The organism is Candidatus Nealsonbacteria bacterium (genome assembly GCA_019923605.1).
Classification (GTDB): Bacteria; Patescibacteriota; Minisyncoccia; order Minisyncoccales; family CSSED10-335; genus JAHXGM01.
In genome coordinates this window covers 1-54830 of record JAHXGM010000001.1, presented here as the reverse complement: position 1 = coordinate 54830, position 54830 = coordinate 1, and the positions used below count along the sequence as shown (strand labels likewise).

The window sequence follows — 54830 nt, the reverse complement described above, 5'->3', positions numbered from 1 at the left end:
ATTTTTTGGGACTTAAAAACCTGACTATCATTGAAGATACTTTAGCGAAGATATATGTCATAAGAGGAGAAAAAATTAATATAGGAAAAATTCCTCTAGATAATAAAAAGACCTATGACATTCTAAAGAAAGGAGAAACCATTGGTATTTTTCAATTAGAATCGGGAGGAATGCAAAGATATTTAAAACAATTAAAACCAACTGAATTTGAAGATATTATTGCTATATTAGCTTTGTATCGGCCCGGTCCAATGGAGCTGATCCCTGACTATATCGCAAGAAAAAATAAAGAAAAAAGAGTTGAATATATCCATCCTAAATTAAAACCAATACTTGAAAAAACATATTCTATCCCCATCTATCAAGAACAAATAATGAGAATTGCTCAAGATCTTGCAGGCTTTTCATTGGCTGAAGCTGATGTATTAAGAAAGGCGATGGGTAAAAAAAACAGAGAGCTCTTGATGAAACAAAAAGACAAGTTCATTGATGGTGCTACAGAAAATGGTGTACAAAAAGAAGTCGCTAAACAAGTATGGGAATGGATAATGCCCTTTGCTAGCTATGGTTTCAATAAAAGCCACTCGGCAGGATATGCCACTATCGCTTACCAAACAGCATACCTTAAGACGCATTACCCTTGTGAATTTATGTCATCTCTTCTAACTTCAGATAGAAAAGATATTGAAAGAATTTCTTTCCTTATCGAGGAATGCAAAAGAATGAAGATTGAAGTACTCCCTCCTGACATAAATGAAAGCTATGTATTCTTCAGTGTGGTTCCAAACAAAAAACAGATTCGCTTTGGTCTTGCGGCAATTAAAAATGTTGGGATGGCGATTACGGAAGCAATAGTTAAGGAAAGAAAAAAGAATGGTCACTTTAAATCATTGAATGATTTTATTAATAGAGTTAAAACTAAAAATTTAAACAAAAAGTCTCTTGAGAACTTAACTAAGGCTGGAGTTTTTGATTCGATGATGGACAGGAATAAAATATTATCTAATATCAATATTATTCTTGAAAGAGCCAGAGAGTTAAATAAGAATAAATTGAATGGTCAATCTACCCTTTTCGCTAAAAGTAGTTTTAGTAAAGAAGAAATTAATCTAGAAAATGCGCCATTGGCTTTAAGAAGCGATAAGCTAAGATGGGAAAAGGAATTACTTGGTCTTTTTGTAACCAGCCATCCCCTAGATGATTTCCGAGCTGTGCTAGGAAAAGGATCAACATCCTTAGTTGATGCCAAGAAATCAATATCTGGACAAAAGATTAGAGTTGGTGGAATTATTTCTGGAGTTAAAAAAATAATTACAAAATCTGGTAAACCAATGCTTTTTGTCAGCCTTGAAGATTTGACTGATAAAATTGAGATTATAGTTTTCTCAACTACTATGAAAAAAAATCTTTCTGTATTTGAAGAAAATAAGATTGCCTTTATAACCGGCAAAATAGATCATAGAGATGGCGCTCCAAAAATAATTTGTGACCAAGCGGAAGAAATATTGGAAAATTAAAAAAAGATATGTCTGAAATATCCAAACAAACAAAAAAGCTCATTGAGCAATACAAAAAGTGGCACTATTCATTAGAGCCAAAAGAAGGTATCACAACCATTCATGTTGATGAAGTCGCTTCACGAGTAGCTGCTTTTTATGAAAAAATAAGAGAGTTTATTGACTGGAAAGAAGAGCATCTTCTTAAAAAAGGTGTCATTGAGCGAAATCTACGAAGAAGAATGCTACCACATATAAATCTCAGTGCGGGAGAGTTTATTAAAATATATATATCCGCTGAACCTCTTGTTTTGGAGCTAATCAGATCTGGTCATTTTCCAAATAATTCAATTGAAGAACTGAAGATAAAAGAAGTCCAAAGAGTAATAGACAAATATATTCAAATTCTTAATAACAGCCCAGCCGATAAAAATGATTCACGCTTAAACCTATATCAATGGATTTCATCAATAGCTGCTTGCGAGATTGAAGAAATACTATCACCTTCTATAAAAGAAAGGGCTCTGATGGAGCATATGTACGAGCAGATGAAGACTAAAATAAAATTAAGTAAGGATCAGCAAATATCAGAAGAGGAAAAAAATATTCAAATTTTCGTAAGTATCCAAAAAGCTTTATTTGACCTTGATTATTCAGTCATTAGTTATCACTTAATAAAATATAAATTCCCAAATTGGTCCAATTTATCTCCCGAATATATTAATATTGTTGCTTCTGGGATATACGATATTAAAAATGGAATAGACGCTAATCTTAATCACCCTTTAGCAGGAAAGATAAACAATATCTGTCAAAGATATAATACGCCCTATTTTATACTTGATGATATTATTTCCGAAGACCCATTAGGAGCCGAAGAAAAAATGATGGATCCTAAAAAATTAGAATCCTTAATTAAAGAAAAATATAATAAAAGAGTTAAGAATCTTAGAATTAAAATCAGAAGAGCTGCTTTCTATTCAATTATCTCTATTTTTATAACAGATATATTATTCCTATTTACTATAGAAATACAACTGACTAGATATTTTGGCCAATTCACAATGACCTCTACCCTAGTCAATATCTTTGTTCCAACAATGCTCATGGCCTTTTTGGCATTAACCGTAAAGGATCCGCCAAAAGGAAATATAGAGAAAGTTATCATGGAAACTATAAAAATAGCTTACGAGAGAGAAAAGAAAGAAACTTATGACATTAAGTCTTTCAGAAAAAGGGGGCCGATATTTGGACTCATAATAACTGCTGTATATTTACTTAGTACCCTTGCATCTATTGGAGTTATAGTTTGGGGACTTAATAAAATAAACTTCCCTCCCTTTTCTTATCCAATATTTATAACTTTCCTCTCCTTAATCGCTTTCGCAGGGACTAAAATAAGGCAAAAGGCAAGAGCCCTTCAGATGGTTGAAGAAAGAGATACTTTCCTTGACACTCTAGTAGATTTCTTTGCCCTTCCTATAATACATCTGGGAAGATGGCTTACAATAAGATGGAAAAGATATAATCTACTCTCTACCCTATTTAACGCCCTCCTTGATATGCCATACTCAATTTTCGTTGAATTTATTGAGCAATGGCGCTACTTCCTTAAAGAAAAGAAAGAAAAACTATAGGCATGAAAAAATATCACATTATTACCTATGGCTGTCAGACTAATCATTCTGACAGTGAGAGAATTAGCTCTGTCCTTGAAGACATGGGCTATTCTTTTGTTGAAGACAAGTATAATGCTGACCTTGTAGTTATAAATTCATGTTCAATCAGACAATCGGCTGTAAATAGAATTTATGGTCAAATTGAAAATATTAAAAACGGAAAAGTTATTGTCACCGGATGTATACTAAAAAGAGATGGTAAAAAACTATCTAAGAAAGCTGATTTAATTTTAGACACAAAAGACCTTCTGGCTTGGCCAGAAATAATTGACGGACTAAACAAGAAGGATCTTGATAATTACTTTAAAATCAAACCAAAAAATCAAGGAGGATTAACGGCCTTGATACCAATTATGACTGGCTGTAATAACTTTTGTAGCTATTGCGTTGTCCCCTATACCAGAGGAAGAGAATTATCAAGACCACTAGACGACATCATAGAAGAAGTTCGCCTTGCTAATGAAAAAGGAAATAAAGAAGTTTGGTTATTAGGACAAAATGTTAATTCATACAAAGGAAAGGACTCTAAAGGAAAAGAAGTTAATTTCTGCCAACTAATTAAGGAAGTAGAAAAAGTTCCTGGTAATTTCTGGATTCGTTTTACAAGCTCTCATCCTAAAGATTTTTCTGACGAACTTATTGAAATTATCAAAGGTTCTGAAAAAATTACCAAATACCTACATCTTCCGGTTCAATCTGGAGATGATGAAATATTGGAAAGAATGAATAGGCCTTACAAAATATCTGATTATAAGAAATTCGTTCAAAAAATAAAAAAAGAACTGCCCGACCTAACTTTATCAACTGATGTTATCGTTGGTTTCCCAAAAGAAACAGAAGAACAATTTCAAAAAACCGCAGATCTTTTCAGAGAAATCCCATATGATATGGCCTACATTTCAAAGTACTCCCCTCGCCCAGGAACACCATCGTTTAAATTAAAAGATGATATTTCTAATGTTGAAAAAGAGAGGCGCTGGACGATAATAAATGAAATTTTAATGAAGAACAACCAGCAAAGAAATAAATTTCTAATTAATAAGACCGTAGAAGCTTTAATAGAAAAAGAAAAAGATGGATTTATTATTGGAAAAACAAAAGAATATAAGAGTATAAAAGTAAAAGGCCCAAGATCTCTAGTGGGTAATTTTGTTAAAATAAAAGTTAATAAATCTTTATCATGGGGACTCGAGGGAGATCTGACAAACTAAAGTTAATTGTAATAATCGGACCGACCGCCTCAGGCAAGAGTAGCTTGGCTGTTAAGATTGCCAATCAATATAATGGCGAAATAATTTCCGCTGACTCAAGACAAGTCTATAAGGGGCTAGATATTGGAAGCGGAAAAATAACTAAAAAGGAAACAAAAGGAATCTCACACCACCTCTTAGACGTTGCCAGTCCAAAAAGGAAGTTTAGTGTTGCTCAATATCAAAAAATAGCCTATCAAAAGATAGGTCAAATAATAGAAAGAGGTAAACTACCAATTCTATGTGGCGGAAGTGGTTTCTATATCAAATCCATTACCGATGGAGTAATTATACCCAAAGTAACGCCTGACTGGAAACTCAGAGAAAAACTGAGCAAGAAAAGTACTGAAGAACTTTATCAACTCCTTAAATCTATTGATCCTCAAAGAGCTAAAAATATAGAAAAAGATAATCCCAGAAGATTAATAAGGGCCATAGAGATAGTCATAAAAACAAAAAAACCAGTACCTTCAGTAAAAGAAAATCCTGCCTATAATACACTATTCATAGGAATCAAAAAGAATCAAAAAGATTTAGACAAAGCTATTAAAAAAAGATTGGAACTTAGACTAGACCAAGGGATGATAAAGGAGGTTAAAGAATTAAGATCCTCGGGTCTTTCTTGGAAAAGACTTGAGTCGTTTGGACTTGAGTATGAATGGATTGCAAAATATCTACAGAATAAAATATCTTATGAAGAAATGAAAGAAAATCTTTTAAGAGATACTATCAAGTTTAGTAAAAAACAAATGAATTGGTGGAAAAATGATCAGCGAATTTATTGGGTGAAAAATTTCAAAGAGTCAAAAGATATTGTTAATAGTTTTATGTAAAAAAAGCTAAGAATTAATCTTATTTATCTTCTTATTTGTAATTTGACAAAACTTTCCAATAATATACAATGGAACTGTGATAAATTATTAGTTCCATTAGATAAATTAACATGGACAGCTTAATAGCGAAATTATATCAATCTCCTAAGACGATCTTAACCAACAAGGATCTGGCTTTAATTTGGCAGATAAATGATAAAGCAAATTTGTACTCTAAGATTTCATATTATGTGAAACAAAAAGCGTTGATTAGGATGACTAGAGGAGTTTTTGCAAAAGATAAAAACTTTGATGTAAAAGAACTAGCGGTCAGTATTTATACCCCCTCTTATATCAGCTTTGAAACTGTTCTTCGAGAAAATGGTGTTATCTTTCAACATTACGATACAATTTTTGTTGCTGGTCCGTACTCTCTGTCAAAAAAAATAGATAAAAGTTTTTTTACTTTTAGAAAATTAAAAGAGGATATTTTGTTTAATCCAACAGGAATTATTAATAAGAGTAATTATGGTATTGCTACCAAAGAAAGGGCATTTTTAGATATGCTTTATTTATTTCCAGGCTATTATTTTGACAACTTAAATTCAATAAATTGGGAAAGATGTATTGAAATAGTAAAAGTTTATAATAACAAACAGTTAGTAAAGCGTCTGGGTAAATATCAAAAAGAACATGCTAAATAGAGAAAAACACCAGCTAATTATGGGAAAAATTCTAAGAGATTTTTATTCTGATGTTTCTATTAGTCCTCTTTTAGGACTTAAGGGAGGAACCTGTGCCTACTTTTTTTACAACTTATCAAGATTTTCGGTTGATTTAGATTTTGATCTTCTTTCAAAGGAGAAAGAGAATGAAAAAATAGTATTTGAAAAGATTATTGATATATTGAGTAAATATGGGGATATTAAGAACCAATATATTAAAAAATTTACATTGTTTGCTCTGCTTTCTTATGGTGATAATGAACATAATATAAAGATTGAAATTAGCACCAAAGAGTTGATGGGAAATATCAAAGAGTATTATGAAATAAGAGAGCATCTAGGCATCCCAATGTTTGTCGCTAGAAAGGATTATTTGTTTTCTAGTAAGTTATTTGCACTGATTCATCGCAAAGAAACTGCTATGCGAGATATTTATGATATTCACTATTTTGCTAAAAATAATTGGGATATTAATAAAGAATTAATTGAGAGAAAAACTGGCAAATCAGTCAAAGAATACTTAGAAGAATGTTTTTTGTTCATAGAGAAAAGAAAAGGTAGTCAGATGCTCCAGGGATTGGGAGAATTAGTCGGTGGCGAAAAAGAAAAAGAGTGGATTAAAAAACATTTGAAAGCTGATACTATTTTTATGCTGAAGAACTATATTTCGGTGTTGAAATAGAAAAAAGATTACATTTGCGATATTTTAATTTTATAGAACATTAAAGGGCAGAACAGAAAGAAAAAGAAATGAGAAGACTAGGTATCAAACATATTTACACCAGGCCTTGTCGACCCCAGACTAATGGCAAAATAGACCTTCTGGAAGATTATCAAAAGAGAATTTTTAACCAGATATTTTATCAACAAAAACCACCCATCAAGGGTGGTTTTCTTGTATGTAAAATTAAATAATCTTTTTTAGTATATTGTCTACTGCTTGAGGATTTGCCCTACCCTTTGACTTAGTCATAACCTGACCAACAAGAAACTTAAAAGAAGCTTCTTTTCCATTTTTATAATCCTGAACTGCCTTTGTATTAGAAGATATAACTTCCTGAATAATAACCTCTATCTCAGACTCATCCTTAAGCTCGGTCAACCCCTTCTCAGTAACGATATTTGATGGATCTCCTCCAGTCTCAAACATTTCCCTAATAACCTTTTTTGCGATGCTACTTGATATACTGCCCTTATAAACCATGCAGATGAATTCAGCAAAATTCTCCGGATCTATAAGGAAATCCTCGCTTACAACGCTCATCCCATTCAATAACCCCTGAAGATCGGTTAAAAGATAATTAGCGGCAATACGATAAAGTTTAAACTCTTCTTTCTTTTCAGAAACGTCTTTTGAATCAACCTCTTTTATCCTGTTTAACAACTCACTTGTTACTTTTTCGTAATAATTAGCTAAATCCTTATCAAATATCAAATAATCAATCTCTCTGTCTGTGAGCTCATACTCACTCTTAAATCTCTTGCGTCTTTGACTTGGAAGCTCGGGAATAGCTGATTTAATTATTTCTAAATTGATGAAAGGTTTTTTAATATGAATTACTGGTAAGTCTGGTTCAGGGAAATACCTATAATCATGAGATCCCTCCTTTTCTCTTTGAGAAACAGTCTCTTGTTTGTTTTCATCCCAACCCCTTGTTTGCTGTATTATCTTGTCGCCTTCGTCTAAAATATCTGCTTGTCTTTTTATTTCATATTCAATCGCTCTCTCAATAAACCTAAAGGAATTAAGGTTTTTTATTTCAGCCCTAGTCCCTAATTCTGCACCTGGTAATGCTAGTGATATATTTGCATCAACTCTTAATTCCCCCTTCTCCATGTCAGCATTAGAAACGCCAAGGTATCTCATTATCAATCTTAGCTCTTCAACAAATTTCTTTGCCTCTTGCGCAGACTTAATATCTGGCTCAGTTACTAGTTCCATTAATGGAACTCCCGCTCTATTAAAATCAACCAAAGAATGATTGCTACCCAAAGGATGTATTAATTTACCAGCATCTTCTTCAAGATGTATTCTGGTAATGCCTACCCTCTTTCCGTCTATCTCAAGAAATCCTTTTAGACAAAATGGGTTTTCATTTTGACTTATCTGATAACCCTTAGGAAGATCTGGATAGAAATAATTTTTTCTGTCAAAATTAGAATAATCTGGTATTGTGCAATTTAAAGCCAGACCAGTTTTTATTATTTTATCAATGGCGGATTTATTAATAACCGGAAGAGTACCCGGGTGTCCAGTACATACCGGGCAAATATTAATGTTTGGCTCTTTGGCTTCTGAGTCATTGAAGCATGAGCAGAACATCTTCGAGCTAGTATTAAGCTCTATATGCACTTCCAAACCGATCGTTGGCTCATATTTCATTATAGATTACTTCTTTTTTCCTTTATTTAATTCCTTCATTATTTGAACACCACTCTTAGTACCAACTATGTCTGCACCGGCATTCATCATTTTCCTGATATCTTGCAATGTTCTAATATTTCCGGAAGCCTTAATCACTAACCCAGGCGCATTCTTTTTCATTAATCTGATATGATGTGCTTTCTCTTTCATTTCACGATTCTCTAACGGGTCCTTTGATGTTGCAGTTTTAACGCAAAAAGCACCAGCCTTTTTAACTAGTTTTGAAGCTTTTTCAATTTCTTCATCAGTTAAGAATCCTGAACCGATGATTACTTTGGTCGGTAGTAATTTACAAAGAGGTGTTAAGTCTTTTAAAATCTTATCATATCTTTCATACTTCATGTCGATGATATTCATTACAATATCTAATTCATCAGCTCCATCTTTTTTGGCCTGATTACAAACTTTTAGCCTTTCTGAGTGTGATGACAACCCCATTGGAGGATCTATTAATATAACGGTTTTCACATCTGTTCCTTCTAGTTCTTTACTAACAAGGCTAGTCCATTCAGGATTAACGCAAACCCCATGGAAACCATACTCCTTAGCCTCATTGCAAGCCTTTTTAATATCAGTTAACTTGGCTTCTTTTCTTATATCCGTATGATCTATTGCTTTAGCTATTTTTGACATAACGATCTTGAAATCTATTCACAAACAAATATGCCTGTTTTAAATTTCAATGATTATTTTTTAAAAATCTTTTATTAACTTTAACATTTTTCAAAAAAAAGAAAAAGAGTCTCGAGTCATCTTTTAAGTCTTAAAATATTTATTTTTTCCTTTCTAGTGTTATAAAGGAATAGTTATAATGATTTATTTCATCCGCTTCATTATCTTCTCTTGCCACCTCTTGCCATTCATTTTTATTAAATTCCGGGAAGAAAGCATCTCCCGCAAACTCTCCATCAATCAAAGTGAGATACATCTTGTCGGCAAAAGATAAAAACTGCTTATAAATCGAAACGCCTCCGATAATCATTACCTCTTTGACATCTCCTGCCAATTTTAAGGCCTCTTCTATTGAATAAGCCACCAAACATCCTTCTGGTGCGAAATCCTTGTCTAGGGTCAATATTATATTTTCTCGACTAGGCAATGGCTTTCCAATAGATTCAAATGTTTTATGACCCATAATAACTGGTTTATTGATGGTCATTTTTTTGAAATGATTTATGTCAGCCGGAAGATTCCAGGGCAAGCCGTTATCAACTCCAATTACATTATTTTTTCCTATAGCAGCGATAATTGATATTTTCATAATTCTTTATCTATAATATTTTTAATTTTATTATGTATTTCCAAGGCAGGCATTAATTCACCATTATCAATACATTCTATTAATTTAAAATCGTTGGGATATTCCCGAGCCAAATAAAGATAAGTATTAAAAGCGTTCTCTAAATGATTAAAATCTTCTTCGTGAATATCTCTCCCCTTTTTACCAAGATGAGAAACTTTCTTCTTTTTTTTATCCTCTTCATTTTTAAGTGAAAGCTTATAAGAAAGTTCAACGGAAGTTTTAAGTATTAAGGTAATATCTGGCTTAGGTATTCCAAAGATACCATACTCAAGATTATATAGCCAATCAAGATATTTTTTCCTTTCCATACTATCCCCTATTTTACCCCCCTGATGAGCAGCACTTGATGAAGTGTATCTATCTGCAATAACAATATTGCCTTCTTCAATCCACTTCTTAAGAATAAAAGATGCGTCATATCTATCACAAGCATAAAATATAGAAGCCCTGTAAGGGCCCACTTCTTCGGCTAAACCATAGTTTCCACTCAAATAATTTTCCACAAGACCGGCGGACTTGTGCCCATACTGCGGAAAATCTATTTCTTTAACCTGATACCCTTCATTCTTTAGGGCTGTTGCTAAAAGACGAGCTTGAGTTGCCTTACCTGAACCATCAGGCCCTTCAAAAACTATAAATTTTCCAGATTTTTTATTCATGTTTAATTTGACACTTTTGTCTTTCCATGATATTTTATCTCAAGAGATATATTTAATCAATAAAAAAATGAAATTACCCAAAGATCGTACTCCAGACAATCAATATCATCAAGTGCTGGAAAGAATAATGAGAGATGGTCGTGATGTTCTTCCAATACATGGAGAAAAAGCAAAAATGATACCCGGGATTCAATTACGTTATGATATAGATAATGGATTTCCGGTTATAACAGAACGTGATCTGTCAGGATCATTCTTCAAAGGAGCTCTAGCTGAACACATCGCCTTTCTCAATGGCGCAAGGACTCAAAAAGAACTTGAATCGTTTGGATGTAAGTGGTGGGAAAAATGGGTAACCAAAGAAAAGTGTGAAATATTCGGCCTAGAAGAAGGTGACCTTGGAGATGGTTCATATGGCGCTGCTTGGGCAGCTTTTCCAACAAAAGAAGGTGAACCATTCAATCAAATAAAGGAAGTTATTCGGCAAATCAAAGAGAGACCTTACCTCCGAACTCATTTCATATCACCCTGGATACCTCAATATACGATTCAACACAGCGAAAGGACTAGAAAAGTGGTTGTAGCCCCCTGTCATGGATGGATTCATATTCTAGCCTTTCCAGACAAAAAAGAATTAACCATTCATCACTTTCAAAGAAGTGCTGATTTCCCAGTAGGAGTCCCCTTTAACATGATCCAGTATGCTTCATTTGGCCTCATGGTAGCTCAACTAACCGGATATACCCTAAAGGACATTATTTATACTTTTTCTGATGCTCATATATATGAAAGCCAGTTTGATAAAGTTAAAGAGCTGCTATCAAGAGAGCCCAGAAAACTTCCAACTATTAGAATAAATTCACCTATTGATAATATCTTTGACTTTAGACCCGAACACTTCACACTAGAAGATTATGATCCACACCCTAAGATGAATATTCCAACGCCTATATAATATGAATGAAAATTTTGTAAATTTAAATAATAGTCTCCGCCCAAATGATAGAAGTGAAAAATATTCAAACCACATTAAACAAATTAAAGACGATGGGGTTTGTCCGTTCTGTGCTGAACACTTAAAAAAATACCATAAAAATCCGATTTTCAAAGAAACAAATTCATGGCTTGCAACCAATAATATGTTCCCTTATGAGGGAGCAAAATTTCACATCCTCTTCATACATAAAAAACATATTGATAATATTAAAGAAATAACTCCGACAGGATGGTCGGAGCTTCAAGAAATTATATCAGAAGTAACAGATGAATTAAAAATAAAAGGTGGAACTACTTTTATTAGATTCGGAGACACAAAATTTACCGGAGCAACAATTACTCACCTACATGCCCACTTAATATCATCTGACCCTGAACAAAAAGACAAGCCCCCTATTTTAACCAGAGTTGGTTAATCCTCAACTTTTATTATCTCTATATTAAAAGATTTCAATACATCTTCCGCATCAAGTAGGGAATAACCTTCTTTGTAATAAACTTTTTTAATCCCGGCTGAAGTAATTAGTTTAGCACAAGCAGGACAAGGAAATGTCGTAATATATATAGATGACCCTTCAAGAGAAATTCCCCTCCTCGCTGCTTCAGCGATCATTCCGGCTTCAGCGTGTATAAATTTAGAAAGTTCAAAGCTTACACCGTAATCAAAGTTGCTACGAGGGTCTCCAAAAATATTATGAACTTGATCCGAAGGTAATGGTCTATTAAATCCCGTAAAAATAATTTTGCTATCTTTCACAAGGACTGATCCAACTTGACGCCACCAATCTGAACTCTTTTCCGATTCAGCTACTGCTCTATTCATAACTTCTCTATCAAACAACTCTCTTGAAATAATATTGTCTGATATAACAACATCTTTCTTAAAAGAATTATGTTTGTCCCATCTTAAAAATACGGGTACAAATTGAACAGGAATTTCTTTTAGGTATGATTCTTTAAAGTGATGACTAACATCTTCGTCTGGCATCACTATTTCCATACTATTATCTAATTTCGTAATATTTTCTTTTGTAAGCTCATAGACTTCTAACAATCCAATTCCCTTTAAAGCATTTACCGCTTCCGACGCCTCAAGAGCCCTAATATCTCTTTCTAATCGTGGCACTTCTCGAACAAGCTCAAGACCCAACAAATATATTATGCTGGGCTGGTTTTTATTAATGAAATCAATATAACCCCTATGTATAGCTGGAATGTAAGCAATGATTACTTTCATTGTTTTATCCTTTTTTAATCTTATCAATAAATTCTTCGGTTATCTTTCTTATCTCACAGGCAAGATTCTCTGCACCTTCTATGTTGATATTCCTTATTCTGGCTGTTGAAGATATTACAGCCTGAGGAGGAAGAGTTATTATTTCTTTACAATAATCCTTATATTCTTTTTTATGTCCATCTGCAAAATCAGAAGTACTAGCTGAGGTTATAAGGACGTCTGGCCTTATGGTTCTAATAAGGTCTCCATTTCCATGATTTGATTCTCGGAGAGTGACTATATCTACATGACGAAGGTGAACAAGCATTTTGATTCTTTCGTCTTGAGGAACTATCGGTCGATTAGGTCCTTTTCTTAATCGGGTCAATTCATCAGAATCAACGCCAACCACAAGAACATCTCCATATGATTTAGCGGCCTCTAAATAAAGAGCATGACCTTCGTGAATAAGGTCATAAACTCCTTGAGTCAAAACTATTTTATACCCCTCTTTCTTTAGTCCAATTATTATCTCTTCAAGTTTTTGATATTCAGGAATAAATCGATGTTCAATATTGCTCGCCTTTGAAAAAAAATGTTGAAATTTTTTCGAAAAATCAGAAGACATAATAAAATGATAACAAATTAATCGTTAATGAAAGAGAGTAACTACTCTACTATATCAATACCCATGTTCTTTGCTGTTCCTTGTATAATACTCATAGCTGCTTCAATATCATCAGCATTAAGGTCAGGCATTTTCTTCTCAGCAACTTCTTTTAGCTGTTCTCTAGTTATTTTACCAACTTTACCTTTTCCCGGAGTCTTAGTTCCTTTCTCAATTCCAGCTGCTTTCTTTAAAAGCTCCGATGCAGGTGGTTGCTTCACTTTGAAAGTGAAAGTTCTGTCTTGGAAAACAGTTACTTCAACTGGCATTGTAAAACCTTCTTTGTCTCTTGTTTCGTCGTTGAATTTTGAACAAAAATCACCGATATTTATTCCATGTTGAGCTAATGATGGACCAACTGGAGGCGCAGGAGTTGCTTTTCCTGCAGCAATTTGTAATTTGACTACTGCGTTTATTTTTTTTGCCATAAAAGTTAAATCTTCTTAATTTGCAATGAATCTAATTCAACGGGTGTATCTCTTCCAAACATATTTACCAGAACTTTTATCTTTCCACGATCTGGGTCAATCTCAGAAACTTTTCCATCGAAATCTTTGAATGGACCATCGGTTATTTTGACCATGTCCCCTACCTTAACATCAATCTTATATTTAGCTACATCTGCTCCCATCCTCTTCTTCAAAAGGTCAACTTCTTTTTCAGAAAGCGGAAGGGGTGTAGTTCCAGCACCCACAAAACCAGTAACATTAGGAGTGTTCCTAACAACATACCAAGAATCATCGGTAACAATCATCTCAACTAAAACATATCCTGGATAGATCTTTTCCTCAACGGTCTTCCTTTTTCCATTCTTAATCTTAATCTTCTTTTCCTTAGGAACAACGATATTAAATATCTTATCCTCTATATCCATAGATTCAACTCTCTGACGCAAATTCTTGGCTACGGCTTCTTCATATCCGGAATAGGTATGTATTACATACCATCTCTTTTGTTGTGATAATTTTTGTTTTGACATAATTAAAATACAAGATTCCTTAGTATTGACACGAAAACAAAGTCAATTCCTCCGAGAATCACAGCCACCGCTACCGAAATACCGATAACAATAAAAGTATACCTAGTTGCCTCTTTTTTGGTAGGCCAGTTAACCTTTCTTGTTTCTTGACGAACCTCCTTAAAAAAAGTCCGAATCTTAATAATTAATCCTTTTTTTTCCATATGTCGATAATAGCTAAAGGGAAGCCTTTTGTCAATCAGTCTAAATATCTAAATTGCTTACCTTTTTGGCATGAGCTTGAATAAATTTTTTTCTTGGAAGAACTTCTTCTCCCATAAGAACATCAAACATCCTATCTGCCTCTTTCACATCTTCAATTTCAACCCTTATTAAGATCCTATTATCAGGATTCATAGTAGTCTCCCAAAGTTGAGAAGGATTCATTTCTCCCAAACCTTTATATCTTTGAATATTCAAACCTGCAACCTTATCTTCATCCTTATCCTTCTTCATAGAGTCCAGAACTCTTCTCTTATCATCATCTGTATAGGCATATTCCACCCTCTTACCGGCTTGAATTTTGTACAGAGGAGGCTGTGCGACATAAAGATAACCCAGGTCTATCAATGGTCTAAAGTATCTATAAAACAAAGTTAAAAGTAAAGTTTTAATATGATTTCCATCTGAATCAGCATCGCTCATAATAATAATTCTATGATATCTAAGCTTATTAATGTTAAAATCTTCTGCTACTGCAGTACCAAGCGCAATTATAAGTGACTTAATTTCTTTTGAGGCTAGTATCTTATCCAAACGAGCTCTTTCTACATTCAAAATCTTTCCCTTTAATGGAAGTATTGCTTGAAACTTTCTATCTCTTGCTCCTTTACAACTGTTATGAACGAAGACGCCAGAAGATAAAGCAAAGTTATGAGTCTTTTTAACTTCAATATCATAAACATCTATTTTCTCTTGAAGTCTCTCAACTCTTTTTACCTTGTGGTTATAATTCGCAACAGCCTCTTTTAATTTTTCTTCTTTGTTCTCAAAAAAACGTTCACAAATAGTGTCATATCGCAAAATACTCTTATCTCTTAGCTCAATTCTTTTTTGGTTGTACTTCCCTTTGTCTATCTCTCCATTGTTTTCAACAATCTCCTTCATTAATTTCAATGCCTTTTCTCTATATGTATTATCATAAGAAGCTTTTCTTCTTTTTCTAAATTCGGGTGTCCACTGCTTCTTAGTTTCTTGAGCCCTCCACTTTAATAACTCTTCGTCTTTCCATTGCTTCTTTGCTTCCATGACAAGTTTTTCCTTTTTTTCAGGATTATTTTCAAAATATTCTTTTATTTTTTTCGCTTGTTTTTTTCTATTTTCAGAGTCGCCCCAATACTCCTTTTGATTATTATATAAAGCCTTACGATTTCTTTCCCGATACTTTTCATTTGCCTCATAAAATTCCAGAAATTTACTTACCATAAAATTCTTATATTCTTCATTTTCCCACTGCTTTTTTGCTCTCTTGCTTAACATCTCTCTCATTTCCGGAGTACTCATAATCGCACTAATCTTTTCTCTGTATTCTTTTGTTTGTCTTTTTTTTCTACATTTATCTTTAACATCTTCTCGATGAAGACCATACTTTAGCATCTCTCTGTGATGACATAAATGATCTTCTTTCGTCATTCGCCTTATATTCTCTGGATTATTGTTTAGTTTGTCAAAATCAATATGATGCCTGTCAGATCCATCTTTTTTCAAATATTTCCCTTTCTCAAGATTATACTTGTCTGATAAAAGATGTATAAAAATCCATTTTCCATTTTTATTATCAAAAATCATTTCATACCCCTTAATGGTTATCCCATTTCCTATTTCAGAAAACTTTCTATTTAGTGGCATTAAAGAGTCTTGAGTGTCGATATTCCTTGCTTCTTTGTAAGAGCCGTCCCTCATCATAAATTTATGATCAGGGGTACAAGTAATCTCTTCTCCGTTATCTAAAATAACCTTTATTACCTCTACGTTTTTCTTGGTTCTTCTTGGATGAGTAATTAATTCTATGCCAACCGTACCATCGTCTTTAATGGTGTAACAGTAATTTCTTTTCCCTTGTTTTTCCTCTTTGATAAGATTTTTAAAAGACAAGCTTCTCCCATCTACTAGAGCAACTTCTGTATCTCCTGAAAAACACCCTCCGGCAGAATCTCCCTCCACAATATAGAGTTCTGATTCTTCAGGCTTCCTGGAACTACAATCAGATAGCTTCCCCGGTAACGAAAGTCCTTCTAATATTCCCTTTCTTAAAACAGTCTCTCTTGCTGCTCGAGCAGCTTTTCTTGCCTTTGAAGAAATTAAACATTTCTCAACAATACTCCTTGCATCCTGAGGATTTCTCTCAAAAAAGTCAGTCAATGCTTCAGAAACTACAACTTCAACCGCAGGTTTTACCTCAGGGTTTCCTAATTTCCCCTTAGTTTGACCTTCAAATTGAGGTTCCCTTATTTTAACAGAAACAACTGCAGTTAATCCCTCTCTAACATCCTCTCCACTAAGATTATCATCACCAGACTTCAGGATACCATTCTTTCTTGCATAATCATTTAGGGTTCTTGTAAGAGCAGAGCGAAAACCGGTAAGATGACTGCCCCCCTCTTTAGTAATTATATTATTAGTAAAACTCTCCTCGTAGGACTCAAACTCTTCCGTGTAAACAAAAGATACTTCGGTAATAACTTCATCCTTATTTCCGAAACAATAAAAGATGTTGGGATGTTGTTTTTGAATCCCCCTGGTTAAGTGTTTAATATAAGATAAAATTCCTCCTTCAAAATAAAATAAGTATTTCTTTTCATTTTTTGAATCACGCAAATCATTAAAAGTAATCCTTGTTCCCTTAGTAAGATAGGCTTGTTGTCGAAGGTTACTAATTATTTTCTTAGCGTTAAATGTTATGTCTTTAAAAATCTCAACATCCGGCTCAAATATAATCGTAGTTCCCCTTTTATTAGTCTTGCCTTCATTTACTAATTTCGTTTTAACCTTTCCCTTTACATATTCTTGAGAATATTTAAAACCATCTCTTGATACCTCTGCTCTTAAAAAATTAGAAAGAGCACAAACAACAGAAATTCCCACTCCATGTAATCCTCCCGATATTTTATAAGCATCTCCTCCGAATTTACCTCCGGCATGCAAAGTAGTCATAACTGTCTCAAGGGCAGATTTCTTAGTTTGGGCATGAACATCTACCGGAATTCCTCGCCCATCATCAGTAACACTAACTCGATTATTAGGCAATAAGGATATTTCTATATTTTTAGCATAACCTGCTATTGCCTCATCTAAAGAGTTATCAAGACATTCTTTGATTAGATGGTGCAAACCATCTGGTCCAGTAGAACCAACATACATTCCAGGTCTCTTACGAACCGGATCTAACCCTTCTAAAACAAAAATATCTTTAGAAGTATATTCTTTTTTATTTTCTTTATCCATTTCTATTTTAATTAAATCAACAAAAAAAGAGCTGTCTAAAAGACTTAAAACCCTTATCTTTCATTTATCAACATCCTTAACTTATATTCTCATTTTACCTTAATTTTAATATTCAATCAAGGTCAGAAAGGAGCCTTATAAAAAGTAAAAACCGTGAAATAATCACGGATTTATGCGGGGACGACCGGACTCGAACCGGCAACCTCCACTGTGACAGAGTGGCGATCTAACCAATTGATCTACGCCCCCGGAATATGCCGGCAGGAGGGATCGAACCTCCGACCTACAGCTTATGAGTCTGTTGCTCTAACCGCTGAGCTATGCCGGCAATAATTATTGTTGCGGGGACCGGAATTGCACCGGTGCCTTAAGGTTATGGGCCTCATATGGTACTACTCCACCACCCCGCGATACATTACCATTCTATTACAAGTTTTCTTAAAAATCAACCCCCCGGCTAAATTATGAAAGTATGTTTAACTCTTTAAAGGCTTTTTCGTATACGCTCAACACTTCTTTAGATTTTTCTTGAGAAAGATCATAGTCAGGATCATGTATAACATCGTTTCTTATCTCTCTAGTAACCTTAAGTTCATTAACACTAGGGACATCGCTTGGTGTAACCTTATTAATCTTTTCTTCAATAGTTGGCTCAATATGACCCATTCTTTCCAATACCTGCTCAAGCATGACATCAGCTTCAATAATTGCGAGCTTATATTCCGACTCTAGCCCAGTTTCCAGTCTTTTCATTATCTTCTTCCAATCCTTAGCAAACTTTTCAAATTCATAGGACTTAAATTTAGAAAACTCTGAAATATCTTGAGTATATCTAAACTTTAACCATTGGGTATTCATTAAAATATAAATTGAAAGAACAATAAAAAAAATTGATATCCCAATAAAAAGAATTTTTATTCCGATTATAATTTGATAATATGGGGACGGAATAAGGGAAGGGTCGGTTAAATATGCAATTATTTGCTCTGTTATTTGCTTTGTTATTTCATCCATATTTTTTCAAATAATTCTCCTGCATTTAAAATGCTATATTCACCAAATGGTTTCCCGATTAATTGAATTCCGACTGAAAGATCTCTTATTTTTTTACATGGCATCGACATTGCCGGAAGTCCTGCTAGATTAGCAGGAATAGTAAAGACATCTGATAAATACATAGAAAGAGGATCTTCTCTTTTTTCTCCTATCTTGAATGGTAATGTCGGAGAGCTTGGAACTACGATTAGGTCGACCTTTTCAAAAGCCTTCTCAAAATCATTTTTTATAAGTGTTCTTACTTTCTGAGCCCTTTTATAATATGCGTCATAATAACCCGAGGAAAGAGAATAGGTTCCTAGAATTATCCTTCTTTTGACCTCCCTTCCAAATCCCCTACCTCTATTTTTAAAGTATATTTCTGATAAATCAACCCCTTCCCCAGAAGAATTTCCATATCTTAGCCCATCATAGCGTGATAAGTTGGCTGATGTTTCAGATGGTGAAATTATATAATAAGCAGGTAATGCGTATTCAGTGTGGGGCAAACTAATGTCCTCAACTTTGATTCCGGCCCCTTTTATCTTTTCAATAGCTTCCCGAATACTTGATTCAACTTCACTATCCATGCCTTCAACGAAATATTCCTTTGGTATGCCGATAGTCATCTTCTTAGGATCCATACCATTATCTATTTCAACTTGTACTGAAGTAGAATCTTTTGGGTCCTTACCCGATATAGCCTCAAAAACATACCTTGCATCTTCAACTGTTTTTGTTAAAGGTCCTATCTGATCAAGTGATGAAGCCATGGCCATTAATCCATATCTAGAAACAAACCCATATGTTGGCTTTAAGCCCACTACTCCACAAAATGAAGCGGGCTGACGGATAGATCCTCCGGTATCTGAGCCTAAAGCAAAAGAACAAAATCCTGCAGCAACTGCAGCCGCTGATCCCCCCGAAGATCCTCCAGGAACTCTTGAATGATCGAGCGGATTTTTAGTAACCTGAAAGGCCGAATTTTCAGTTGAAGAGCCCATCGCAAATTCATCCATATTAGTTTTACCTAAAAAAACGACTCCTTGATCTTTTAATTTCTTAATAACAGTAGCATCATATGGCGCCTTATAATTCTCTAATATCTTAGATGCAGATGTACACTTAATTCCTTTTATCAATATATTATCCTTAATTGCTGACGGAATTCCTAAAAGAACTGGAAGATCATCTCCTCTCTCAATTCGCTCATCTACTTTTTTGGCCTGAGAAAGAGCTAACTCCTTAGTAACTGTTAAAAAAGAAGATATTTCAACATCATCTTTTTCTATCTTATCAAGAAAATAATTTGTCATCTCTAAACAAGAGAATTTTTTTCCTCTTAAGCCTTCCCCTATTTCCCTAATTGACATTAATGAGAAATTCATAATTATAAAATAGATCTTACCTTTAAAAAACCGCCGTCCCTGTCATTAAACAGATCGATAACATCTTTTCTTTCATCAGAGATTATTGGATTGTCTTCTCGAACATCATTCTTGATATTTATTGGATGACTCATCGCACTAACACCTGAAACATCTAAAGATTTTAATTTTTCAATATAGCCAAGAATGTTAACAAGGTCTTTTTCAAGCAGATCTTCTTCTTGGGAGTCCAATTCAAATCTTGCTAATTTAGCAACGTGTCTTATGCCTTCTTTATTAATCATGTTTATCTTGGGAGTTTAATTGTTTCTGTATCTACTAAAACTTCTTGAAGCTCGTCTATATTTTCTAAAACAAATCCAGCTCCTCTGGCTACAGCAGTTAAAGGATCATCTGATATCTTACATATTATCTTTGTTTCTTCAGTAATTAATTCATCTAGTCCTTTAAGCAATCCACCACCACCCATTAAATATATTCCTTTAGCCATTATATCAGACAATAGTTCTGGTGGAGTTTCTTCTACGGCCCCCTTCACTGCACTAACTATTTCTTTAACAGATTTTTCTAAAGCCTTTCGAATATCCTTATCAGTGACAATAATTTCTTCAGGAAGTCCGGTAACAAGATTTCTGCCTCTTATGGGCATCTCTCTTTTTTCTTTTAATGGATATGCTGAGCCAATACTTATCTTTACATCTTCTGCGGTACGCTCACCAATTAATAATTTATATTCTTCTTGAACAAACTTAATTATGTCTTCATTTAATCTATCTCCAGCGACTCGAAGACTCCTTGCTATAACTATGCCGCCAAGAGATATAACAGCCACTTCGGTTGTTCCCCCGCCGATATCAACAACAAAATTACCACCTGGATCCTGAACTGGAAGACGTGAGCCTATTGCTGAGGCCATTGGCTCTTCTATTAAATAAACAATTCTTGCTCCTGCATTTTTACCTGCATCTTGAACTGCCTTCTTTTCAACTTCTGTAACACCAAAAGGAATACCGATTATTAATCTTGGTCTTAAATTAAAAATAAACTTTTTCTTATAAGCTTTCTGTATGAAATATCTCAACATCTGCTCTGTAACATCAAAGTCGGAAACAACTCCAGAGACAAGTGGCCTTGTGGCAACTATATGAGATGGAGTCCTTCCCACCATTCTTTTAGCTTCTTCACCTATTGCCAGTATCTGGCCAGTCTTTTGATTTATAGCTACTACTGATGGTTCAGATAATATTATTCCTCGACCTCGTACATAAACTAACGAATTAGCCGTACCAAGATCAATTGCAATATCAACTGATAGCTTTCCAATGGTATCCTGAATAAAGTTATTTTTTTTCATAATCTTGTTTTGTTAAATTCTCACTCATCCTTTAATATCATAAAAAGTTACCAGAATAAATAATCCAATTAGCATAATAAATGAAATTGCAATTAGTCCTTGCTCTACTTTCTGATTTAGAGGACTTCCCTTTATTTTTTCAATCATTAAAAACAAAAACCTTCCGCCATCTAGAGCTGGAATTGGCAATAAATTAAATATCGCTAGCGATATAGATATCATAACAATGATCTCCAAATATCTCTGAAAACCACTTTCCAGTGCTCCCACAAAAACATCGGTCACTATTCCAACTGGTCCGGCAAATCTTACCTCGTCAGGTAAGGGTTTACCTGTAATAGCTCTAATTGCCGTATCTCCAAGAGTAGTAACTATACGGTAAGTCAATCTTCCTGTCATTAAAGCTCCTTGATAAGGCGCTTGATACCACGGATAACTCTTAAGAGCTACTCTAGCAATATGAAATCCCATTACTCCTCGCTCATCATTAGAAGAGAGCAAGATTTCATAAATATTGCCATTTCTATCTATTGTCGCCAATATTTCTTCTCCCTTATTTTCATATAAAAAACTGGAAACATCACCTATTCTATTGGCAAGAATATAGTTATCCCCTTTTGATAATGAATGTATAATGTCCCCGATTTGAATTCCGGCTTGATTAGCGGCCATATCTGGTTCTAAGTTTAAAACCATTACCTTTGCGTCTTCAACGTGATCTTCATCTCCGACCAAGGCTGGCAACTTCATAGTGGCCATAAAGGTTAATATCAAGAATGCAACTATCCAAAAAGCAGCAACTCCGGCCAAGATTATTAGTGATCGTTGAAAAATACTTTTTTGACTAAAACTTCTCTCGTCATTAATCTGTTCATCCTCCCCATACATCTTAACGAAGGCGCCAATCGGAAGCAGGTTTAACGAATAGATCGTTTCACCTATTTTTTTACCAAAAATCCTAGGAGGTATTCCAATCCCAAACTCTTCTACTTTCACACCCAAACGCTTAGCCATCAAAAAATGACCTAGTTCATGAATAACAACAAGAGCTAAAAGACTAATAATGGCTATAATTACGTGTAAAAAAAACATATTTAAAATTCTAAGATCTCTCTTTTTTTCCTATCGGTCACCTCTTCGATCTTTTTATTATATTCATCAACGACTTTTTGAAGATCATCCTTACCCTTAAATTTATCATCCTCCCTAACTGTTCCTTCTTTGAAACTATCTTGAATATCTTTCCAAGCCTCTTCTCTTGCCTTCCTTAGGGAAACCCTAGCTTCTTCGCCCTTTTCATTTAGTATCTTGGTCAGACTTTTTCGATATTCTTCGGTAAGTGATGGCAGAGAAACTCTAATTGATCCATTGTCGGTTACCGGGCTAACTCCCAGATCGGATTGTAATACTGCTTTCTCAATACTTGGTATAGTAGATCTGTCCCAAGGTTGAATTAAAAGCATCCTGGGAGATGGAACACTAATTGACGCTACCTGCTTAAGAGGCATTTTAACTCCGTAGGAATCAACTGTAATATTTTCAACTAATGAAGGGGTAGCCCTCCCTGTTCTTATAGTTGAAATGTCTTTTTCAAAAAAAACAACTACTTTATCAAATTTAGTTCTAGTTTCTTTTATTATATTATTTACCACCTCCATTTTTTAAAAATTATTTTATAATTCCATTATTAAATTTTCTAAAACCATTTTATTATTTACATTAGTCTTGGAAAGTAAATAAATTGATTCTTCTATTTCTAGTAAAATATTTCTAAGCCTATCAACACTATAAACTACCTTTTTGTTTCCTTTTATTTTTTCTAAGAATAATGCTCTAAAATAACTTAACCATATATTTAATATTCCTACTAGCTCGGGGTCTTCAGATATTTTTTTAACGTAATCGAATCTCAAATGAAACCGTGATTCTGGTGATATAATGTTAATCAATTCATTAACTTTTTTTCTCCTTACTTCTATTTTACCGGGATCAAACAATAAGTCTAAAGCAACACCTGGCTTCCCAAAAGAAAATGAAACTATTCCTTCTATTAAATCTTCCTGACAATTGGCGGACTTAAGGTGTGACCTTATCTCATTCTTATCAACTGGAAAAAATTTAACTATCTGAACCCTTGACCTAATAGTTGGTAGAAGAATTTCGGGATGATCAGAAACTAATATAATAACCGAACTATCTCCGGGCTCTTCTAATAATTTTAAAAGAGAATTTTGTGCCTGCTGATTCATTAAGTGAGCATCATCTATTATCGCAACTTTGACTGAAGATGAATACGGCTTAAATGATAGTTGGCGAGAAAGTTCTCTGATCTGGTCTATTATAATCTCTTTCTTCAATGATGAAACGATAATAAGATCGGGATGGACTCCCTTCTCGGATAATAAGCATGCATTACAATTCATACAAGGACCATTCACGTTCTCACAAATCAAGCTCTTGGCTAAATTAATAGCTATCGATCTTTTCCCTATTTTTTCATAGCCAGAAAATAATAAAGCGTGAGGTATTCGATTGTTAGCTATCATTTTAGTAAATAAATCCCTTTGCTTTTTGTGTCCGATAATCATAAGCTTATTTCTTACTCATTATACTTCTTTTATAAAGATCAAGATTATCTAAAATTGAACCGGTTCCTTTGGCCACACAAACTAATGGATTTTCGGCAATAAAGCAAGGGACTCCGGTGCTTTGAGAAATTAAAACATCTATATTCCTTAAAAGCGCACCGCCACCTGAAATAATCATACCTTTATCCATTACATCAGCAGAAAGCTCCGGAGGAGTTTCTCTTAAAACTTGTCTCACCGTAGTTACTATTTCACTTAAAGGTCCAAAGATCGCTTCAGCAACTTCATTGGAACTAATGGTAATATTTCTTGGCAATCCCAAAACCAAATCCCTCCCTCTAATATCCATAGTCATTTCATTCTTCTCTGGAATAGCAGTCCCAATTTTTATTTTTATATCTTCCGCTGTTTGTAATCCAATTGCTAGCTTATATTTTCGCTTAACATAATCAATAATCGCATTGTCAATCTTATCGCCCGCAGTTCTTAATGATTCAAATGTTACAACTCCTCCCAGAGATATAACTGCTACTTCAGAAGTACCACCACCAATATCAATTATCATATGACCAGAACATGAATTAATTGGTATCCCTGCTCCGATTGCTGCCAAAATTGGTTCTTTGGCTAAATAAACAGCCTTAGCCCCAGCTAAGATTCCTGCTTCAATGACGGCTCTTTTTTCAGTAGAAGTTATCCCAGCTGGAACACCAACAACCAATTCTGGTTTTAAAAATTTAAAATATCTAGTATTTTTTTGTATGAAATAACGTATCATAACTTCAGTAATCCTGTATTCAGCTATTACTCCATCTCTTAGTGGTCGATAGACTTTAATAGCATCGGGAGTTCTGCCTATCATTTCTTTGGCTTCTTTGCCCACAGCTAAAACTCTGTTTTCCGTAACAGAAACTGCCACCACTGATGGCTCTTCCATTACTACTCCCTTTCCGGGAATAAAAACTAATGAGTTACAAGTTCCTAAATCAATTCCTATTTTTTTTGTCCACACTTTTTTTCAATGACTTTCTTAAAAAGATAAGAAAGCCCTATGATTATTTTTTATCACTAACTTCGACCAGGGCAGGACTAATTCTTTTAACGTTAGCTCCTATTTTCTGAAGTCTTTCCTCAATTTTCTCATAACCCCTATCTACTTGGGAAGCATTTCTTATTACCGTACTTCCCTTAGCTAAAAGACCAGCGATTATTAAGGCAGCGCCACTTCTTAAATCTAATGGCCCAAGTTCTGTTCCATATAATTCAGTGGGTCCATTAATAACTGCCCTATGAGGATCGCAGATAATTATCTCTGCTCCCATTTTATTTAATTCTTCTAAATATTTTAACCGACCATCATATAAGGGGTCGTGAATCAATGTTAGGCCTTGAGCTTGAGTAGAAAGAACTCCAAAAACTGATTGAAGGTCAGTTGGTATTCCCGGATAAGGAAGAGCTTGTATCTTGTCTATTCTTAAATTCTTAGGAGTTTTTACCAAAACTGATTCGTTTTTTAATATCTCAATATTAGCGCCAAAATCTCTCAATTTCTTAAAAAAGAGATCCATGTATTCAACCGGGACATTGCCTACTTCTACTTCTCCACCGACCGCAGATGCCATAAGGATATAGGTTCCAGCCTCAACTGAATCATAAGATATAAAGTGATCTACTCCAGATAACTTCTTCTTTCCTGAAATTTCAATAGTACTAGTCCCACCACCTTCAATATTTACTCCCATCTTCTTTAAAAACATGACCAGTTCTTGAACATGGGGTTCAGAAGCAGCGATTTTAATAACATGCTTCTTTGGAAATAGTGCACAAGCCATAAGTATATTTTCAGTACCGGTAACAGAAAATTCGTCTAATACTATGTCACCACCATCAACGTCATCATTATCAATCTTTAGAGAATAGAGATTTGTTTTTTCAGAATATTTGGTGGGTTCAGTATAAGGATGGTCAAAAGAAGATCCAACTTGAATAACCTCTACTTTTGCTCCCAGATCTTCAAAAGCATCTAAATGAGTCTTCACTGACCTAGTTCCAATGACACATCCGCCTGGATGATTTAATTCAATATATCCACATCTAGCCAATAATGGCCCCAAGACTAAAATGGAAGATCTCATCCTAGAAACTAGCTTCCTATCTATCTTACTAGGATCTATATCTTTTGCTTCTATTTTAACTTTCCTTTCATCTAGCCAAGTTACTTTTGCTCCCAAACTTTGGACAAGATTGATCATATTTAAGACATCCTCTATTAAAGGGATGTTGCTCAAAATGCATGGTTCTTTAGTTAAAAGTGTGGCTGCAATGATTGGTGTTGCTGCGTTCTTTGACCCCTTTACATCTATTTGTCCATGCAACTGATTTCCACCTTCTATTATAAATTTGTCAGACATAAATTGTTATTATTTTAAATTAATACTAGCTTATAACTAATAAGTTGGCAAGCACGAAAAAATGATATAAAATACACCATATGACTAAAAAACAACGATTCATTCTCTTTCTTGCTCTCCTATTAACTTTTCTAATTATCGGACCAATTGCTATTTTCTATTCTCAAGGATATCGCTTTGATTTCCAAGAAAGAAAAATCGTGCAAACAGGAGGTTTTTATTTCAGAATATCTCCTAAAAGTTCAGAAATTAACATTTCTCCAGCTAATAATAAAATAATTCAAAAAACAACTGATTTTTTCTTTGGAACAGCATTTATTAAAAATTTACTACCCAATCGCTATAATATTGAGGTTAAAAAAAATGGTTATCATTCATGGAGAAAATCACTTGAAATAAGGGAAGGCTTTGTAACTGATATAAAAAATATAACCTTAGTTCCAGAAAATCCAGAATTTATTACTCTCAAAAGTGATGTTAATAATTTCTTTCCCTTACCAGAGAAGAACTCACTGATATTGAAGATTGGAAACAATCTCAATATCTATGATATAAGAACAGGCCAGGAAAGAACCATATTCTCTGCTAATGAAGATATTGAAATTATTGACTTCAACTTCTCTCAACGCTGGAATAAATTAATATTACATACAGACAAGGGATATTACTTAATTGATATCACTCAATCCATCGAACCATCCCTAATTAATGTTCCCCAAGCAGCAAAAAATCTAATCATGCACCCTCAAAATGATCGAAAGATAATATTTTTAAATGAAAATAATATTTTCTTTTATGATCTTGTTACACTAGAAATTGAACTTATACTAGAAGAAGTAATTACTTATAATCTATGGGGCGATAGTATTGTCTGGATGTCTCCCGATGGATTCATTAACATTGGCATAGAAGAAGATTATAGGCAAATAAACAGAATCCCACTAGTTGTTGATGAAAACAATAACTATAAAATATACTTCTTAGGTCCTGAAGTAATGATAAGAGAAAATGAAACTTTCTATCTTCTTGATAATCAAGAATTCGTAGAAGTTTTTGAGTCCCCTTTTGACCCAATACTATCTCCTGATGGGGGGAAAATATTAAATTACAATAACCATGAGATCCGAGTGCTCTTTTTAACAGAAGTGATTGATCAACCTCAAAGAAATCGTGGAGATAATGTTTTCCTAACAAGATTTTCGGGTGAAATAAATGATATCTACTGGTATACATCTCACTATCTAATATTTAATATAGATTCAGAAATAAGGATTATTGAAATTGATGACAGGGATCATATAAACCTAGTTAACTTGGATGTAATAGAAAACTCTAAAATATACTTCAACTTTAATGACAAAAAAGTTTATCTATTAAGGGGTTCTGACCTTCTTGTTTCTAAAAGATTGATACCATAACAAAAAACCCGGTTATACCGGGTTTTTAATTCTCTTTAATATTATCTCTTCTTCCATTGAGGAGCTCTTCTTGCTCTCTTAAGTCCGAATTTCTTCCTCTCTCTTGCTCTTGGATCCCTTGTTAGATATCCCACTCTTCTTAATCTCTTTCTAAATTCTTCGTTAAAAAGGACTAGGGCTCTGGAAGTTCCGTGTCTTACCGCTTCTGATTGAGCACTTAATCCGCCTCCTTTAACTTTTACAACAACGGTGAACTTATCAAAACACTTCATTTTCTTCAGGGCAGACATTGAATCTTCTTGAAGCTCGTTAGTTGGGAAATACTTATCGTATGGCTTGTCATTAATTGTAATATCCTTTTTTCCTTTGGTATAAAGTCTTACTCTGGCAATAGCAGTTTTTCTTCTTCCAACAGCTTCAAAGTATCGATCTTTTTTATCATCAACAATAACTTCAATTTCTGGTTCTTCGGCTACAGGATCAGCTACAACCTTTTTTTTAACCGCAGGTTTTTTCTTGACCACAGGTTTCTTTTCAGCCTTTTTTTTCTTTTCTTTTTTAATTGTCTCTTCTTTAGCCATAGTTTATTTTACTTTTAACCTTTTAATTATTTGGGCTCGTAATTTATTCTTTGGAAGCATGCCCCAAACAGCTTTCTTTAATACCTCTCCCGGATTTTTAATAAAAACTTTTGAATAAGGCTGTTCCTTTAGTCCACCCAAATAACCACTGTGGCGATAATATTTCTTTTGCTCATATTTCTTGCCCGTAACCTTTATCTTGTCTGCATTTTCAATTACAACGAAATCGCCCCCATCTTTATGTGGGGCAAAATCAGGTTTTTGTTTTCCCCTTAGTAATAAAGATACCTTGGTTGCAAGTCTGCCTAAAGTTTGATCTTTTGCATCTATTGTGTGAGTATTGCGTTCCATAATTTTATTTTACCAATTCTATAAAAGCCATCTTGGCGCTATCACTGGCTCTGGGTCCAATCTTAATTATCCTTGTATATCCTCCTTGCCTATCCTTGTATCTTAGAGCAAGGTCTTCAATCATTTTCTTAGCTACGTCTTCAGAGAAAAATCTAATCAAAAGTCTTCTTGAATGAAGGTCTCCCTTCTTAGCTTTGGTAATTTGCTTCTCTACAAATACAGCTACTTCTTTGGCTTTTACCTCAGTCGTTTTAATCTGTTCATTCAAAACAAGAGCTCTGCCCAATGACTTTAAAAGAGCTCTTCGTTGATCTCTTTTTCTTGAAAGTATTCTTCCTTTTTTTAATTTGCGCATATTACTTTAATTCAAGACCGAGTTTTTTAAGGATCTTTTTAATGTCCTCTACTCCTTTTGACCCCATTCCTTCAAGAGATACAAGCGACTCTTCGTTCTTTCGCAAAAGGCCTCCAACGGTCTTGATATTATTCTTTATTAAAACATTTAAAACCCTTGGGTTAATTCCCAAATCTTCTATCTTCATTTTCGTAGGGTCATCCTCCTTTATTTTCTCTTCTTTCTTAAGGACTTCTTCTTTTTCAAGGACTTCTTCTTTTTCTGTTTCTAGAAACGAAGAAAAGTGCTTAACTAATATTTCTGAAGCTTCATGAAATGCTTTTTCTGGAGTAATAGTTCCGTCTGTTTCAATTTCAAGGAAAAGTCTGTTAAAGTCAGTTCTTTTTCCCATTCTCATATTTTCAACTCTGAAATTAACACCTTTAATAGGAGTGAAAATTGCATCTATTGATATTTCACCTACTTCAAGCTTCTCTCTTTTGTCTTGTTCTGCGGTAACATATCCCAATCCTTTCTCAATCTGGAATTTAATGTTTAAACTAGCTTTCTTGTCAGTTAATGTGGCAATATGAATGTCTTTACTAGCCAATTCAACTTGTGTGGGCAATTCTATATCAGAACCCTTGACCTCTTTATCTCCTGTAACCTTCAAAAATGCCTTTTGAGGCTCGTCTCCATGAACTTTAAATCTAAGCTGTTTAATGTTTAAAATGATGGTTATAACGTCTTCTAAGACTCCAGGGAGAGTAGAAAATTCATGTTGAACTCCCTCTATCTTTATCTGAGTTACAGCTGCTCCTTCAAGAGATGAGAAAAGAACCCTCCTTAAGCTACTTCCTATTGTAACCCCAAAACCAGGATACAATCCTTCAATTTCAAAAACAGCTGTATTTTCTTTTTTTTGCGTAACCTTTGGTTTGGAAGGTAAGGATATCATAGATAAATTATGATTAAATTAATTAATTCTTATTTAGAATAAAATTCAAATACAACAGTTGTCTCAACTGGAACATTAGCTTCTTCTTCAGTAGGAAGACTAAGGACTTTTACCTTCATTCCTTCTTTATCAAGAGAAAGCCATACTGGAGGAGTAAAATTCTTAAGAGATGCTTTAATATCTTCAAACTCCTTCTTTTTCTTTGATCCGGCTTTAACCTCTATTTCATCTCCTTTCTTAACTTCATAAGAAGGGATGTCTACCTTTCGTCCGTTAACCATAAAATGTCCATGATTAACCATTTGTCTTGCATCACGATGTGATAAGGTAAATCCTAGTCTGAAAATAATATTATCTAAACGACTCTCTATTCTTTTGACTAGCAAGTCCCCTGCTCCCTCAGATCTTTCTTTCTTATCAAGAATATTTTTTACATATTTAGAGAATTGAGACTCACTTAAATTATACCAATGTCTCATTTTTTGCTTCTCCATCAAAGCCCTTCCGTATTCGGAGATCTTTTTTCCTCTTCTCTTAGATCTTATTCCAGGTGGATAATTTCTTTTAACAATACCGCATTTTTGTCCGTAGCAACGCTCTCCTTTTAAAAAAAGTTTAATTCCCTGTCTTCTGCAAATTTTACATTGTTCTGTTGTCATATTTTTTACTATACTCTTCTTGCTTTAGGCGGTCTACATCCATTGTGAGGGATCGGAGTGACATCTTTTATTGAAATGATATCAAATCCTCGTGCAGCTAATGACCTGATAGAAGAATCCCTTCCGCCACCTATTCCTTTAATAAATATTGATATTTTTTCGATTCCAATCTTTTGAGCTTTCTGAGAAATAACATCAGCTACTTTAGAGGCTGCGAAAGGTGTTGCTTTTTTGCTACCTTTAAATCCGATATTACCAGAACTCGCCCAGCCAAGAACATTGCCTTGACCATCGGCAAGAGTAAGTAAAGTATTGTTATAAGAACAGGAAATATAAACTCTTCCCTCTCTTATACCCTTTGATTTACCCTTGGCGTCCGTTTTCATTACCTTGTCTAACTGCTCGCGCTCAGCCTGTAATTCTTCTTTAGTTTTTTCTGCAATTCGTTTTTTGCCCATATTACAATTTATTTAGGAGCTGGAGCACCTTTTTTTCCGGAGCCCACGGTTCTTCTTACATTTCCTCTAATAGTTCGGCTATTGGTCTTAGTTCGTTGACCTCTTGCAGGTAATTTTTTAATGTGTCGAGATCCTCTATAAGATCCAACCTCTCTTAACCTTTTAATATTCATCATTATGTCTCTTCTTAGGTCCCCCTCCACTCTATATTTCTTTTCAATCAAATCTTTCAACTTCTTAATCTCATCTTGAGTAAGATCTGATGCTTTTCTATTACCATCAATCTTGATCTCATCTAATATATTCTTAGTTACAACCGAACCAAGCCCATAGATATAGGTTAGAGATATAAGTATTCTTTTGTTTTCGGGAATGTTAACACCTGCGATTCTTGGCATATTTATCCTTGTCTTTGCTTATGTTTTTTAATAATACAAATCACGTAAACCCGGCCTTTTCGTCGGACAACTTTACAGTCTTTACAAATTTGCTTAACTGAAGAACGGACTTTCATTTTATATATTAAATAAGATATAATTACTTCTTTCTATACACAATCCTCCCTCTAGTATCAGTTGGAGCACTCATCTCTAATGTTACTTTATCGCCTGGCAATACCCTTATCCGATGCATTCTCATTTTTCCAGCAAGATGACCAATAACTTCCCTTTCTTCATCATCTAATTTTATCTTGAAATGAGCATTTGGCAACGATTCCACCACTATTCCAGTCTTTTGTAGAGCTTCTTTTTTTGTATTCATTTAATGATTACTAAAGATACCAGAAACTTTTAGTTTAGTCAAGAAACTAATTATTGATTTGGATCCTTAGGTTTATTTTATCAATACTTGGAGCATTTTTGATCCACGAAGGACGGACGTTTACGCTGAATGTTAATATTCTTGGATTATCAGAAAGTATCATTCTTATCTCCTCTAAACTCTTTCCACTCACCTCTCTTTTGAAAGCCATTTTCTCAATTTCAGGGTAAGCAATTCCGGAAGTTTCAACAAAAATAATCGCCCCCGCTTCACTTATAGATATGACATCATAAGATAATTCCGGATTATTCCATATCTTTTTCTCTGAAAAAAGAAGCTCCCCTGTAAGGTCGCGATCAGGAACTTGTTCCAGTAAAAACTCATTTATTAAATCTTCTAAATCAGACGCATCATAGGCAAGTGCTTTTGCTTTAATTTTAATACTATAATTAAACGATTCATAGTTTTCTCCTACGCCAGGACTTATTGTTTCTTGCAACATATCTTCAGCAATAAGAGTATCTATTAATACAAGATTTTGAGAGTTGTTAGCTATATTATTTTTTACTTCAGCTAAAATATCTGAAATTAAAATTGAGCGAGCTCCATCTACATCTTCTTGAGTTATCTTAGGGAGCCTACCAATAAATCCTCCAGTAATTGGATTAAGGTTTTCCGCATAAACAGAAGTGAACATTGGGGTTCCTTGCAATCCGGGTATAGAAAATTTAACCGTGCGATCTATATTATAATCTTCACCAGGCTCTGCAGCTCGAACTCGGACATCTATATGGCCAGCCCCCAATTGAGTTCTTCCGGGAACAGAAATTCTTTCCAAAGACCTAAACAACTTACCATCAGAAGAAACAAATCTAGTTTCAGCCACTAATATTTGAGGCAAAGAAGAGTGGTTATTGTAGACTCGTAACACCCCCTCTGCACTTTTCTCTTCAGTATCATATCCCGTAGAAGAAAAAGTCTTAGATTTTTCCTTCTCAACTTCAATTAATTTGCCAGGAATTATTCTGGAAAGATAATCAACCTGCAATGCATCTGTTTTTATCTCTATTCTCCCGCTAAAACTGACTTCTTCTGTTTTTGGAGAAATTATAATATCAACTCGCAAGAAGAATGTGTATCCAAGGAACAATAACAACAAGGATGATCCGAAAATAATTCCGATTTTTCTGATATTAAGATTCCGACTAGGCTTTTCTTTTTTTTGTTTAATATTAAGCCTATCGTCAATCTTAATGTGTGGTGGGAAAATATCGTATATTTTTTTTGCCATGCCTTTTATTTAATTATTGCTTTTATTCTTCTTATTCCCGACGAAGACGATTCTTCTTTAATTATCTTAAATTGTCCAATTTCTGAAGTTCTTGAAATATGAGGACCCTGACAAATTTCCTTACTGAAAATATTACCAGCTTCGTCTTTAATTGTATAAACTTTTACTCTATCTGGATACTTTTCCCCAAAGAAAGCAAGCGCCCCAGAGCTTAAAGCTTCCTCTAAATTCATTTCTTCCTTTGTCACCTCAAAATCATCCTCTATCTTGTTATTAACCATATCTTCCACTTCCTTTATTTCTTGTTCAGTTAATTTTCTAGAATAAGAGAAATCAAAACGTAATCGCTCTGAAGTTATATTACTACCCTTTTGAGCTACTTCTTCTCCCAAAACTTCCCTTAAAGACTTCAAAAGTAAATGAGTGGCAGTGTGGAATTTCGTTGTCTTCTCTCCCGAATCTGCAAGACCTCCCTTAAACATTCCTGCCGAAGTAACTTGAGAAAGCTCCTTATGTCTTTTAAGCTGATCCTGGAAACTAGAAATATCAAGCTCCTGCCCTCTCTCATTAGCTAGTTCAAATATCATCTCTATGGGGAATCCGTATGTTTGATAAAGGTTAAAAGCGTTTTCTCCAGAAATAACTTTTTCACCGCCAATCTTTTCAAATTCTCTCAACCCCTTAACTAAACTACTCTGAAATCTATTTTCTTCCTTTTCAATTTCTTCCAGAATAAACGATGAATTATTTTCTAATTCAGGATATATATCCTTGTTTATTTCTATAACTTTAACTGAAAGATTTTTCAACCAACCATCAGAATTTATTCCTATTTGTTTTCCATACCTTATCGCCCTTCTTATTAAACGTCTAACAAAGTATCCTTGTTGCTTATTAGAAGGAGCGACCCCCCTTTCATCTCCCATAATAAAGGTGGCTGCTTTAATGTGATCAGCTATAATTTCAAATTCTTTAAAATTATCACGATATTTTTTTCCTGAAAGATCTTCAATCGCAGAAATAATTGGAAGAAAAACATCGGTTTCAAAAATATTATCAACACCACTAGTTACCATAACAAGTCTTTCTAATCCCCCACCAAAATCAACATTTTTATTCTTCAATTCAGCCCACCCATCTTCAGTTTTTTGATATTGCATAAAAACTGAATTTCCTACTTCTAAAAATCTGCCGCAGTCGCAGTTTATATGACAATGTTCTCCAAATTTTAAATTATGATCTTTACCTGTATCATAGAAAGTTTCTGAATCTGGGCCACCAAGTTCGCCTAGAGCATCGCCCCTTTGCCACCAATTTTTATCTCTGTATGCAAATATTCTGTGCTCATCAAAATCAATTTCCACCCCGGGACCCAAATCACCTTTACTCAAAGTCTCCGGACCTTCTTCTGCTTTGATACCGTACTTATTATATATATTTTTTAGTATTGAAATAGATTCATCATCCTTAGGGATATTGCCATCACCGAGATAGACGGTTTGATATATCTTTTTAGGATCTAAACCAATAGTTTCAACTAAAAACTCAAACCACCAATTAAGTTGTTCTTCTTTAAAATAATCACCCAATGACCAGTTTCCAAGCATTTCAAAGAAAGTAGTATGACGGTTATCCCCCACTTCTTCAATGTCATCCGTTCTAAATGATCTTTGAAAATTAACAAGCCTTTTTCCTTTAGGATGATCTTCTCCTAAAAGATAAGGAACCAAGGGAAACATGCCCGAATTAACAAAAAGTAAGGTCGGGTCGTTTTCCGGTATCAAAGAAGCAGAAGGTATTAGCTTATGACCTCTTTCTTTATAAAATTCAATGAATTTATTTCTTATATCAAGTGATTTCATTGCCCTTAATAGTACTAATTATAAATTAACCAGTCAAATTTAAAATCAATCTGATTAAAGCTTAATTTTCTTCAGAATACTTTTAAATTCTACTGTCTTTAGAGATGCTCCCCCTATCAAAAGACCGTCAAAAGAAGCTTTATCAATATAGTCACCGGCATTTAATGCATTTACGCTCCCACCGTATAAAACAGCTAAATCCCCAAACATCTTCTTAATGAAAACTCTCATCTCTTCCGCTTCGTCTGGACTACAAGCATTTCCAGTTCCAATTGCCCAAACTGGTTCGTAAGCAATAACAATCTTTGAGTAATCATCTATCAAAATTCCTTTCAGTCCTTCTTTTATTTGACTCTTTAAAACATCAAACTCTTTACCCCTCTTCCTCTCCTCCTCTTTCTCTCCTATGCAAAAAATAACTTTGAGGCCCTCCGCTAAACAGGCTTTTATCTTCTTGTTAATTATATCATTAGTTTCGCTCAATACCCATCTCCTCTCAGAATGACCAATAATAATATATTTGCATCCAATTTTTTTCAGCATAACTGGAGAAACTTCTCCCGTAAAAGCTCCTTCTCTTTCCCAGAAAGAGTCTTGTGCTCCAATTGAGACACCAAGATTTTTAAGCTGATTTAAATAAGGAAAAGGTGGACAAATAACCACCCTTGAATCAAATCCTATAGATTTGGCCAATTTTAACGATTGATCCAATGTTGAAGGATTCATCTTCCAATTGGCAATGATTATTTTCCTCATATTAAAATCAAATTTCTTGGCTTCTTAGATATTCCGTTGCTTTTTCTGGTTCAATAGTTGATATCTCTATACCAACGCCCAATTCAAATCCGGCCCAGATTGAAGTTTTAGGCAAAATAGTCCAATGCCAATGATAGTAAGAGTGATCGCTGCCATCTGATGGAGCCGAATGAAGATAAAAATTATAGGCCGGATCTCCTAGTCCTTTATGAAGCTTCGCCAAAACAACCTTAAATACATCTGCAAGATTGGTTTTTTCGCACTCAGTAATCTTTTCAAAAAAAGCCAAATGTTTTTTAGGAGAAATGATTACCTGAAAGGCAGCTTTTGAAGCAAAAGGACAAACTGCAATAAAGTCTTCGTTTTGGTAAACAATCCTCTCTCCCTTTTTTAGCTCCCACTCATTTAATCTACAATAAATACAATCTTTAGTTTTTTTATACTTCCTAGCTCTAGCAAGAGCATCTTTAAGATCAGGGTCAATAAGAGGAAGAGCGATTAATTGAGAGTGTGGATGATATATTGATGCTCCGGCTTCAGCTCCATGATTATGAAATATAGCAACGTAATTGATTAATTTCTTCTTAATTAAATTCCTGTATCTATCTACATAAACATCAATTACCTCTTTAACATGCTCTTTTGGTAAAAGGGCTAATGATTTTTCATGGTCTGATGTAACAATAACTTCATGGAAACCAACGGCATTCATGGTTTCAAAAAAACCATTTTCTTCTTTCCTATTTAAAGTTTTTGACGGAACAAAAGCAGGATATTTGTTTGGTATTGATATAGTGGTCCAGCCTTTTGGGTTATTTTTATCCATTTTCTTGCCCTTTGAATAAGCAAGAACTGGTGACTCCTGCTCTGAAAGATTACAAAAAGGACATTCTCCTTTCGGTACTTTTTTTCCTTTCCGACGCTCCTTCTTAAACATCTCCGGTCTCTTGGCTCGACCAGTAGCGATAACAACCCAATCCTTTGAAGTTTTATCCAGTCTAAGCTCTGAGGGGAATTTTTCGTTTTTTTTATTTTTCATTTTATAAAAACCTTTTAGATAATACCATCTTATTTAAATACTTGAAGGTATCCTTTAAGACCAACTTTAGAATCAAAATTATTTATCTAAAAAACGCATATTTTTATTTTATAATAAAAATTATAACATTAAAGTTCTGTCAGAACAATGCAACCTCTTTCAGTAACCGCAACAGTATGTTCGAAATGAGCAGAAAAAGATCCATCTTTTGTTTCTAAGGCATAACCGTCAGCACCCCCTTTCATCTCTGATGAACTTATTGATGCCATTGGCTCAATACAAAAAACCATCCCCTCTTTAATTTGGGAACCGGTCTTTCTTTTTCCATAATTCAATACATTTGGTTCTTCATGAAGTTCCCTTCCAATTCCATGGCCACATAAATTTTTAATAACTACAAATCCCTGAGATTCAATACATCTTTGAATAGTATTACCCAAGTCTCCGAAAGTATTACCTGGATGAACTTTCTTTATACCTCTTTTGAGGGCTTTTTTAGTTGTTCTTATTAATCTCAAGACTTCAGGATCAACCTCCCCCACCGGAATAGTTAAAGCCATATCAGTATGGAATCCTTTATATTCTATTCCAAGGTCTAATGATAAAATATCTCCATCCGTTAATTCTTTTTTAGATGGCATTCCATGAACTATTTGACTATTTATTGAGGTGCATAAAGTATTAGGAAATCCCTTGTAATTTTTAAAAGAAGGTTTTCCATGTTTTAAAATCAGATTCTCTGCAAGCTTGTCTAATGCTTGAGTAGTAATTCCTGGTCTAACTTGAGATTTAAGCTGCTCTATGATTTCTGCCAAAATCTTACCCCCCTCCCTCATTATTTGAATCTCTTTTGGATTCTTTATTGAGATCATTTTTTTATTTCTAAAAATATTGAGTTTAGTTCTCTTTTAAAATCATCAATACTCCTAATGTTGATAATAGTGAAATCTGCCATAGCAATAGGCCCGCCTTTCTCTATATTTTCTATTTCAGCATAATCTCGTTTTCTTGCCTCCTCTTCGGTATAACTTCTAAACCTCGCTTCTTTATCACCCTTAACTGTACGGTCCTTAAGCCTTGAATACCTTACTGCTGGAGGGGCATAAACGGCTACTACATACATTTTATCTTGATATCTATCCTTTAGCACCTTATATTCCGACCAGCTGTAAAGGCCGTCAACAACTAGGTTAGAATTGATAATCAATTCATCTATCTTGGGAGTATTAAGAATAGCAAGCGCAGCCATTCCATGTTCTTTGCGTATCCGCTCTCTTATCATTCTCTCATTATTTTCATTAATTTCAAGCCCTTCTTGTTTTACTCGATCCAATATCGCTTGGCCAAATCTTAAATAAGAAAAGCCCCTTCCTACTAATTCATCGGAAAGAATACTTTTACCGGCCCCCGGCATTCCTACAATACAAACAATTATATTATCTTGCATGATTATTTCATTGCTTTCAGAATATCTCTTGAGACATCTTCTACTGACTGACTACCGTCAATAATAGTAATGCCTTCTTTTTTCTTGTAATAATTAACTGTTGGTCGTACCTCTTTATTAAACCACTCCCATCTTGTCATCACTCCCTCTATATTATCATCCGGCCTTACAATCATTTTACCCTTACATTTTAGGCAATCTTTTAATTTAGATCCGTTAGCAATAGCAATTTCTCCGCAAACACTACATATTCTTCTTGTTTTGAGACGTTTCAAAACTTCTCTTTTAGACAGATTAATAAAGATGACTTTCTTTTCTTTGTGCCACCCATACCACTCCAAGGCATCTTCTAACATTTTTGCTTCAAAAACAGTTCGGGGACTTCCGTCAAAAATAAAGCCCTGGGATCCAGTTCTTTGTTTTATTGCCTCCAATTCCTTCATCCATAGCATGAAGATAACTGGTGTAGGGATTCTTTTTCCCTTATTTATGACCTCACCGATCTTCTTGCCGGTGTAATCATCTTGTTTCATTCTAGCTCTTAGAATGTTTCCACTTCCGATAGCTTCCAAGTTAAATCTTTCTTTTAATAGTTTTGCCTGTGTTCCCTTTCCTGATCCAGGAGGACCTAAAAGGATAACAACCCGGTTTTTTTTCATAGTTATTTATTGTTGTTAAAATGTTTCGTACTCTCTCATCTGAAGCTGTGCTTTGACTTGCTTCATAGTCTCTAAAACTACACTAACAATAATTAATACGGATGCGCCTCCAATTAAGAAGCCAAAATCTTCTATCCCTGTTCCAGTTATTACTTGAATTAATCCTTGAACAATCCAAGGCATAACAGCAATTACTGCCAAAAAGAATCCTCCAAGGAAAAGAACTCTATTTAGAATATGATTTAGATATTTTGCAGTTGGTGCCCCAGGTCTAATCCCTGGAATAAATCCACCCATTTTCTGAAGATTCTCGGCTACATTCTTTGGATCAAAAGTAACTGCAGTGTAAAAATAAGTAAAAAGAAATACTAATATAAATATAATAGAACCTAATACCCAAAGGCTTTCCAAATATGAACCAATCATTTGAGCAGTTTGAGCTAAAAATCCAGAACTAACTCCGGAAATAACACCAACCAATATAGAGGGAAGGAAAGCAATTGAAAAAGCAAAAATGATAGGTATTACTCCTGCAGGGTTAAGATTCAAAGGAAGGTATGTTGATGCACCACCATACATTTTCATTCCCCTTACTTGTTTAGCATAAGAAACAGGAATATTTCTTCTTGCCTCATTAAAGTAAACAACTCCGATTATAATCAGAATAATCATGGCGAACAAAAGAAAATATGATTGAAGGGCTCCTGGCTGATCAGTAATACTCAAAATCATATTCCTAACATTCCCCGGAAATTCGGCTATTATAGCGGCAAAAATCAAAAGAGAGACCCCATTTCCAATTCCCCTTTTGGTTATTAATTCCCCAATCCACATTAGAAGAACGGTTCCAGCAGTTATGATTAATAGTGATGTTATCATCCCTATACTACTAAGAGGAAGTATAACTCCTTCCCTTTGGAAAAGAGTAAGCATTGCAAACCCTTGAAAAAAGGCAAACGGTACTGTAAGTATTCTTCCATATTGATTAATTTTCTGTCGTCCTACATCTCCTTCTTCTTTTTGAAGTCTCTCCAGTTGAGGAATAATCATAGTCAGAAGCTGCATAATAATGGTAGCTGTAATATACGGACCAAGCCCAAGCATGACAATAGAAAATTTATCTAAAGCTCCTCCGGTAAGCGCACTGGCGAATCTGAAAATCTCAAAATCTTGAAAAAAACTGGCCAACCTTGATTGATCAATGCCTGGCATAGGAATGTTGGACATCAACCTAAAGACAACAAACATAGATAAGACAAAAAGGATTTTCTTTCTTAAGTCTTCTATTTTAAAAATTTGGATGATCTTTTCAAACATATTTTATTTTATATCTTTCCTTCGGATTTTTTAATTTTTTCTTCTGTTGTTTTTGAATACTGACATCCCTTAAATACTAAAGGCTTACTTATTTCTCCATCAGATAATATCTTCACTACTGGGAGCTTTCCAGCTTCCTTTCTTATTAATCCTTTTTCTAATAAAGTTTCGGGGGAGACGATTTCATTTGCAGCATATTTGTTATTTATCAAATTCAAATTAACGACGGCTATTCCCTTATCAATGGCATTAACTCTGTATCCTTTAAGCTTATGGTACTTCTTTATTATTCCCCTAATTGAAGGAACGAGCTTTCGTCCAGCTCTAGATTTTTGCCCCTTAACACCCTTGCCGGAAAAGGTTCCTTTCTTTCCGCCTCGTCCGACTCGTTTATCCTTCTTTCGTTTAGTTGTTGGTTTAATTTGATGAAGTTGCATGATTTTCAGTTTCCGTCTTCTCGGATGAATCCGCTAAGACGACCTTCTTTGATTCTTTAACTTTTAATTTTTCTAAAGCCTTAATGGTTGCCTTGGCATTATTTAGCTTATTATCTGTTCTACTAATTGCTTTAGCGGAAATATTCTTAATACCTGCTAAAAGACAGATTGTTCTAATAGTACCTCCAGCTACTAGTCCGCGACCCTTAATCTGAGGTCTTAGAATTATTTGAGCAGCTCCAAATTTAGCTTCAGTTTGGTGAGGAATAGTATCATCAACCATTAACACTGTGATCATTCTTTTCTTGGCCATCTTTGTTGCTTTTTCAATAGCTTGACTCACATCAGTTGACTTTGCAGAAGCTACTCCTACTTTTCCATTTTTATCTCCAACCACAACGACAGCCTGAAAACGCAATCGTCTTCCTCCGCCGGTCATCCTCTCTACCCTAGAAAGATTCAGTAGCTTGGATTCGAACTCTTCATTTTTGGGAATTTCTTTTTGAACCGTCATAATAAATTAATTAAAAGTTTAATCCGCCCTTTCTGGCTCCCTTGGCTAAGGCTTCCACTCTTCCGTGGTAAAGATAACTCCCTCTATCAAAGATGACCTTTGTTACTCCTTTTTCTTGAGCTTTCTTTGCAAGTAATTTTCCAGTGTTGTAGGCTAAGAGAGTCTTGGCTTTAAGATCTTTGGAGTGCTTATCAGATTTTTCTTCCTTGACTTCATAGCTCCTTGCAGAAGCAATAGTCTTCCCATTGGCATCATCTACCAGTTGAGCGTAAATTTGTTTAGACGATCTAAAAACAGAGAGTCTTGGTTTTTCACTCGTTCCGATCAACTTAGCTCTTACTCTTTTTTGTCTTTGTAATCTTGCATTTAACATATTATCCTCTGGCTCCTGTTGCCTTCTTACCTACTTTCTTTTTAATAATTTCTCCTTCGTATCTTATTCCCTTTCCTTTATATGGATCTGGCGGCTTAATCTTTCTAATATTGGCCGCTACCTGTGTTACTAATTGCTTATTAATTCCTGAAACTATAAATGAATTTTTCTCAATAGAAAAAGTTATACCTTCTCTTGGTGAAATTTTAACTGGGTGAGAAAATCCTAGTTGAAAAACAAGGTCTTGCCCTTCAAGAGCGACTTTGTAACCAACACCTTCTATCAAAAGTTTTGTTTGATATCCTTCACTCACTCCTGTTGTCATATTGGCAATAAGAGATCTTGATAGTCCCCAAAAAGCATTTGATTTCTTAGTTTCTTTGACTGGAGTTACAATCACTTGATCATCTTTAATTTCTACTCCGATCTCTGGCCTAATCTTTGTTTGAAGTTCTCCCTTAGGACCCTTTGCTTTGACGGTATGACCCTCTAGAGTGATTTCTACTCCCTTCGGTATTATTATTGGCTTCTTTCCTATTCTAGACATAATTTTAATATACTTCAATTAGTATTTCTCCACCAAGATTAGCTTTTCTGGCTTGATAGTTGTTCATGATTCCCTTGGGGGTTGAAATAATTGACATTCCAAAACCATCTCTAACTTTCCTTATCTTGCTAGCTGGGATATATATCCTTTGTCCAGGTTTTGATATTTTTTTAATATTGGAAATGACCGGCTTATTATCTTCGTACTTTAAAGTAATCTCAATGGTCTTGGTTGTTTTTTTTCCTTTCTTTTCAACCTTCTCAACCCATCCATTATTTTCTAAAACCTTGGCGATTTCATATTTTAAATTAGAAAAAGGAACCTTGGCTGTTGTCTTAAAAACAGCCTGACCGTTTTTTATTCCATTTATCATGTCTGCAATTGGATCTGTTGTCATAATTTTAATTTACCAGCTAGATTTTTTAACTCCGGGAATCAATCCTTCATTAGCCATTTCTCTAAAGCAAATTCTACATAGATCGAAATCTCTCATATATCCTCTTGCACGCCCGCATCGAAAACATCTTCTAACTATGCGTGTAGAAAATTTAGGTTCTTTTTCTGATTTTGCTATTTGCGACTTCTTGGCCATTTTTTTATTGTTTTTTAAGTGGGAATCCCAATAATCTTAATAATTCTATTCCTTCTTCTTTATTTTTAGCACCAGTTACTATGGTAATCTGTAAACCAAGAATACTCTTGATCTTGTCTGCGGAAACTTCAGGGAAAATTATATGCTCTTTAATTCCGATAGTCAAATTTCCGCTCTTATCGAAATTATTTAAGCCTAAACCTTTAAAATCTCTAGCTCTTGGAAGAGCAACGTGAACTAACTTATCTAAGAAATCATACATTCTTTTGCCTCTTAGTGTAACCTTTGAACCAACAATAATTCCTTCTCTAAGCTTAAATCCAGAAATTGATTTTTTTGCCCTTCTCATCGAAGGCTTCTGTCCAGTTATTAAAGATAAGTCGTTTCCTATGACAGCCATAAACTTCTTTAATTCATCTCCACTCTTGCTAACTGTCTCTCGTCCAAAACTGATATTGATAGCAACTTTTTCAATTCCTGGGACAGCCATGACATTGCCATGATTAAACTTCTTTAGCATCTCAGGTATAACTTCTTTTTTGTATTTTTCTTTCAAATTTATCATAAGTCTATATCTTCTTTTCACATTTTTTACAAACTCTATCTTTTTTGCCGTCTACTATAATGTAGCCTACTCTTGAAGGCTTAGAACACTTGGGACAAACTAACTTAACATTGGAAATATCTACTGGTGCGGAAAATTCAACAACTTGCCCTTTCTCTCCGGATTTCTTAGGTCGAACATGTTTCTTTTTTAAGTTGATATTATCAACTACAACCTTGTCTTTGGTTGGAATAACTTGAAGGACCTTTCCTTTCTTCCCCCTGTCTTTTCCAGTGATTAATAAAATTGTATCTCCTTTTTTGATTTTCATACATTTGGGATGCTAACAAATATTTTCGTTTTATACAAGCTCCTTGGCCATGCCTGCTAATTTATCAAAACCTTTCTCTCTTAATTCTCTTGGGATCGGACCAAAGAGTCTTCCCCCTTTGGGGTTCACGGTCTTTCCATCTAAGATTATAGCTACGTTTTCATCAAATTTAACATATGAGCCATCTTTTCTTGCAAAGGCTTTCTTTTGTCTTACAATAACTGCTCGAACAATATCATGCTTCTTAACTCCTTTTCTCGGCTCTGCATCTTTTACAGCAGCGACTATGATATCTCCAATTTGGGCATATCTTCTTTTACTTCCTCCTAATACCTTAAAGCACTGGATTGTCTTTGCTCCTGAATTATCAGCGACTTTTAATTTTGTTTCTGGTTGAATCATACTATTAATTAATTTTCTCAATTACTCTCCATACTTTATCTTTGCTCAACGGCCTGCACTCTTCAATGAAAACTTTATCTCCCTCTTTGTATTCGTTGTTCGAATCGTGAGCTTTATATCTAAGAGTAACTTTATATCTTTTTTTATACTTCGGATGATTCTTTAATTGCTCAACCTGAACCACAACGGTTTTATCCATCTTATCTGAAATAACAATACCTTGTAATTTTCTTTTAGGCATACTTTTGTCTTATTCTTTATCTTTTAAAATGGTTAGGATTCTCGCAACATCTTTCCTAGTCTCCTTCATCAATTTAACATTAGTAACTTTTTTTGAATCAAGTCTAAACTTTAATTTTCTAATATCTTCTCGCTTCTTAACGATCAATGCCTCTAACTCTAGCCTTGTTTTGTTTGTTAACTCTAAGATCTTCATAATGTTATCTGCTTACGATTTTGGTTTTGATCGGAAGTTTATCAGATGCCTTTCTAAAAGCCTCTTTCATATCTTCTTCTTTTATACCATCTAATTCAAAAAGAATGCGTCCCGGGGTAATAGGAAAAATATAATGGTCAACAGATCCTTTCCCTCCTCCCATCGGAACCTCATTTCCTTTTGCGGTAACCGGTCTATCTGGGAATACTCTTATCCAAAGCTTTCCTCCTTTTCTTAGGTATCTTACAATTGCTCTTCTGGAAGCTTCAAGTTGTCTGGAAGTAATCCATTTGGTGCCCATACTCTTTAAACCGTATGACCCGAAGTTCAGTTCATTTCCTTTTCTTGAAACACCTTTACTCTTAGCTTTAAAGCTCTTTCGGTGTTTTACTTTTTTGGGCATCATTAACGACATAGATCTCTAGTTAAATTTTTCTCCTTTATATATCCAAACCTTAATACCAATGGCTCCATAGGAACATCTGGCCATTTCTGAAGCATAATCAATATCTGCTCTTATAGTTTGACGTGGAAGTCTGCCTTTCTGAGACCATTCTCTTCTTGCAATTTCTACTCCATCAAGCCTTCCAGCAAATTCAACCCTAACTCCTAAAACTTCTTTATTGGTATTTATTTTTTCTACAATTTGTCTTAAAACTCTTTTATAAGGCACTCTTCTTACAAGTTGTTGACCGGCCCAGTCAGCAGAAAGCTTGGCTGAAAGCCAAGGATTTCTTACCTCTTTTATTTCAATATTAACCTCTTCTTCAGCTACTTTTTTGTCAAATTTCTTGTTCATCATCCTAAACATGTCTTTTTTAAGCTTGATGATCTCTTCTCCTCCTCTTCCAATGATCAATCCTGGCCTAGAACTCAATATAATAATATTAACTTTTCTTGGAAATCTTTCAATTTCAATCTTTTCAACTCCCATTCTTTCCAATCTTTTACCTAAAAAACCTCTAATTTCATAATCCTCTTTAAGAAAATTAGTTGATTTCTTTTGATAAAAACCCCTGGAATCCCAGTCGTTTGTTTCTTTTATTCTATATGATTTTGGATGAACTTTATGCGCCATAATTATTATATAGATTTTCTTCTAAACATTTTTTTAGAAGATACTCCTCTTTCAGCAGTTATCTTTTGTGAACTATCTTTTCTTGTCTTTTTCTTTTCTGGAGCACTTTCCTTAATTTGATCAACTTTTAAAACTTCCGGCTTTGCGACTGCTTTCTTTTTCTTAGCTACCTTTTTTGTCTTATTAATCTCATCTAACGTTAATATCACATGTGAGGTCTTTTTCTGAATTTCAGTAGCCACTCCCCTAGCTCTTGGCATCCATCTTTTTAATTTTGGCCCTTCATCTACTCTTATTTCTGAAATATATAGGTTGCTTTCATCTAAACTAAAGTCATTCTTGGCATTGGCAATAGCAGAATTTAAAAGCTTAAGAACTGGTCGAGATGATCTGTTGACGGTAAAACGTAAAATCAGCTTAGCTTCTGAAACCTTTTCTCCTCTTATCATATCTACAACCAATCTAACCTTTCTAGGGGCTATTCTTAGATGTCTTAATTTTGCTTTAACCTCCATTATTCATTAATTATATTATTTCTTCTTCTCTATATCTCTCTGCATCTTTCCTCCGTGTCTTACAAATTTGGTTGTTGGAGAAAATTCTCCAAGTTTGTGACCTACCATGTCCTCAGTAATCAATACAGGTATGTGTTGTTTTCCATTATGAACACCAAAGGTAAAACCTATCATTTCCGGAGTAATGGTTGAGCTTCTTGCCCAAGTCTTTACAATAGTGTCATCACCTAGTTTTAATTTTTTTACCTTTTCCATTAACTTAAGGTCAATGTAGGGTCCTTTTTTAAGACTTCTTGCCATATGTTTATCGTTTCTTCTTTTTCCTTCTCTTAATTATTAAATGGTTTGTTGTTTTTCTCTTTCTTGTCTTTACTCCTCTAGCATGCTTACCCCAGGGAGTCTTAGCATACTTTAATCCAATAGGTGCTCTTCCTTCTCCTCCTCCATGGGGATGATCTACTGGATTCATGGCCGAACCTCTTACTGTAGGTCTCTTTCCTTTTCTTCTACTGGCACCGGCATTCTTTATTCTTTTATATTTATGTTCTGGATTTGAAACTGCTCCAATTGTACCATAACATTCTTTGTGAATCTTTCTTACCTCTTTAGAGGGCATTTCAATCTGTATATATTTTCCATCATGAGCTAAAACCTTGGATGAACTTCCTGCTGATTTTATGAGCTGGCCTCCCTTTCCTGGTTCTAATTCAATATTGAAAACTGAACTTCCAACCGGTACATTTTTAAGTTTCATTCTATTCCCTACTTTCAATTCGGCTTTTTCAGAAACAATAATTTCATCACCTTCCTTCATTCCTTGTGGAGCTAAAATGTAGCTCTTTTCGCCATCTTGGTATTCAATCAATGCGATATAAGCTGTTCGGTAAGGATCATATTCAAACCTTAAAACCTTAGCTGGAACATCAATCTTTCTCATCTTAAAATCAACCAATCGGTAAAGCCTCTTCACTCCACCCCCTTTGTGTCGAATAGTGATTCTTCCTGAGCTTCCCCTACCCGCCCTTCTTTTCAGATTAACGACTAATTTCTTTACTGGTCTTTCTTTTGTAAGTGTTTGTTTGGACATTTTCTATGAATATCAACCCATTTATTTAAACATAAACGGAGGCTTGAGTCAAGGATGATTAATTGGGGATAATATCAATCTGTTGACCTTTCTTAATTTCAATTATTGCTTTCTTGAATCCCTTCTTTCTACCCTTATGTTTTCCTAGCCTCTTTGCTTTTCCTGGAACATTTATAACATTAACTGCTATAACATCTACTTTGTAAAGATCTTCTATAGCTCTCTTTACTTCGTCCTTGTTTGAAACAGAAGAAACTTTGAAAAGATACTTATCTTTAGTCATAAGGTCAGTAGACTTCTCACTTACATACGGCCCCTCTAAGACCCTCCATGCAATTGATTCACTCTTAACAGCAGTGGCCTTTTTTTCAGTCTTTAAAGGTTTCTCTTTCTTCTCTTCAGTTTTTTTAAAAATTTTACTTATAGCCATAATTAAAATGTATCCTCTATTACCTTAATACTTGCCTCCGGAATAATAATATTTTTAAAAGATAAAAGGTCTAATGCATTAAGATCTTTAGCTTGCATCAATTCTATCTTAGGAATATTTCTGAATCCTAGAAGTACGCTCTTGTTGGTGTCTGGAAGTATTAACAAAGTGTTTTTCTTGATTATTTCTGGAAAATTATTTAAGACTTCTATTGCGCCCTTTGTCTTATGATTATTTAGCTCAATCTTATCCAATACTTTCATTTCGTTATCTTTCAATTTTGCAGACAATACCATAAAAAGAGCTTTTCTTTTCATTAACTTTGGAATCACTCTCTTGTAATTTTTATCACTTCTTGGTCCAAAGGTAACTCCACCACCCTTCCAAATAGGAGATCTGGTTGATCCGTGTCTTGCGCGGCCAGTTCCTTTTTGTCTCCAGGGTTTTTTACCTCCTCCGCTGACATCTCCTCTGTCTTTAGTGTGAGCAGTCCCCTGTCTTCTATTAGACATTTGTGAAACTACAACTTGATGAAGTAAATCAAAGTTTGGTTCTACATTAAAAACGTCATCGGAAACATCAATTTTCTTTAACTCTTCTCCTTTTTGATTATAAACGCTTACTTTCATAGATTTATTGAACACTAATTTCCAAGAGGGTTCCTGGCCTTCCTGGTAAAGCACCTTTTATTGCTATAATATTTCTTTCAGAATCAATCTTTATAATCTTTAAACCTTTTACATTAATTCTATCACTTCCCATTCGTCCAGGCATTTTTCTACCTTTAATAACTCTTTGAGGGAAGGCACTTCCAATTGATCCAATCTTTCTTTTACTGTGTTTTATTCCATGAGAAGATCCTGCTCCTGCAAATCCATGACGCTTTACTCCTCCCTGAAATCCTTTACCCTTGGAAATACCTACGACCCTAATCTCATCTCCCTCTTCAAACGAAGTCACATCTATAACTTCTCCTTTGGAATACTCTTTTCCTTCTCCAGCCGGAAACTCTCTAATGTGCTTATAATGTTTATCTTTGGCTGATTTTTTGATCTGATTCTTTTTAGTTATTTCTTCAAACCCAATCTGAATCGCTTCGTAGCCATCTTTAGCATCATTTTTCAGTTGGAGAACCTTACAAGGTCCAGCCTCAACTAAAGTCACCGGGGTTAATTTGCCATCCTCGGTAAATACCTGTGTCATTCCTAATTTTTTTCCTAAAATGAATTTCATATATGGTAAAAGATTGATAACTAAAAGCTGGGTATGACCCAGCAATCCGCAATGCCTGGTTTCTTGTGACTATCCGAGCGAAAGATATTAAGATTACATTTTAATCTCAATATCAACTCCTGCGGGCAAGGTTAAATTCATTAACGCGTCAATCACTTTGGGATTAGGGTTAACAATATCTATTAACCTCTTGTGGGTTCTGATTTCAAACTGCTCTCTTGCATCTTTATGAACAAAAGAAGATCGATTGACGGTATACTTTCTAGTATCGGTTGGCAATGGAACCGGTCCAACTACTTCACTTCCGTAACGCAAAACAGTTTCTACAATTTGCCTAGCACTATTATCAATTACTTTATGGTCATAGGCTTTAAGGCGAATGTGGATTCTTGTCTTAGTATTCTCTTTTGTTGATGCTTTCGCTTTTGCGGCCATCTGACTATTTGATTATTTTAGTTACTACTCCTGCTCCAACAGTTTTTCCACCCTCTCTTACGGCAAATCTTTGTTTTTCCTCTAAAGCGATTGGTGCAATTAATTTAACTGATACATTAACAGTATCTCCAGGCATTACCATTTCTCTTCCATCTGGAAGATTTACTTCTGCAGTAACGTCGGTGGTTCGGAAATAAAATTGTGGCTTATATCCCGCAAAAAATGGTGTATGTCTTCCTCCTTCTTCTTTGGTTAAAACATAAATTTCTGCTTCAAATTCAGTATGTGGTGTAATTGATCCTGGTTTTGAGATAACTTGACCTCTTTCAAGATCTTCTTTTTTAAGACCTCTTAATAAAAGACCGACATTGTCTCCAGCTCTTCCTTGGTCAAGAATTTTGTTAAACATCTCAACGCTAACAACAGTGGTCTTGGTAGTAGGTCTAATGCCAACAATCTCAATCTCTTCATTAGAATTAATGATACCTCTCTCAATTCTTCCGGTTGCAACAGTCCCTCTGCCAGCAATTGAGAAAACATCTTCAATCGCCATAAGTGCAGGCTTCTCAATATCTCTTACCGGTTCAGGTAAATATTCATCAAGAGCTTTTACTAATTCCATAATAGGCTTTGTAGCTTCATCATCTTTTGAAGTAGCTTCAAAAGCTTTTAATGCTGATCCTCTGATAACTGGAATCTCATCTCCTGGGTAATCATATTTCTTTAAAAGTTCTCTAATTTCATCTTCTACTAAATCAACCATTTCTAGGTCATCTACCATATCTACTTTGTTAATGAAAACAACAAGTGATGGAAGACCTACTTGACGAGCAAGAAGAATATGTTCTCTTGTTTGAGGCATCGGACCATCAACTGCAGATACAACTAAAATTCCTCCGTCCATTTGAGCTGCACCAGTAATCATATTCTTAATATAGTCAGCGTGACCAGGACAATCAATGTGCGCGTAATGTCTGTTTTCAGATTCGTACTCAAGATGAGAAATAGAAATTGTGAGTCCTCTTGCTTTTTCTTCCGGAGCTGCGTCGATTTGATCAACACTTTTTTCTGCTGACGCGAAGCCATAAAGACTTAGGGTCTTTAGAATAGCTGCGGTCAATGTAGTCTTACCATGGTCAACGTGACCAATAGTACCAACGTTAACGTGTGGCTTTGTTCTTTCAAATTTTGCTTTTTCTGCCATATTTATATTTATAAGGGTTGAAGCAAGAATAATATCTTTTTCTTCTGCCCAATTATTTTTTAATTATAGAACCAATACTCTTCTCTATTCTATTTATTTTTTACAAAAAGTCAATTATTTCTTTTTCCCTTCAATTATTTCTTGCGCAACATTGAAAGGAACTTCACTGTAATGATCAAATTCCATGGTTGAATTACCTCTTCCTTCGGTCAATGATCTTAGTGATGTAACATAGCCAAACATCTCGGATAAAGGAACTTTTGCCTTGACTATCTTTATTCCCAAGTTATCCTCGGTTTCTTCAATCTTGCCCCTTCTTGAGGAAAGGTCACCAATGATATCTCCAAGGAAATCGGCCGGAATAATTACTTCTACTTTCATAACCGGTTCTAAAATAACAGCCTTTGCTTGCTTACAAGCATCTTGAAAAGCCATGGCTCCGGCAATCTTAAAGGCTATTTCAGATGAATCAACATCGTGAAAGGATCCATCGTATAAAGTTACTTTAAGATTTGAAATTGGGTAACCAGCTACTACTCCCTTATCAGCTGATTCTCTAACTCCTTTCTGAACTGCTGGAATAAATTCTTTTGGAATTGCGCCTCCCTTGATTTCATCAACAAACTCAATTCCATCTAAATCTTCTTTCGGCTCAACTCTAAGGCAAACGTGTCCATATTGTCCACGACCTCCACTTTGTTTAACATACTTACTCTCTGCGCTTGCAGAAGCCTTAATTGTTTCTCTGTAAGCAACTTGTGGTCGGCCAACCTGAGCCTCTACCTTAAACTCTCTTTTCATTCTATCAACTAATATTTCAAGGTGTAATTCTCCCATTCCAGCAATAACAGTTTCTCCGGTTTCTTGGTCAGATTTAATCTTAAAGGTTGGATCCTCATCGGAAAGCTTCTTCAGAGCAAAGCCCATCTTTTCTTGGTCAGACTTTGTTTTAGGTTCAATTCTAATAGAGATAACCGGATCAGGAAAAGAAATTTCTTCTAATATGATAGGACTGTTTTCAGTACAAAGAGTATGACCAGTTGTTGTATTCTTAAGTCCAACAGTAGCGGCAATATCTCCTGTAAAAACTTCCTTCACTTCTTCTCTTTCAGAGGAATGCATTCTAACCATTCGGCTAATTCTTTCTTTTTCACCGGTGGTAGTATTTAAAACATATGATCCAGTAGTTAGAGATCCGGAATAAACTCGGAAATAAGTTAAAGTTCCAACGTATGGATCATTAGCAACCTTAAAAGCCAAAACAGCAAAAGGATCCAAGTCGCTAGGATTTCTTGTTATAAGTGCTTCAGTTTTAGGATCTTTTCCTTCAACTGGAGGTAAGTCTAATGGACTTGGTAAGTAATAACAAACTGCATTAAGAACAAGCTGAACACCTTTGTTCTTCAAAGCAGTTCCACAAAAGACCGGTACGATCTTATAACCCAATACTGCTTTCCTTATTACCCTTTTTAATTCCTCAACTGATACCTCTCCTCCTTCTAAATATTTTTCAAAAAGTCCTTCGTCTTCAGTTGCAACTTTCTCTAAAAGTTTAGCTCTCCATTTTTGAGCTTCTTCTATCATATCGGCAGGAATTTCTTCAGTCTTAATAACTTGTCCAAAATCACCTTCGAAATAAACATACTTCATTTCAACCAAATCAATAACTCCCCTGAAATCACTTTCTGATCCAACAGGCAGTTGCATAGCTACTGCATTAGGAGTTAGCTTTGCTAGTATAGATGTTAGTACTCTTTCAAAAGATGCTCCTGCTCTATCAAGCTTATTAACAAAACAAATTCGTGGAATCATGAATTTATCAGCTTGACGCCAAACAGTTTCAGATTGTGGCTCTACTCCAGCGACTCCATCAAAAAGAACAACCGCTCCATCCAAAACTCTTAAAGATCTTTGAACTTCGGCGGTGAAATCAATATGTCCAGGAGTATCAATTACATTAATACGATACTCATGGGCCTTATCTTTTACCTTATCGGTTGGTACCCAAAAACAGGTTGTGGCAGCTGATGTTATAGTAATCCCTCTCTCTTTTTCTTGTTCCATCCAGTCCATAATTGCTCCTCCGTCGTGAACCTCTCCAATCTTGTGTGAAATTCCAGTATAGAAAAGAACTCTTTCAGAAAAAGTAGTTTTTCCCGCATCAATGTGAGCAATGATTCCTATGTTCCTGTATTTTTCAATTGGATAATCTCTTGGCATAAAAATAAAATTAACTTGTTCTTCTTGGTTGTGCAAAATGAGCAAAGGCCTTATTAGACTCGGCCATTCTGTGTACGTCTTCGGTCTTCTTGATAGCAGAACCTGTGCTGTTGGCTGCGTTTAATAATTCTTCTGCAATCTTCTCGGCAAGTGTATTTCTCTTCTTAGCTTTTACTGCGTTTAAGATCCATCTGATTGCTAGACTAACTTTTCTTTCTTTACTCACAGGAACTGGGACTTGATAAGTTGCACCCCCTACTCTTTTAGATCTAACTTCCATGGAAGGAGCAACATTCTCAATTGCTAATTCAAAAGTTTCAAGTGGATCTTTCTTTTTTGATTTCATTATTTCAAAAGCACCATAGACTGCCTTTCGGGCTATGGTTTTCTTGCCATCTTTCATAACTTGATTTATAAACTTCGAAACCAATACACTGTTATATAAAGAATCTGATTCTATTTCTTTTCTGGTGATTTTTCCCATTATTAAGATTATTAAAAAATTTATTTAGGTCTCTTTGTTCCGTATTTACTTCTGCTTCTCTTTCTTTTTTCAACACCACCTGCATCAAGAACTCCTCTTACAACATGGTATCGTACTCCGGCAAGATCCTTTACTCTTCCCCCCCTTATTACAATAACTGAATGTTCTTGGAGATTGTGTCCAATACCTGGAATGTATGAAGTAACTTCCATCCCATTACTCAAACGAACTCTTGCTACTTTTCTCAAAGCAGAGTTAGGTTTCTTTGGAGTGGTTGTAAAAACTTTAAGACAAACTCCCCTCTTAAAAGGTGATGGATATTCAGATGATCTATTCTTGAGATTATCAAAACCAAAAGAAAGAGCAGGCGTGTTGCTGCGCTTCTTGGTCTTTTTTCTTGATTTCCTAACTAATTGATTAATGGTTGGCATGATTTTAATATAAAAATAATGAAGCGCTATGCGCTCACAAAAGACATATTACAAGATGAGCGAAAAAAGTCAATACTTTCTTCAAACGCCTAGAAATATTCGAGCTAAAAAGAAGACTCCCTCTCTTAAATAAGGAAATAGTAAAAAGATGATTATAAACACTAAAGACATGAATAAAAATCCCGATTTCGCTATTACTTCCCTGAATTTGTATTCGGCTCTCGGGAAGAGAGAAAATAGGACATGTGAACCATCTAATGGTGGTATAGGTATTAAATTAAATACAGCCAATAATGTATTTATAAAAACAATGATTATAAATAAAAAGAATATCTGAGGTAAGAAACCATCTGGAGCCGCAAAATTCTGCACTATCCCCCGCTTTACAGCAAGTTCTAATGGTATAAGCCTGGCACCTATTCCAAACAAGAAAGCTATGGAAAAATTTGACAATGGACCAGCAAGGGCAACTTTTAATTGTCCATATTTTTGATCCTTGAAATTATAAGGATTCACCGGAACGGGTTTAGCCCATCCAAAAAGAATCGGCGACCTCATAATCAATAAAAGGGCTGGCACAACAAACGACCCCATAGGATCTAAGTGCTTCATAGGATTCAATGTCAACCTACCCTGATATCTGGCTGTAGGATCACCTAAAGAATCCGCCATAGCTCCATGAGAAACCTCATGAATTACTATTGAGAATATTAATATAATAATAATAAATATAATTTCCATATTGATAAGCTTAACACATTTATAAAGTCTTGTAAAAAAATAAATATTAGTGTATATAATAACCGAAAGGAAAATTTATCATACCACTAAAATAATAATAAAACCATGTCCAGGAAATGTGAAGTTTGTCAGAAGAAAACTACAGTATCAAGACAAAGAAATAAATTGATGTCTAAATACAACCCCACTCCCAAACAAAAAAAATATCCAAATATCCAATCAATTTTCATAAACGAAGGAGTTCCTAATTCTTTCAAACAATTTATTGGAAAAAGAATCAAGGCTTGCACCAAGTGTATTAAAACTCTTTCTAAGTAAAAACGGGATGTGGCCTAGTGGTTTAGGGCGCCGGCATGGGGTGCCGGAAACATTTCGTGGGTTCGAATCCCGCCATCCCGACCAATTCAGACATTTCAAATTTTCAGGGGAAAAAGTTTG

General features: G+C 34.7%; 71 protein-coding genes and 4 tRNA genes (1 of these 75 running past the window's edge). 11 read left to right on the top strand and 64 right to left on the bottom strand.

Annotated elements, in window-relative coordinates; all coding sequences use genetic code 11:
• From KY054_00375 to KY054_00350, 6 genes are all read left to right on the top strand, one after another.
• On the top strand, window positions 1-1517 hold the 3' portion of the coding sequence (locus KY054_00375; protein ID MBZ1356217.1) for a DNA polymerase III subunit alpha. It extends 1651 nt beyond the left edge of the window; 1517 of the gene's 3168 nt are visible here — the last part of the coding sequence; the start codon falls outside the window, past its left edge; it ends in the stop codon at window positions 1515-1517.
• A gap of 8 nt (window positions 1518-1525) precedes the next feature.
• Complete coding sequence (locus KY054_00370; protein ID MBZ1356216.1) at window positions 1526-3133, top strand: hypothetical protein; 1608 nt, start codon at window positions 1526-1528, stop codon at window positions 3131-3133.
• A gap of 2 nt (window positions 3134-3135) precedes the next feature.
• Window positions 3136-4386: a tRNA (N6-isopentenyl adenosine(37)-C2)-methylthiotransferase MiaB gene (gene miaB / locus KY054_00365; GenBank protein ID MBZ1356215.1), complete on the top strand. Its 1251-nt coding sequence runs from the start codon at window positions 3136-3138 to the stop codon at window positions 4384-4386.
• Complete coding sequence (gene miaA / locus KY054_00360; protein MBZ1356214.1) at window positions 4356-5258, top strand: tRNA (adenosine(37)-N6)-dimethylallyltransferase MiaA; 903 nt, start codon at window positions 4356-4358, stop codon at window positions 5256-5258. The genes miaB and miaA overlap by 31 nt, the downstream gene beginning before the upstream one ends.
• A 110-nt stretch (window positions 5259-5368) precedes the next feature.
• Window positions 5369-5941: a hypothetical protein gene (locus KY054_00355; GenBank protein ID MBZ1356213.1), complete on the top strand. Its 573-nt coding sequence runs from the start codon at window positions 5369-5371 to the stop codon at window positions 5939-5941.
• Complete coding sequence (locus tag KY054_00350; GenBank protein ID MBZ1356212.1) at window positions 5931-6644, top strand: nucleotidyl transferase AbiEii/AbiGii toxin family protein; 714 nt, start codon at window positions 5931-5933, stop codon at window positions 6642-6644. The genes KY054_00355 and KY054_00350 overlap by 11 nt, the downstream gene beginning before the upstream one ends.
• Window positions 6645-6869: 225 nt before the next feature.
• On the opposite strand, the gene gatB is transcribed toward KY054_00350, so the two are convergent.
• The 4 genes from gatB to KY054_00330 form a co-directional block, all read right to left on the bottom strand.
• Window positions 6870-8345 (bottom strand): Asp-tRNA(Asn)/Glu-tRNA(Gln) amidotransferase subunit GatB, encoded by a 1476-nt coding sequence (gene gatB / locus KY054_00345; GenBank protein ID MBZ1356211.1) that lies wholly within the window; start codon window positions 8343-8345, stop codon window positions 6870-6872.
• 6 nt (window positions 8346-8351) lie between these two features.
• Window positions 8352-9020: a deoxyribose-phosphate aldolase gene (deoC, locus tag KY054_00340; GenBank protein ID MBZ1356210.1), complete on the bottom strand. Its 669-nt coding sequence runs from the start codon at window positions 9018-9020 to the stop codon at window positions 8352-8354.
• Window positions 9021-9159: 139 nt separating this feature from the next.
• Window positions 9160-9648 (bottom strand): type 3 dihydrofolate reductase, encoded by a 489-nt coding sequence (folA, locus tag KY054_00335; protein MBZ1356209.1) that lies wholly within the window; start codon window positions 9646-9648, stop codon window positions 9160-9162.
• Window positions 9645-10349: a thymidylate kinase gene (locus tag KY054_00330; GenBank protein MBZ1356208.1), complete on the bottom strand. Its 705-nt coding sequence runs from the start codon at window positions 10347-10349 to the stop codon at window positions 9645-9647. Before KY054_00330 ends, folA begins: the two co-directional genes overlap by 4 nt.
• 67 nt (window positions 10350-10416) lie before the next feature.
• On the opposite strand from KY054_00330, the gene thyA reads away from it, so the two are divergent.
• Both thyA and KY054_00320 read left to right on the top strand, forming a co-directional pair.
• On the top strand, window positions 10417-11304 hold the full coding sequence (thyA, locus tag KY054_00325) for a thymidylate synthase (GenBank protein ID MBZ1356207.1): 888 nt from the start codon (window positions 10417-10419) through the stop codon (window positions 11302-11304).
• Window position 11305: 1 nt separating this feature from the next.
• Complete coding sequence (locus tag KY054_00320) at window positions 11306-11761, top strand: HIT domain-containing protein (GenBank protein ID MBZ1356206.1); 456 nt, start codon at window positions 11306-11308, stop codon at window positions 11759-11761.
• Here the strand turns inward: KY054_00320 and KY054_00315 are convergent.
• The 18 genes from KY054_00315 to KY054_00230 all read right to left on the bottom strand — a co-directional run bounded on the left by KY054_00315 (window position 11758) and on the right by KY054_00230 (window position 26466).
• Window positions 11758-12582: a hypothetical protein gene (locus KY054_00315; protein MBZ1356205.1), complete on the bottom strand. Its 825-nt coding sequence runs from the start codon at window positions 12580-12582 to the stop codon at window positions 11758-11760. The two genes, KY054_00320 and KY054_00315, sit on opposite strands and share 4 nt — an antisense overlap.
• A gap of 4 nt (window positions 12583-12586) precedes the next feature.
• Window positions 12587-13189 (bottom strand): adenylyltransferase/cytidyltransferase family protein, encoded by a 603-nt coding sequence (locus KY054_00310; GenBank protein MBZ1356204.1) that lies wholly within the window; start codon window positions 13187-13189, stop codon window positions 12587-12589.
• Window positions 13190-13230: 41 nt separating this feature from the next.
• A complete protein-coding gene (gene rplK, locus KY054_00305) occupies window positions 13231-13656 on the bottom strand; it encodes a 50S ribosomal protein L11 (GenBank protein ID MBZ1356203.1) in 426 nt (141 codons plus the stop codon).
• A gap of 5 nt (window positions 13657-13661) precedes the next feature.
• Entirely contained in the window at window positions 13662-14207 is a 546-nt protein-coding gene (gene nusG / locus KY054_00300) for a transcription termination/antitermination protein NusG (protein MBZ1356202.1), read from the bottom strand.
• Between the two features lie 2 nt (window positions 14208-14209).
• Window positions 14210-14410, bottom strand: coding sequence for a preprotein translocase subunit SecE (secE, locus tag KY054_00295; protein MBZ1356201.1), 201 nt, complete (start codon window positions 14408-14410; stop codon window positions 14210-14212).
• A gap of 40 nt (window positions 14411-14450) precedes the next feature.
• Window positions 14451-17690: an intein-containing DNA gyrase subunit B gene (locus KY054_00290; protein ID MBZ1356200.1), complete on the bottom strand. Its 3240-nt coding sequence runs from the start codon at window positions 17688-17690 to the stop codon at window positions 14451-14453.
• A gap of 175 nt (window positions 17691-17865) precedes the next feature.
• Window positions 17866-17939, bottom strand: a tRNA-Asp gene (locus KY054_00285).
• Window positions 17940-17945: 6 nt separating this feature from the next.
• Window positions 17946-18018 (bottom strand) — tRNA-Met (locus KY054_00280).
• A gap of 11 nt (window positions 18019-18029) precedes the next feature.
• A tRNA-Met gene (locus KY054_00275) sits at window positions 18030-18100 on the bottom strand.
• A gap of 52 nt (window positions 18101-18152) precedes the next feature.
• On the bottom strand, window positions 18153-18704 hold the full coding sequence (locus KY054_00270) for a hypothetical protein (protein MBZ1356199.1): 552 nt from the start codon (window positions 18702-18704) through the stop codon (window positions 18153-18155).
• Complete coding sequence (gene gatA, locus KY054_00265; GenBank protein ID MBZ1356198.1) at window positions 18692-20113, bottom strand: Asp-tRNA(Asn)/Glu-tRNA(Gln) amidotransferase subunit GatA; 1422 nt, start codon at window positions 20111-20113, stop codon at window positions 18692-18694. Before gatA ends, KY054_00270 begins: the two co-directional genes overlap by 13 nt.
• A 2-nt stretch (window positions 20114-20115) precedes the next feature.
• Window positions 20116-20397, bottom strand: a complete 282-nt coding sequence (gene gatC, locus KY054_00260; GenBank protein ID MBZ1356197.1) for an Asp-tRNA(Asn)/Glu-tRNA(Gln) amidotransferase subunit GatC — start codon at window positions 20395-20397, stop codon at window positions 20116-20118.
• A 2-nt stretch (window positions 20398-20399) separates the two neighbouring features.
• On the bottom strand, window positions 20400-21467 hold the full coding sequence (locus tag KY054_00255) for a rod shape-determining protein (protein MBZ1356196.1): 1068 nt from the start codon (window positions 21465-21467) through the stop codon (window positions 20400-20402).
• A gap of 24 nt (window positions 21468-21491) precedes the next feature.
• Window positions 21492-22559: a site-2 protease family protein gene (locus KY054_00250; protein MBZ1356195.1), complete on the bottom strand. Its 1068-nt coding sequence runs from the start codon at window positions 22557-22559 to the stop codon at window positions 21492-21494.
• Between the two features lie 2 nt (window positions 22560-22561).
• Window positions 22562-23125, bottom strand: coding sequence for a ribosome recycling factor (gene frr / locus KY054_00245; GenBank protein MBZ1356194.1), 564 nt, complete (start codon window positions 23123-23125; stop codon window positions 22562-22564).
• 15 nt (window positions 23126-23140) lie between these two features.
• Window positions 23141-24055 (bottom strand): DNA polymerase III subunit, encoded by a 915-nt coding sequence (locus KY054_00240; protein MBZ1356193.1) that lies wholly within the window; start codon window positions 24053-24055, stop codon window positions 23141-23143.
• Between the two features lie 4 nt (window positions 24056-24059).
• On the bottom strand, window positions 24060-25067 hold the full coding sequence (locus KY054_00235) for a rod shape-determining protein (protein MBZ1356192.1): 1008 nt from the start codon (window positions 25065-25067) through the stop codon (window positions 24060-24062).
• 43 nt (window positions 25068-25110) lie between these two features.
• Complete coding sequence (locus KY054_00230; protein MBZ1356191.1) at window positions 25111-26466, bottom strand: UDP-N-acetylglucosamine 1-carboxyvinyltransferase; 1356 nt, start codon at window positions 26464-26466, stop codon at window positions 25111-25113.
• An 80-nt stretch (window positions 26467-26546) separates the two neighbouring features.
• Here KY054_00230 and KY054_00225 point away from each other — a divergent pair, with 80 nt between their 5' ends.
• On the top strand, window positions 26547-27884 hold the full coding sequence (locus KY054_00225; GenBank protein ID MBZ1356190.1) for a hypothetical protein: 1338 nt from the start codon (window positions 26547-26549) through the stop codon (window positions 27882-27884).
• A 41-nt stretch (window positions 27885-27925) separates the two neighbouring features.
• Here KY054_00225 and rpsI read toward each other — a convergent pair whose 3' ends face one another.
• The 42 genes from rpsI to KY054_00015 all read right to left on the bottom strand — a co-directional run bounded on the left by rpsI (window position 27926) and on the right by KY054_00015 (window position 54392).
• Window positions 27926-28465, bottom strand: coding sequence for a 30S ribosomal protein S9 (gene rpsI / locus KY054_00220; protein MBZ1356189.1), 540 nt, complete (start codon window positions 28463-28465; stop codon window positions 27926-27928).
• Window positions 28466-28468: 3 nt separating this feature from the next.
• The gene (gene rplM / locus KY054_00215; protein MBZ1356188.1) at window positions 28469-28816 is read right to left on the bottom strand and encodes a 50S ribosomal protein L13; all 348 of its coding nucleotides are present in this window, start codon (window positions 28814-28816) and stop codon (window positions 28469-28471) included.
• Window positions 28817-28820: 4 nt separating this feature from the next.
• Window positions 28821-29171, bottom strand: coding sequence for a 50S ribosomal protein L17 (rplQ, locus tag KY054_00210; GenBank protein ID MBZ1356187.1), 351 nt, complete (start codon window positions 29169-29171; stop codon window positions 28821-28823).
• 1 nt (window position 29172) lies between these two features.
• Complete coding sequence (locus tag KY054_00205; protein MBZ1356186.1) at window positions 29173-30108, bottom strand: DNA-directed RNA polymerase subunit alpha; 936 nt, start codon at window positions 30106-30108, stop codon at window positions 29173-29175.
• A gap of 29 nt (window positions 30109-30137) precedes the next feature.
• Entirely contained in the window at window positions 30138-30767 is a 630-nt protein-coding gene (gene rpsD / locus KY054_00200; protein ID MBZ1356185.1) for a 30S ribosomal protein S4, read from the bottom strand.
• Between the two features lie 8 nt (window positions 30768-30775).
• Window positions 30776-31225 carry a 30S ribosomal protein S11 gene (gene rpsK / locus KY054_00195; GenBank protein MBZ1356184.1) on the bottom strand — a complete coding sequence of 150 codons (450 nt, stop codon included), beginning with the start codon at window positions 31223-31225 and terminating at the stop codon, window positions 30776-30778.
• Window positions 31226-31233: 8 nt separating this feature from the next.
• Window positions 31234-31623, bottom strand: a complete 390-nt coding sequence (rpsM, locus tag KY054_00190) for a 30S ribosomal protein S13 (GenBank protein ID MBZ1356183.1) — start codon at window positions 31621-31623, stop codon at window positions 31234-31236.
• A gap of 2 nt (window positions 31624-31625) precedes the next feature.
• Complete coding sequence (gene rpmJ / locus KY054_00185) at window positions 31626-31739, bottom strand: 50S ribosomal protein L36 (protein MBZ1356182.1); 114 nt, start codon at window positions 31737-31739, stop codon at window positions 31626-31628.
• A gap of 23 nt (window positions 31740-31762) precedes the next feature.
• Window positions 31763-31987, bottom strand: a complete 225-nt coding sequence (gene infA, locus KY054_00180) for a translation initiation factor IF-1 (protein ID MBZ1356181.1) — start codon at window positions 31985-31987, stop codon at window positions 31763-31765.
• A gap of 46 nt (window positions 31988-32033) precedes the next feature.
• Complete coding sequence (locus KY054_00175; GenBank protein ID MBZ1356180.1) at window positions 32034-33278, bottom strand: hypothetical protein; 1245 nt, start codon at window positions 33276-33278, stop codon at window positions 32034-32036.
• 5 nt (window positions 33279-33283) lie between these two features.
• Complete coding sequence (locus tag KY054_00170) at window positions 33284-35140, bottom strand: alanine--tRNA ligase (protein MBZ1356179.1); 1857 nt, start codon at window positions 35138-35140, stop codon at window positions 33284-33286.
• A 54-nt stretch (window positions 35141-35194) separates the two neighbouring features.
• A complete protein-coding gene (gene tpiA / locus KY054_00165) occupies window positions 35195-35896 on the bottom strand; it encodes a triose-phosphate isomerase (protein MBZ1356178.1) in 702 nt (233 codons plus the stop codon).
• Window positions 35897-35903: 7 nt separating this feature from the next.
• Complete coding sequence (gene galT / locus KY054_00160; protein ID MBZ1356177.1) at window positions 35904-36935, bottom strand: galactose-1-phosphate uridylyltransferase; 1032 nt, start codon at window positions 36933-36935, stop codon at window positions 35904-35906.
• Between the two features lie 128 nt (window positions 36936-37063).
• Window positions 37064-37807 (bottom strand): type I methionyl aminopeptidase, encoded by a 744-nt coding sequence (map, locus tag KY054_00155; GenBank protein ID MBZ1356176.1) that lies wholly within the window; start codon window positions 37805-37807, stop codon window positions 37064-37066.
• Complete coding sequence (locus tag KY054_00150; protein ID MBZ1356175.1) at window positions 37804-38382, bottom strand: AAA family ATPase; 579 nt, start codon at window positions 38380-38382, stop codon at window positions 37804-37806. The genes map and KY054_00150 overlap by 4 nt, the downstream gene beginning before the upstream one ends.
• Before the next feature lie 2 nt (window positions 38383-38384).
• The gene (locus tag KY054_00145; GenBank protein ID MBZ1356174.1) at window positions 38385-39041 is read right to left on the bottom strand and encodes a nucleoside monophosphate kinase; all 657 of its coding nucleotides are present in this window, start codon (window positions 39039-39041) and stop codon (window positions 38385-38387) included.
• Window positions 39042-39056: 15 nt separating this feature from the next.
• Window positions 39057-40358, bottom strand: coding sequence for a preprotein translocase subunit SecY (gene secY, locus KY054_00140; GenBank protein MBZ1356173.1), 1302 nt, complete (start codon window positions 40356-40358; stop codon window positions 39057-39059).
• A gap of 8 nt (window positions 40359-40366) precedes the next feature.
• Entirely contained in the window at window positions 40367-40795 is a 429-nt protein-coding gene (locus KY054_00135; GenBank protein ID MBZ1356172.1) for an uL15 family ribosomal protein, read from the bottom strand.
• On the bottom strand, window positions 40776-41309 hold the full coding sequence (locus KY054_00130; GenBank protein MBZ1356171.1) for a 30S ribosomal protein S5: 534 nt from the start codon (window positions 41307-41309) through the stop codon (window positions 40776-40778). The genes KY054_00135 and KY054_00130 overlap by 20 nt, the downstream gene beginning before the upstream one ends.
• Before the next feature lie 10 nt (window positions 41310-41319).
• Entirely contained in the window at window positions 41320-41682 is a 363-nt protein-coding gene (rplR, locus tag KY054_00125; GenBank protein MBZ1356170.1) for a 50S ribosomal protein L18, read from the bottom strand.
• Between the two features lies 1 nt (window position 41683).
• The gene (gene rplF / locus KY054_00120; protein MBZ1356169.1) at window positions 41684-42229 is read right to left on the bottom strand and encodes a 50S ribosomal protein L6; all 546 of its coding nucleotides are present in this window, start codon (window positions 42227-42229) and stop codon (window positions 41684-41686) included.
• A 4-nt stretch (window positions 42230-42233) separates the two neighbouring features.
• Window positions 42234-42626 (bottom strand): 30S ribosomal protein S8, encoded by a 393-nt coding sequence (gene rpsH, locus KY054_00115; GenBank protein ID MBZ1356168.1) that lies wholly within the window; start codon window positions 42624-42626, stop codon window positions 42234-42236.
• 9 nt (window positions 42627-42635) lie between these two features.
• Window positions 42636-42821 (bottom strand): type Z 30S ribosomal protein S14, encoded by a 186-nt coding sequence (locus tag KY054_00110; protein ID MBZ1356167.1) that lies wholly within the window; start codon window positions 42819-42821, stop codon window positions 42636-42638.
• A 4-nt stretch (window positions 42822-42825) separates the two neighbouring features.
• Window positions 42826-43386, bottom strand: a complete 561-nt coding sequence (rplE, locus tag KY054_00105) for a 50S ribosomal protein L5 (protein ID MBZ1356166.1) — start codon at window positions 43384-43386, stop codon at window positions 42826-42828.
• A gap of 4 nt (window positions 43387-43390) precedes the next feature.
• Window positions 43391-43696 carry a 50S ribosomal protein L24 gene (gene rplX, locus KY054_00100; GenBank protein ID MBZ1356165.1) on the bottom strand — a complete coding sequence of 102 codons (306 nt, stop codon included), beginning with the start codon at window positions 43694-43696 and terminating at the stop codon, window positions 43391-43393.
• A 30-nt stretch (window positions 43697-43726) separates the two neighbouring features.
• Window positions 43727-44098, bottom strand: coding sequence for a 50S ribosomal protein L14 (rplN, locus tag KY054_00095; protein MBZ1356164.1), 372 nt, complete (start codon window positions 44096-44098; stop codon window positions 43727-43729).
• A gap of 4 nt (window positions 44099-44102) precedes the next feature.
• Complete coding sequence (gene rpsQ / locus KY054_00090; GenBank protein MBZ1356163.1) at window positions 44103-44339, bottom strand: 30S ribosomal protein S17; 237 nt, start codon at window positions 44337-44339, stop codon at window positions 44103-44105.
• Between the two features lie 9 nt (window positions 44340-44348).
• Window positions 44349-44534: a 50S ribosomal protein L29 gene (gene rpmC / locus KY054_00085; GenBank protein MBZ1356162.1), complete on the bottom strand. Its 186-nt coding sequence runs from the start codon at window positions 44532-44534 to the stop codon at window positions 44349-44351.
• Between the two features lie 4 nt (window positions 44535-44538).
• A complete protein-coding gene (rplP, locus tag KY054_00080) occupies window positions 44539-44949 on the bottom strand; it encodes a 50S ribosomal protein L16 (protein MBZ1356161.1) in 411 nt (136 codons plus the stop codon).
• A gap of 6 nt (window positions 44950-44955) precedes the next feature.
• On the bottom strand, window positions 44956-45612 hold the full coding sequence (gene rpsC / locus KY054_00075) for a 30S ribosomal protein S3 (GenBank protein MBZ1356160.1): 657 nt from the start codon (window positions 45610-45612) through the stop codon (window positions 44956-44958).
• A 5-nt stretch (window positions 45613-45617) separates the two neighbouring features.
• Window positions 45618-46127 carry a 50S ribosomal protein L22 gene (gene rplV, locus KY054_00070; GenBank protein MBZ1356159.1) on the bottom strand — a complete coding sequence of 170 codons (510 nt, stop codon included), beginning with the start codon at window positions 46125-46127 and terminating at the stop codon, window positions 45618-45620.
• A gap of 15 nt (window positions 46128-46142) precedes the next feature.
• Window positions 46143-46427, bottom strand: coding sequence for a 30S ribosomal protein S19 (gene rpsS / locus KY054_00065; protein MBZ1356158.1), 285 nt, complete (start codon window positions 46425-46427; stop codon window positions 46143-46145).
• Between the two features lie 4 nt (window positions 46428-46431).
• The gene (gene rplB / locus KY054_00060) at window positions 46432-47214 is read right to left on the bottom strand and encodes a 50S ribosomal protein L2 (protein MBZ1356157.1); all 783 of its coding nucleotides are present in this window, start codon (window positions 47212-47214) and stop codon (window positions 46432-46434) included.
• Between the two features lie 58 nt (window positions 47215-47272).
• On the bottom strand, window positions 47273-47644 hold the full coding sequence (gene rplW, locus KY054_00055; protein ID MBZ1356156.1) for a 50S ribosomal protein L23: 372 nt from the start codon (window positions 47642-47644) through the stop codon (window positions 47273-47275).
• A 2-nt stretch (window positions 47645-47646) separates the two neighbouring features.
• Window positions 47647-48273, bottom strand: a complete 627-nt coding sequence (rplD, locus tag KY054_00050; protein ID MBZ1356155.1) for a 50S ribosomal protein L4 — start codon at window positions 48271-48273, stop codon at window positions 47647-47649.
• A gap of 4 nt (window positions 48274-48277) precedes the next feature.
• Entirely contained in the window at window positions 48278-48877 is a 600-nt protein-coding gene (gene rplC, locus KY054_00045) for a 50S ribosomal protein L3 (protein MBZ1356154.1), read from the bottom strand.
• A gap of 93 nt (window positions 48878-48970) precedes the next feature.
• Window positions 48971-49312, bottom strand: a complete 342-nt coding sequence (gene rpsJ, locus KY054_00040; protein MBZ1356153.1) for a 30S ribosomal protein S10 — start codon at window positions 49310-49312, stop codon at window positions 48971-48973.
• A 4-nt stretch (window positions 49313-49316) separates the two neighbouring features.
• On the bottom strand, window positions 49317-50516 hold the full coding sequence (gene tuf / locus KY054_00035) for an elongation factor Tu (GenBank protein ID MBZ1356152.1): 1200 nt from the start codon (window positions 50514-50516) through the stop codon (window positions 49317-49319).
• Window positions 50517-50630: 114 nt separating this feature from the next.
• The gene (gene fusA / locus KY054_00030; GenBank protein ID MBZ1356151.1) at window positions 50631-52736 is read right to left on the bottom strand and encodes an elongation factor G; all 2106 of its coding nucleotides are present in this window, start codon (window positions 52734-52736) and stop codon (window positions 50631-50633) included.
• A gap of 10 nt (window positions 52737-52746) precedes the next feature.
• A complete protein-coding gene (gene rpsG, locus KY054_00025) occupies window positions 52747-53220 on the bottom strand; it encodes a 30S ribosomal protein S7 (GenBank protein MBZ1356150.1) in 474 nt (157 codons plus the stop codon).
• Between the two features lie 20 nt (window positions 53221-53240).
• Window positions 53241-53651, bottom strand: coding sequence for a 30S ribosomal protein S12 (gene rpsL / locus KY054_00020; GenBank protein MBZ1356149.1), 411 nt, complete (start codon window positions 53649-53651; stop codon window positions 53241-53243).
• Window positions 53652-53732: 81 nt separating this feature from the next.
• A complete protein-coding gene (locus tag KY054_00015; protein ID MBZ1356148.1) occupies window positions 53733-54392 on the bottom strand; it encodes a site-2 protease family protein in 660 nt (219 codons plus the stop codon).
• A 105-nt stretch (window positions 54393-54497) separates the two neighbouring features.
• On the opposite strand from KY054_00015, the gene KY054_00010 reads away from it, so the two are divergent.
• Both KY054_00010 and KY054_00005 read left to right on the top strand, forming a co-directional pair.
• On the top strand, window positions 54498-54710 hold the full coding sequence (locus KY054_00010; GenBank protein ID MBZ1356147.1) for a hypothetical protein: 213 nt from the start codon (window positions 54498-54500) through the stop codon (window positions 54708-54710).
• Window positions 54711-54713: 3 nt separating this feature from the next.
• Window positions 54714-54794: transfer RNA gene (locus KY054_00005), tRNA-Pro, on the top strand.
• Window positions 54795-54830 lie beyond the last annotated feature (36 nt).

Excerpts from the sequence above, each read along its gene's own strand:
- rplW (MBZ1356156.1), bottom strand. The coding sequence starts at position 47,644 with ATGGCTATAAGTAAAATTTTTAAAAAAACTGAAGAGAAGAAAGAGAAA.
- tuf (MBZ1356152.1), bottom strand. The coding sequence starts at position 50,516 with ATGGCAGAAAAAGCAAAATTTGAAAGAACAAAGCCACACGTTAACGTT.
- rplB (MBZ1356157.1), bottom strand. The coding sequence starts at position 47,214 with ATGTCCAAACAAACACTTACAAAAGAAAGACCAGTAAAGAAATTAGTC.
- KY054_00250 (MBZ1356195.1), bottom strand. The coding sequence starts at position 22,559 with ATGTTTTTTTTACACGTAATTATAGCCATTATTAGTCTTTTAGCTCTT.
- rplD (MBZ1356155.1), bottom strand. The coding sequence starts at position 48,273 with ATGAAAGTAAGCGTTTATAATCAAAAAGGAGAAGAGTTAAAGAAAATT.
- KY054_00315 (MBZ1356205.1), bottom strand. The coding sequence starts at position 12,582 with ATGAAAGTAATCATTGCTTACATTCCAGCTATACATAGGGGTTATATT.
- rpsL (MBZ1356149.1), bottom strand. The coding sequence starts at position 53,651 with ATGCCAACCATTAATCAATTAGTTAGGAAATCAAGAAAAAAGACCAAG.
- thyA (MBZ1356207.1), top strand. The coding sequence starts at position 10,417 with ATGAAATTACCCAAAGATCGTACTCCAGACAATCAATATCATCAAGTG.
- rplR (MBZ1356170.1), bottom strand. The coding sequence starts at position 41,682 with ATGTTAAATGCAAGATTACAAAGACAAAAAAGAGTAAGAGCTAAGTTG.
- rplX (MBZ1356165.1), bottom strand. The coding sequence starts at position 43,696 with ATGAAAATCAAAAAAGGAGATACAATTTTATTAATCACTGGAAAAGAC.
- KY054_00255 (MBZ1356196.1), bottom strand. The coding sequence starts at position 21,467 with ATGAAAAAAAATAACTTTATTCAGGATACCATTGGAAAGCTATCAGTT.
- KY054_00355 (MBZ1356213.1), top strand. The coding sequence starts at position 5,369 with ATGGACAGCTTAATAGCGAAATTATATCAATCTCCTAAGACGATCTTA.
- rpsJ (MBZ1356153.1), bottom strand. The coding sequence starts at position 49,312 with ATGGCCGCAAAAGCGAAAGCATCAACAAAAGAGAATACTAAGACAAGA.
- rpsC (MBZ1356160.1), bottom strand. The coding sequence starts at position 45,612 with ATGGCGCATAAAGTTCATCCAAAATCATATAGAATAAAAGAAACAAAC.
- rpsS (MBZ1356158.1), bottom strand. The coding sequence starts at position 46,427 with ATGGCAAGAAGTCTTAAAAAAGGACCCTACATTGACCTTAAGTTAATG.
- KY054_00150 (MBZ1356175.1), bottom strand. The coding sequence starts at position 38,382 with ATGCAAGATAATATAATTGTTTGTATTGTAGGAATGCCGGGGGCCGGT.
- miaA (MBZ1356214.1), top strand. The coding sequence starts at position 4,356 with ATGGGGACTCGAGGGAGATCTGACAAACTAAAGTTAATTGTAATAATC.
- secE (MBZ1356201.1), bottom strand. The coding sequence starts at position 14,410 with ATGGAAAAAAAAGGATTAATTATTAAGATTCGGACTTTTTTTAAGGAG.
- KY054_00240 (MBZ1356193.1), bottom strand. The coding sequence starts at position 24,055 with ATGATTATCGGACACAAAAAGCAAAGGGATTTATTTACTAAAATGATA.
- tpiA (MBZ1356178.1), bottom strand. The coding sequence starts at position 35,896 with ATGAGGAAAATAATCATTGCCAATTGGAAGATGAATCCTTCAACATTG.
- KY054_00290 (MBZ1356200.1), bottom strand. The coding sequence starts at position 17,690 with ATGGATAAAGAAAATAAAAAAGAATATACTTCTAAAGATATTTTTGTT.
- KY054_00205 (MBZ1356186.1), bottom strand. The coding sequence starts at position 30,108 with ATGATATCCTTACCTTCCAAACCAAAGGTTACGCAAAAAAAAGAAAAT.
- KY054_00130 (MBZ1356171.1), bottom strand. The coding sequence starts at position 41,309 with ATGACGGTTCAAAAAGAAATTCCCAAAAATGAAGAGTTCGAATCCAAG.
- rpsH (MBZ1356168.1), bottom strand. The coding sequence starts at position 42,626 with ATGACAACAGATCCAATTGCAGACATGATAAATGGAATAAAAAACGGT.
- nusG (MBZ1356202.1), bottom strand. The coding sequence starts at position 14,207 with ATGTCAAAACAAAAATTATCACAACAAAAGAGATGGTATGTAATACAT.
- frr (MBZ1356194.1), bottom strand. The coding sequence starts at position 23,125 with ATGGAGGTGGTAAATAATATAATAAAAGAAACTAGAACTAAATTTGAT.
- galT (MBZ1356177.1), bottom strand. The coding sequence starts at position 36,935 with ATGAAAAATAAAAAAAACGAAAAATTCCCCTCAGAGCTTAGACTGGAT.
- KY054_00320 (MBZ1356206.1), top strand. The coding sequence starts at position 11,306 with ATGAATGAAAATTTTGTAAATTTAAATAATAGTCTCCGCCCAAATGAT.
- KY054_00270 (MBZ1356199.1), bottom strand. The coding sequence starts at position 18,704 with ATGGATGAAATAACAAAGCAAATAACAGAGCAAATAATTGCATATTTA.
- map (MBZ1356176.1), bottom strand. The coding sequence starts at position 37,807 with ATGATCTCAATAAAGAATCCAAAAGAGATTCAAATAATGAGGGAGGGG.
- KY054_00175 (MBZ1356180.1), bottom strand. The coding sequence starts at position 33,278 with ATGGCAAAAAAAATATACGATATTTTCCCACCACACATTAAGATTGAC.
- KY054_00135 (MBZ1356172.1), bottom strand. The coding sequence starts at position 40,795 with ATGCAACTTCATCAAATTAAACCAACAACTAAACGAAAGAAGGATAAA.
- rpsK (MBZ1356184.1), bottom strand. The coding sequence starts at position 31,225 with ATGGGCAAAAAACGAATTGCAGAAAAAACTAAAGAAGAATTACAGGCT.
- KY054_00310 (MBZ1356204.1), bottom strand. The coding sequence starts at position 13,189 with ATGTCTTCTGATTTTTCGAAAAAATTTCAACATTTTTTTTCAAAGGCG.
- rpsI (MBZ1356189.1), bottom strand. The coding sequence starts at position 28,465 with ATGGCTAAAGAAGAGACAATTAAAAAAGAAAAGAAAAAAAAGGCTGAA.
- gatC (MBZ1356197.1), bottom strand. The coding sequence starts at position 20,397 with ATGATTAATAAAGAAGGCATAAGACACGTTGCTAAATTAGCAAGATTT.
- KY054_00010 (MBZ1356147.1), top strand. The coding sequence starts at position 54,498 with ATGTCCAGGAAATGTGAAGTTTGTCAGAAGAAAACTACAGTATCAAGA.
- KY054_00110 (MBZ1356167.1), bottom strand. The coding sequence starts at position 42,821 with ATGGCCAAGAAGTCGCAAATAGCAAAATCAGAAAAAGAACCTAAATTT.
- rpmJ (MBZ1356182.1), bottom strand. The coding sequence starts at position 31,739 with ATGAAAGTCCGTTCTTCAGTTAAGCAAATTTGTAAAGACTGTAAAGTT.
- rplK (MBZ1356203.1), bottom strand. The coding sequence starts at position 13,656 with ATGGCAAAAAAAATAAACGCAGTAGTCAAATTACAAATTGCTGCAGGA.
- rpsD (MBZ1356185.1), bottom strand. The coding sequence starts at position 30,767 with ATGACAACAGAACAATGTAAAATTTGCAGAAGACAGGGAATTAAACTT.
- KY054_00225 (MBZ1356190.1), top strand. The coding sequence starts at position 26,547 with ATGACTAAAAAACAACGATTCATTCTCTTTCTTGCTCTCCTATTAACT.
- fusA (MBZ1356151.1), bottom strand. The coding sequence starts at position 52,736 with ATGCCAAGAGATTATCCAATTGAAAAATACAGGAACATAGGAATCATT.
- KY054_00230 (MBZ1356191.1), bottom strand. The coding sequence starts at position 26,466 with ATGTCTGACAAATTTATAATAGAAGGTGGAAATCAGTTGCATGGACAA.
- folA (MBZ1356209.1), bottom strand. The coding sequence starts at position 9,648 with ATGAAAATATCAATTATCGCTGCTATAGGAAAAAATAATGTAATTGGA.
- rplQ (MBZ1356187.1), bottom strand. The coding sequence starts at position 29,171 with ATGCGCAAATTAAAAAAAGGAAGAATACTTTCAAGAAAAAGAGATCAA.
- rpsG (MBZ1356150.1), bottom strand. The coding sequence starts at position 53,220 with ATGGGAAAAATCACCAGAAAAGAAATAGAATCAGATTCTTTATATAAC.
- miaB (MBZ1356215.1), top strand. The coding sequence starts at position 3,136 with ATGAAAAAATATCACATTATTACCTATGGCTGTCAGACTAATCATTCT.
- KY054_00145 (MBZ1356174.1), bottom strand. The coding sequence starts at position 39,041 with ATGAAAAAAAACCGGGTTGTTATCCTTTTAGGTCCTCCTGGATCAGGA.
- rplM (MBZ1356188.1), bottom strand. The coding sequence starts at position 28,816 with ATGGAACGCAATACTCACACAATAGATGCAAAAGATCAAACTTTAGGC.
- KY054_00015 (MBZ1356148.1), bottom strand. The coding sequence starts at position 54,392 with ATGGAAATTATATTTATTATTATTATATTAATATTCTCAATAGTAATT.
- rplP (MBZ1356161.1), bottom strand. The coding sequence starts at position 44,949 with ATGTCGTTAATGATGCCCAAAAAAGTAAAACACCGAAAGAGCTTTAAA.
- infA (MBZ1356181.1), bottom strand. The coding sequence starts at position 31,987 with ATGAATACAAAAAAAGAAGCTCTACAAAAGACTGGAATAGTGGTGGAA.
- rplV (MBZ1356159.1), bottom strand. The coding sequence starts at position 46,127 with ATGGAGGTTAAAGCAAAATTAAGACATCTAAGAATAGCCCCTAGAAAG.
- KY054_00350 (MBZ1356212.1), top strand. The coding sequence starts at position 5,931 with ATGCTAAATAGAGAAAAACACCAGCTAATTATGGGAAAAATTCTAAGA.
- gatB (MBZ1356211.1), bottom strand. The coding sequence starts at position 8,345 with ATGAAATATGAGCCAACGATCGGTTTGGAAGTGCATATAGAGCTTAAT.
- rplF (MBZ1356169.1), bottom strand. The coding sequence starts at position 42,229 with ATGTCTAGAATAGGAAAGAAGCCAATAATAATACCGAAGGGAGTAGAA.
- KY054_00170 (MBZ1356179.1), bottom strand. The coding sequence starts at position 35,140 with ATGAAATCACTTGATATAAGAAATAAATTCATTGAATTTTATAAAGAA.
- KY054_00330 (MBZ1356208.1), bottom strand. The coding sequence starts at position 10,349 with ATGAATAAAAAATCTGGAAAATTTATAGTTTTTGAAGGGCCTGATGGT.
- rpsQ (MBZ1356163.1), bottom strand. The coding sequence starts at position 44,339 with ATGCCTAAAAGAAAATTACAAGGTATTGTTATTTCAGATAAGATGGAT.
- KY054_00370 (MBZ1356216.1), top strand. The coding sequence starts at position 1,526 with ATGTCTGAAATATCCAAACAAACAAAAAAGCTCATTGAGCAATACAAA.
- secY (MBZ1356173.1), bottom strand. The coding sequence starts at position 40,358 with ATGTTTGAAAAGATCATCCAAATTTTTAAAATAGAAGACTTAAGAAAG.
- rpmC (MBZ1356162.1), bottom strand. The coding sequence starts at position 44,534 with ATGAAGATCTTAGAGTTAACAAACAAAACAAGGCTAGAGTTAGAGGCA.
- deoC (MBZ1356210.1), bottom strand. The coding sequence starts at position 9,020 with ATGTCAAAAATAGCTAAAGCAATAGATCATACGGATATAAGAAAAGAA.
- rplN (MBZ1356164.1), bottom strand. The coding sequence starts at position 44,098 with ATGATTCAACCAGAAACAAAATTAAAAGTCGCTGATAATTCAGGAGCA.
- rpsM (MBZ1356183.1), bottom strand. The coding sequence starts at position 31,623 with ATGCCAAGAATCGCAGGTGTTAACATTCCCGAAAACAAAAGAATACTT.
- gatA (MBZ1356198.1), bottom strand. The coding sequence starts at position 20,113 with ATGAATTTCTCATTAATGTCAATTAGGGAAATAGGGGAAGGCTTAAGA.
- rplE (MBZ1356166.1), bottom strand. The coding sequence starts at position 43,386 with ATGATAAATTTGAAAGAAAAATACAAAAAAGAAGTTATACCTGAGATG.
- rplC (MBZ1356154.1), bottom strand. The coding sequence starts at position 48,877 with ATGAAATTCATTTTAGGAAAAAAATTAGGAATGACACAGGTATTTACC.